Origin of the sequence: Parasphingomonas caseinilytica, from assembly GCF_036663755.1 — a bacterium.
Taxonomy (GTDB): domain Bacteria; phylum Pseudomonadota; class Alphaproteobacteria; order Sphingomonadales; family Sphingomonadaceae; genus Sphingomonas.
Genome location: NZ_JAXOJL010000001.1, coordinates 1,193,755 through 1,251,147, shown reverse-complemented (window position 1 = coordinate 1,251,147; position 57,393 = coordinate 1,193,755). Strand labels below are relative to the sequence as shown.

Sequence of the window (57,393 nt, the reverse complement as noted above, 5' to 3'; positions counted from 1 at the left end):
GGTTGCCCGGTTCGAGGTGCATCTCGATCCGCGTCGCATGGCCCGCGACCGCTTCGTCCATCGCATTGTCGAGCACTTCGGCGGCAAGGTGGTGGAGCGCGCGCTCGTCGGTGCCGCCGATATACATGCCTGGCCGGCGGCGGACGGGCTCCAGCCCCTCCAGCACTTCGATCGAGGATGCGTCGTAATCGGTGGTGGCATTGGTCTTGGAAGCGAACAGGTCATCGGCCATGCCCCAGCTATAGGGGCGTGAGGGGGCGGGTGCCAAGCGGTCGGACGACGATCGTTACGGGTCGGTGTGACGATTATGACACATGACATGGAAATGTCGGAACCGATGCGGCTTTATGGCGTGAGCATCGTTCCTGCTGCTGCAACGCACCATTTGGAGTAACACGATGCGCAGCCAATTTTTCCTTTCCCTCGCCGCCGGCACCGCCGCGCTCACCATGGCCGCCCCGGCCTTCGCCCAGGATGCCGCGCCGGAGCGCGCTCCGTTCGACGGCCTCTATATCGGCGGCTCGGTGGGCTACGACGCCCAGGCGAGCGACCAGCGCACGGTGCTGTTCGATCGCAACCTCGACGGCACGTACGGTGAGACCGTGACGACCGCGACCGGTGCCAACGCTTTCTCGCCCGGCTTCTGCAACAGCGCGGCCACGTCGACCGCGCCGGTCGCCTGCCGCAACGACAAGGACAACATCTCCTGGACCGCGCGCGTCGGTTTCGACAAGCAGTACGGCAACATCGTTGTCGGTGCCGTCGGCGAAGGTGGCAAGACCTATATCAGCGATGCTCAGAGCGCCTTCAGCACCACGCCGGCCTTCTACACCTTCACGCGCAAGGTCGATTATCTGGCCAGCGTGCGCCTGCGCGCCGGTTATGCCGCGAACAACACGTTGTTCTACGCAACCGGTGGCGGCCTCTATGCCAATCTGAAGCATGCGTTCGGCACGTCGAACACCGCGAACACCTTCACGGCACGTGGCAAGGACGATGCCTGGGGTTACGCCGTCGGCGGCGGTATCGAGCAGAAGCTCGGTCGCAACTTCTCGATCGGCCTCGAATATCTGTTCAATCAGGTCAAGGACGACAAGTACGTCGTGCGCGTGACGCAGGGCAGCGCTCCGGCGACCAACCCGTTCGTGCTGGCACCGAACACGTCCGGCACCGACATCAAGCGCGGTGACCCGAACTTCCGCTGGAACAGCGTGCGCGCCGTGGCGTCGTTCCGCTTTTAAGAGATGTGCGAAATGTCCCGGTCCTGATGGATCGGGGCATTTTCAGGTCGGGAGTTTGCAGCCCGACCGGCGCGGCCCCGGGATCCATGGCTCGGACAGCAATCTAGTCACCCGGACGACCCACGCTGCCATGCATAAGAAAATCCCCGCCGTGGCAGATGCCGCGGCGGGGTTTTCATTTTACCGGTTCCGTGTCCCGCTCAGCGAACGCGAGCACCACCGAAGGGCAGCGGCGGCGGCGGGCGGCGATCGCGGCGCGGCAGCTGCGCCTGATAGGCGTGGCCGCAATGCGCGACGCAATACGGGAAGCCCGGATTCACCTTGTCGCCGCAGAAGTGAAAGTCCGGCTCGCCCGGGTGACCGAGCGGCCATTTGCAGACCTTGTCGTTCAGATCGAGCAGGCTCGTCTTGTTGGCCATCTCCGCCGACGGTTTGGCGGGGACGAGGCGACGCGGCGGGGCTGGCGTGATCGGGGCCTGCTGTTCGCCGGGTGCCTGACGCAGGAAGCCGCCGGGGCCGACCGAGCGCATGATCGGCGGGGGTGGCGCGGCGGGCGCGGCGACGACGGCCGGTGCCTCGTCGATCTCGTCCTCATCCTCGTCGTCGATTTCCGGTTCCGGCGCGGGCACAGGCGCGGCGACGCGCTCGACCGGCTTGGGCGCGGGCGCGGCCTTCGGCGCAGGCGGGGCCTTGGCCTCGACCGGCGCGGCGGGAGCTGCGGCCGCCACGGGCTTTTCGGCCTTGGGCGCGGCGGGTTCGTTCGGCTTCACCGGCGACGGGCGCGATTGCAGGCCCAGGCGATGCGCCTTGCCGATTACGGCGTTACGGCTGACGCCGCCCAGTTCCTCGGCGATCTGGCTGGCGGTGCTGCCGCCCTCCCACATCTTGCGCAGCGTATCGATACGCTCGTCGGTCCAGCTCATTCTCTCGTCCTCGATTAGCCAAGCCGGGTTGCGGGCAGCCCGCCCACGCTTTAGCGCGTGAGCTATGAGCCAGCCCCCTACCGGTCAAATACCTTCGGCAGTGATGAACGCCCCCGGCGTGCCAGTGATTCGGAACGTCAATTGGGGCGGTCTTCGAACGCTCTATATCAAGGAGGTGCGGCGTTTCTTCAAGGTCCACCTGCAAACGGTGTGGGCGCCCGCGATCACGACATTGCTGTTCCTGATCGTTTTCAGCATCGCGACCGGCGCGAAACTGCCGGTTCATATCGGCGGCGTGGAGATTCCGTTCGCCGAATTCATCGCGCCGGGCCTGATCATTTCGCAAGGCATGATGGGGCCGGCCTTCGCCAATGCCAGCTTCTCGCTGATGGTCGGCAAGATCCAGGGCACGATCGTCGATTATCTGCAACCGCCGCTATCGACGATGGAATTGCTCACCGCGCTGCTGGGCGGGGCGATGACGCGTGCGTTCATCGTCGGCTTCGTCGTGTGGGCGGCGATGATGCTCTACGGCGTGCACCTGATCCCGGTGCATTTCTGGGCGGTCCTGTGGTTCGGGTTCCTCGGCACGATGTTCCTCGCCTTGCTCGGCGTGATCACGTCGATCTGGGCGGACAAGTTCGATCATGCCGCCGCGGTCACTAATTTCGTAGTCACGCCGCTCGGCCTGCTGTCGGGCACCTTCTATTCGGTCGACAAGCTCGCGCCCGGCTTCCGCGCGTTCAGCCATGCCAACCCGTTTTTCTATATCATTTCGGGCTTCCGTTACGGTTTCCTTGGTGTCGCCGATTCGCCGATCTGGATCGGCAGCCTGTTGATCTTCGCAATCGACGCGGTGCTGGCGATCGGCTGCTACGCGCTGCTGCGCTCGGGCTGGAAGATCAAGAACTGAGGCGGCGCAGCGCGGTGTTGCGCTGACGCCACCTCCCTCCTAAAAAGCAGGCCGGGCGACCGAATGGGTCGCCCTTTTGCTTTTTGGGAGACCCACCGTGCCGATCACCCCCCTGATGCCCGTGTACCCGCGTTGCGGCGTGCGCCCGGTGCGAGGCGAGGGGGTGTATCTGTTCGGCGAGCAGGGCGAAAAGTATCTCGATTTCGCCAGCGGCATCGCGGTGAACGCGCTCGGCCATGGCCACCCCAAGCTGGTCGAGGCGATCGCCAAGCAGGCCGCGACCCTGATGCACGTGTCGAACCTGTACGGCTCGCCGCAGGGCGAGAAATTCGCGCAGCGGCTCGTCGACAACAGCTTCGCCGATACGGTGTTCTTCACCAATTCGGGCGCGGAGGCGGTGGAATGCGCGATCAAGACCGCGCGGCGCTATCATTTCGCCAACGGCAATCCGCAGCGGCACACGCTGATCACCTTCAACAACGCGTTCCACGGCCGCACGATCGGCACGATCAGCGCGACCAACCAGCCGAAGATGCGGGACGGGTTCGAGCCGCTATTGTCCGGTTTCAAATACGCGCCGTTCAACGATCTCGCCGCTGCGCTTGCTTTGGTCGATGAAGGCACCGCCGGCTTCCTGGTCGAGACGATCCAGGGCGAGGGCGGCGTGACCGCCGGCACGGACGAGTTCATCCAGGGCCTGCGCAAGGCGTGCGACGAACACGGCCTGCTGCTGATCCTGGACGAGGTGCAATGCGGATACGGCCGCACCGGCAAGATGTGGGCCTACGAACATGCCGGCATCACGCCGGACATCATGTCGGTCGCCAAGGGCATCGGCGGCGGCTTCCCGCTGGGTGCGTGCCTCGCCACGGAAGAAGCGGCCAAGGGCATGGTGATCGGCACGCATGGCTCCACCTACGGCGGCAACCCGCTGGCGATGGCGGCGGGCGAGGCGGTGCTCGACGTGATCCTGGAAGACGGCTTCCTCGACCGCGTCGCGACGATGGGCGAACGGCTGCGCTCGGCGCTCGAACAGATGATGCCGAACCATGATGGCGTGTTCGACAGCGTGCGCGGACGCGGGCTGATGACCGGCATCAAGCTGAAGGATGCGGCGGTCGCACGGGATTTCGTGGCGCATGCGCGCGACCATCACGGGTTGCTGACGGTCGCGGCGGGCGAGAACGTCGTGCGCGTGCTGCCACCTTTGGTGATCGAGGAAGACCACATCGCCGAGTTCGTCGAGAAACTGAGCGAGGCGGCGCGGACGTACGAGCCGGCTTAGGTGGAATGACTATCAACCGTTCGTGCTGAGTAGGGGCTGAGTAGCCGAAGGCGTAGCGAAGACCCGTATCGAAGCATGGTTCGTGCCCCGAACCTGTCCTTCGATACGCGCCTTCGACAAGCTCAGTCGCTACTCAGGACGAACGGTGTGAAATAAGGGCGACGCGATGACCTACCGCCACTTCCTCGATCTCTCCGACGCCGGGGGCGACGGCATCGCCGCGATGATCGCCGATGCGCTCGACCGCAAGGCGCTGCGCAAGGGCTGGCCCAAGGGCAAGGCCGATACCGATGCGCCGCTCGCCGGCCATGTCCTCGGCATGGTGTTCGAGAAGAATTCCACCCGCACCCGCGTGTCCTACGACATGGCGATGCGCCAGCTTGGCGGCTCCTCGATCGTGCTCGACGCAGGCACCACGCAGCTCGGGCGTGGCGAGACGATCGCGGATACCGCGCGCGTTCTGTCGGGCTATTGCGACGCGATTATGATCCGCACCGACGATCACGCGAAGATCGTCGAGATGGCCGATTATGCCAGCGTCCCCGTGATCAACGGCCTGACCGACGCATCGCACCCCAGCCAGATCGTCGCTGATCTGCTGACGATCATCGAAAGCGGCAAGGCGCTGCCCGGCCTGAAAGTGGCGTGGCTGGGCGACGGCAACAACGTGCTCGCCTCGATTATGGAAGCCGGCGGGCTGATGCAGTTCGACGTGGTCGCGGCGTGCCCACAGGGGTTCATGCCGACCGACGCGGACGTGGCGCGCGGGCAGGGCCGGGCGAGCGTCGTCGGCACGGCGCGGGAGGCGATCGAGGGTGCGGACGTCGTCGTCACCGACACCTGGATTTCGATGGGCCAGGCGCATGCCGAGACCAAGCTGGCCGCGATGTGGCCCTATCAGGTCAACGATGTCCTGATGGCCGGGGCGAAGCCGGACGCCAAGTTCCTCCACTGCCTGCCCGCGCACCGCGGCGAGGAGGTGACCGACGCGGTGATCGATGGACCGCAATCCTTGATCTGGCAGGAAGCGGAGAACCGGTTGCACGCGCAGAAATCGATCCTGCGCTGGTGCTTCGGGCAGATCGGTTGATCGGGGGAACGACTCTCCCTATTTTCGTCATGTCAGCGTAGGGGCACCCCACAAAGTAATACTTTGTGGGGAACCGGAAGGCTGGCATCTCTCTCCACCCTGCGCACCCGTGCGGCTTGAGATCCCAGCCTTCGCTGGGATGACGGAATTTTGATGGACGAACCAAAACTCAACGATACCGACCGCGCGCTCGGCTTCACCATTCCCACCCGCCACGCGCGGGGGCGGGTGGTGCGTCTCGGGCCGACGCTCGACATCATTCTTGCCGCGCATGCTTATCCCCCGCCGATCGAGGCGTTGTTGGCGGAGGCGCTGACGCTTGCCGCGTTGATCGGATCGACGCTGAAGGATGCGGGCGGCCAGTTGACGCTGCAGGCGCAGACCGATGGCGGCATCGTCAAATTGCTGGTGTGCGATTACAAGGGCGGCGAACTGCGCGGCTATGTGCAGTTCGATGCCGATCGGCTGGCGGCCGGGCCGGAGGATCCCAGCCTGTTCGCTCTGTTCGGCACCGGCTATCTCGCGATCACGTTCGATCAGGCGGCGACGCGCGAGCGCTATCAGGGCATCGTGCCGCTCGACGGCGATACGCTGGCCGATGCGGCGCAGAGCTATTTCATGCAGTCGGAACAGATCCCGACGCTGATCAAGCTCGGTATCCGCCGTCAGCCGGATGGCCGCCACGTCGCCGGTGGCCTGTTCCTCCAGCATCTGCCGGAGGGAGAGGACGGGCGCGAACGCCTGCATGTTCGGCTCGATCATCCCGAGTGGGAGCATGTCGCGATCCTCGGCGGCACGATGGGCGCGGACGAACTGGCCGATCCGGCGCTGCCGCTGGAAACGCTCGTCTGGCGCCTGTTCAACGAGGAGGACGAGGTGCGCCTGTTGTCTGACGTGCCGATGTCCCGCGGCTGCCGCTGTTCGCCAGACTATATCGCGCAGGTGCTCGGCCAGTTCCCGCCCGAGGAACAGCGCGAGATGGCCGACGAGAACGGCATGATCGTGGTCGATTGCCAGTTCTGCGCGAGCAAGTTCCCAGTCCCGATCGCGGACGTCGTTTCGTAACCGTTATTGTCAGCCGGGCCCCGGCTCCCCAAATGATGGGTGAAAGTCGGGGCGGGCAGAATGCGGGTACGGACGATAGTGTTGGGGTTGGGCTTCGCGCTGGCGGCGGCGGCGCCCGCGCAGGGGCCGTCGCTGGCCGCGCTGAACGCGATCCAGCCGGGCCGGTGGCAGTTGCGCGACGTGGATAGCGGCGAGAAGCTGTCGCTGTGCGTGCCCGATCCGCGCGCGCTGATCCAGTTGCGGCATCCCGGCGCGCAATGCTCGCGCTTCGTGGTGGAGGATCTGCCGCATTCGGTGACGGTGCATTATACCTGCCCCAGCGCCGGCCATGGCCGTACGGTCATCTCGGTGGAAAGCGCACGGCTGATCGAACTGCGCACGCAGGGCATTGCCGATGGTGCGCCATTCGACGTGAATTACGAAGGCCGTCGCGCCGGATCGTGCCACTGAGCCCTTCCGTTAACGCCTTGTTTATGCGCGCCGATGTAGAAAGATCAGGTGCCGTCATGGGCATGGAATTCTCCCTGAATTCGGCTTGGACAAGCCAATCCCTGGGTCGCCTTACGGGCGGCCCGTTTTTTTTGGTGGGCGCCGTCTGCGGTTCGACGGGGTTGCGAAGCGCGCGGCATCGGCCTAGCGCGCGTCACATCATGACATCTCCAGCACCCTTTGCGGTCGTCCTCGTGTCGGGCGGCCTGGATTCGATGGTTTCCGCCGCGCGCGCCAAGGAGGACGGGTTCCGCCTGCTCGCGCTGTCGATCGATTATAACCAGCGCCATCAGGTCGAACTCGCCGCCGCGCGCCGCATCTCGGTGATGCTGGGGGCGGAGCGGCACATCGTCCTGCCGCTCGACCTGTCGGCGTTCGGCGGATCCGCTCTGACAGCGGATATCGATGTGCCCAAGGACGGGGTCGGGCCGGGAATTCCGGTGACGTACGTGCCGGCGCGCAACACGATCTTCCTCAGCCTCGCGCTGGGCTGGGCCGAGGCGATGGGCGCGCGCGACCTGTATATCGGCGTGAACGCGCTGGATTATTCCGGCTATCCCGATTGTCGCCCCGAATTCATCGCCGAGTTCGAGAAGCTGGCGGAGGTGGCGACCAAGGCCGGCGTCGAAGGCCAGCCGTTCAAGATTCACGCGCCGTTGCAGGATATGACCAAGGCCGAAATCGTGCGCGAAGCGGCTCGGCTCGGGCTGGACGCCGGGATCAGTTGGTCGTGCTACGATCCGGCACCGGGATCCCTGCATTGCGGCAAGTGCGACAGTTGCCGGTTGCGCGCCAAGGGTTTCGAGGATTCCGGCCTACCCGATCCCACGCGCTACGCTGCGGTCTAGGATGAGCTACGCGGTCAAGGAAATGTTCCTCACGCTGCAGGGCGAGGGGGTTCATGCCGGCCGCCGCGCGGTGTTCGTGCGGTTTGCCGGCTGCAATCTGTGGTCGGGCCGCGAGCAGGACCGGGCGAGCGCGGTATGCCGGTTCTGCGACACCGATTTCGTCGGCACCGATGGGCTGGGCGGCGGCAAGTTCGCCGATGCCGCTGCGCTGGCCGATGCGGCGGCGGGTTTTTGGGGCGCGGGCGTGTGGAACCGCTTCGTCGTGCTGACCGGCGGCGAACCGATGCTACAGGTGGACGACGCCATCATCGACGCGCTGCATGCGCGGGGTTTCGAGATCGCGATCGAAAGCAACGGCACGCTGCCGGTCCATCCCGGGATCGACTGGGTGTGCATCAGCCCCAAAGCGGGCAGCGTGGTGGTGCAGCGTTCCGGTGACGAATTGAAGCTCGTCTGGCCGCAGCCGGGCAGCGACGTTGCGGCGATGGAGGATTGGGACTTCACCCATTTCCTGCTCCAGCCGATGGACGATCCGCAGGCGGCGGCCAATCATGCGGCGGCGATCGATCTGGTGATGCAACGCCCGAAATGGCGGCTGACGATCCAGACGCACAAATTGCTCGGCTTGCGATAACTTCGCGGGATGGATTAGCGTACGTAGCTGGCCCCGTTCACATCGATCACACCGCCGGTCATCGAGGGCGGTGCCTCCAGCGCAAGGAACTTCGCCGCAGCCGCGACCTCTTCCGGCTGCGCGACGCGGCCCAACGGGATGTCGGCGAGCAATTTGTCGCCGCCGCGGCTTTCGAGATAATCCTCCGCCATGCCGGTCATCGTGAAGCCGGGGCAGATCGCGAAGGCCAGGATGCCCTGCGCTGCATAGCCGCGCGCGATGCTCTTGGTCATCGCGACCATCCCGGCCTTTGAGGCGGCGTAATGCCAGTGCGCGGGGGAATCGCCGCGATAGGCGGCGCGGCTGGCGATGTTGACGATGCGGCCACCGTCGCTGCGTGTCTGGAAATGCGCGACTGCAAGGCGGCAGAGTTCGGCGCTGGCGGTGAGGTTGATGCGCATCGTGCGCTCCCAATCCGCGACCCATTCGTCATGCGGGCGATCGACCGGGTTCGCCTCGAATACGCCGGCATTGTTGATCAGCACGTCGATCCGGCCACCCAGCCGGTCGAGCGCGGCGCCCCACAGGGCCTGGGGGGCGGCCGGATCGGAGAAATCGGCGGGGATGCCGCTGGTCGTGCCATGGCCGACCAGAGTGACGTTGGGCAGATCGAGCGCCCTGGCGATCGCCGCGCCGATGCCGCGGCTGCTGCCCGTGAGGAGGATGTTGGTCATCGGCTTGTGTCTAGGCGTAGCACGAGAAGCGTTCAACAGATCGTCGCCCCGGCGCAGGCCGGGGCCGCAGTGTTTCAAGCGATCGGCTTGCCAGTTACGCAGCGGCCCCGGCCTGCGCCGGGGCGACGGGATCTACGCCGCCGCGCTCTCCGAGAAGCTGTCCGCCGCCCCCTTCAACGAACCGAGCCGATCGTTGACCTCGGCGAAGTCGCGTTCGAGCGTGTCGATCTCGCTCGCCACGGTTTCGGTATCTTCGCGGATCGCGGCGATGGTGTTGGCCATCGAATCCGCCGCCAGCGCGGTTTCGTCGACCGCGGCGGTAATCGCGGTAACAGTCTGCGCCTGGGCCTCCATCGCGGCGCGGATGCGATCGGCGGAAATCTGGACGTCCGCCACCGTCGCCTTGATGCTGGCGTTGGTTTCGACCGCGGACTGGGTGGCGGACTGGATCGCGGCGATCTTGCCGGCAATGTCGTCGGTGGCGCGCGCGGTCTGGTTGGCGAGGCTCTTCACCTCCTGCGCGACCACCGCGAAGCCACGTCCGGCGTCGCCTGCGCGGGCGGCCTCGATCGTGGCGTTGAGCGCGAGCAGATTGGTCTGTCCGGCAATGTCGCGGATCAGGCCGAGGATGGATTCGATCGATTTGGCGTGATCGCTCAGGGCTTCGGACATACCGACCGCCACGCCGGCCTGGCTGGAGGCGCGATCGGCGATCTCGCGTGCGGCGTCGACTTCGCTTCGGGCATCGTCGATCGCGCGGATCAGCCCGGCCGAGGTCTGTGCCGCCTCGCGCATCGCGACGGCCGATTGTTCCGCAGCGGAGGCGACGTCCGAGGTCTTGCCGAGCATGCCGCGCGTCGCGGCGGATGTGTCGCGCGCGCGCGTCCGGATGTCGGTGCCGAGCGCGGCGGTGCCCTCGATCGATTGCGCGATATTTTCGCTGAAGCGGGCCGAGCGTTCGCGGCGTTCCTCGCGCGTGCGGGCCGCGTCGCATTGACCGAGATGCGTCGTCATCGCATCGGCCTCGACCAGCGCGAGGCGCTGGATCACGTCGGCAAGCCGGCGGAAACGTGCGCTGTCATCACCCAATTTCTCGGCGATGATCTGCAGCGTCTGGCTGTGCGCGAAGCTGAGCGAAGACAGCAGAGCGGGCAGCGGCACGCCGTTCTGATAGGATTCGCTGGCATGGCCGAACGCCATCATCATCCACGCATCGGAAAACGGATCGGCATATTTGGCATGGGTGTAGCGCGCACTTTTGGCGATGCGCTTGTTGAGGCGCGCCTCGTCGAAAAAGGGGCGCAGATGCTGGGTCGTGGGCAGATCGATGTAATAATTCCAGAAGGCGGCGGAAATCCGCGCTTCCGATCCGGCGATCAACGCGGAAATCTCCGCGCTGCCCGGGCGGATGCACTGATCCCAGTCGTAATCGGCGACGCGCTGCGCCGCCGATCGGGCAGTGCCGATCCACCCGGTGAGATTGGTCGCTTGTGGTTCGCGCGCCATATTTGGCTATCCTCTCCTGTGATGCCGCGTCCGTCCTTTTGCAGGACGGTTATGCGGCAACCTTGGTGACGAATTCGCCGGCGCTGTTCTTCAGCGTGCCGAGCCGGCCTTCGAGCGAATCGAACCCCTGACCGACGAGATCGATTTCGGAGGCGACGCTTTCGGTGTCCTCCCGGATCGCGGCGATCGTGTTGGACATCGAATCGGCCGCCAGCGCGGTCTCGTCGACCGCGGCGGTGATCGCGGTGACCGTCTGCGCCTGGGCTTCCATCGCGAAGCGGATGCGGTTGGCGCTTTCCTGGACCTCGGCGACGGTCGATTTGATGCTGGCGTTGGTCTCGACCGTGGAGCGCGTGGCGGACTGGATCGCGGCGATCTTGGCGGCGATGTCGTCGGTGGCGCGCGCGGTCTGGTTGGCGAGCGACTTCACCTCCTGCGCGACGACCGCGAAACCGCGACCGGCATCCCCGGCACGCGCCGCTTCGATCGTTGCGTTCAGGGCGAGGAGGTTGGTCTGTCCGGCGATATCGCGGATCAGCCCGAGGATCGATTCGATCGACTTGGCATGATCCGACAAGGCTTCGGACATGCCGACCGCGACGCCGGCCTGGGTCGAGGCGCGGGTGGCGATCTCGCGTGCGGCTTCGACTTCGGTGCGGGCATCCTCGATCGCGCGGATCAGGCCGGCGGCGGTGTGCGCCGCCTCACGCATCGCGACTGCGGATTGTTCGGCGGCGGCGGCGACTTCGGACGTCTTGCCGAGCATGCCGCGCGCGGAACTGGACGTGCGCATCGATTGGCCGCGCAGCACGGCGCTTTCCTCTGTGGCATCCTCGACCATGCGGGCGATGCCGTCGCGGAAATCGCCGGCGAGCGCATCGCGTTCCAGCCTTGCGGTATAATGGCTGAAGGCATTGTAGATCTCGACCGTGATCTCACCTTCCAGCGCGGAGAGGCGCATCAGCGTATCGACCATGGTGGGCAGATGCGGATCGTCGAATTTGCAGCGCTTGAGCAGGATGTCGAGCGCGGCGCGATCGCTGGCGCAGGTCATCGAGAGCAACGCCATGGTCGAGACTTCGGCCTGATAGCCCGAGGCGACCGATCGCTCCATCGATTCGACCCAGGCCACGCCGGTGACGTCGCAGAAGCGATTGCGCAGATAGACGACGCCGAGTTCCAGCATCTTGGTTTCTTCATGCGGCTGCCAATCGCGCGCGCCGGGGCTGGCGCGACGCCACTGGTCCCAGAAGGCGCGGGCCACGTCGGTCGCATCGGGTTCGATGATCTTCCACACGTTGCGTGCGGCCTCGGCCAGCGAATTGTCGAAATCGAAGGCGCGCAGCCGCGCCTTGATGTCGATGGTGGCCGCGATCGATCCGGGAACGGGCATAGCGGTGATGGCCAAGAGGATACTCCATGTCGAACGCAACCATGCCGTCCACGCGGGCCGGCTTGCCATATGGCTAGGCCGATTTGGTTAAAGGGCGGTTAGGGGAGAAAAATTCGGCGGGCGTCTCGTGCGCCGCAACCCTTGCATCACGCGGTGTGCCGACTAATACGGCGCGATTGCCCGCATGAGGACTTGCCCCTTGGCCACCAAAGCACCCAGCCGCCCGATCTCACCGCATCTGATGCATGTGAAATGGCCGATCAACATGGTCGTATCGATCGTCCACCGCGCCACCGGCAGCGGCATGGCGACGGTCGGCGCTGGTCTGCTTGTGTGGTGGCTGGCGGCGCTGGCGGCGGGGAAGGAGGCGTATGCGACCTTCATCGACGTATTCACCTATTCGGCCGGCGGCCTGAACGCGATCGGATACCTGTTCGGCATCGGGCTCACCTGGTCGCTGTTCCAGCATATGGCGACGGGCATCCGCCACTTCTTCCTCGATGCCGGCGCGAATTACGATTTGAAGAATAACCGCCTGGGGGCATGGGTGACGGTGTCGGCCTCGGCGACCGTGACGATCCTGTTCTGGGCATATCTGATGATGGGGAAGCACTGATGGGCGCCGGCACTCGACTCGGCCGCGTTCGCGGCCTCGGCAGCGCCAATGAAGGCGCGCATCATTGGTGGCACCAGCGCCTGACGGCGGGGGCGAACCTGTTCCTGATGCTGTGGTTCATGATCGCGGTGGCGCGGCTGAACTCGTATGATTTCGAAACTGTGCGGTTGTGGCTTTCGTCGGCCTGGGTCGCGGTGCCGCTGATCCTGCTGGTTGCATCCATCTGCTATCATTTCCGCCTCGGGCTGCAGGTGGTAATCGAGGATTACCAGCATGGCGCGGATCGCGTGATCGCGATGATCCTGCTCAACTTCTTCACCGCCGGCGTCGCCGCCGTCGCGATCTTCTCGATCCTCAGGGTCGCCTTCACCGGGATGCCGAAGTAATGGCCGAAGCTTACAAGATCATCGATCATGTCTATGATGCCGTGGTCGTCGGTGCCGGCGGTTCGGGCCTGCGCGCCACGATGGGCATTGCCGAGGCCGGCCTGAAGACCGCCTGCATCACCAAGGTGTTCCCGACGCGCAGCCATACGGTCGCGGCACAGGGCGGCATCGCGGCGAGCCTGGGCAACAATTCGCCCGATCACTGGACGTGGCACATGTTCGATACCGTCAAGGGATCGGACTGGCTGGGCGACCAGGACGCGATCGAATATATGGTGCGCGAGGCCCCGGCCGCCGTGTACGAACTCGAACATGCCGGCGTGCCGTTCAGCCGCAACGAGAATGGCACGATCTATCAGCGCCCGTTCGGCGGCCACATGCAGAATATGGGCGAAGGGCCTCCTGTTCAAAGAACGGCAGCCGCCGCCGACCGTACCGGCCACGCGATGCTCCATGCGCTGTATCAACAGAGCCTGAAGTACGACGCCGATTTCTACGTCGAATATTTCGCGCTCGATCTCATCATGGAGAACGGCAAGTGCCGGGGCGTGATCGCGCTCTGCATGGAAGACGGTTCGATCCACCGCTTCCGCAGCCATGCGGTCGTGCTTGCGACCGGTGGCGGCGGACGCGTCTATCAGTCCGCGACCTCGGCCCACACCTGCACCGGTGATGGCAACGGCATGGTGCTCCGCGCGGGCCTGCCATTGCAGGACATGGAGTTCGTGCAGTTCCACCCGACCGGCATCTACGGTGCCGGCGTGTTGATCACCGAAGGCGCACGCGGCGAGGGCGGCTACCTGACCAATTCCGAAGGCGAGCGTTTCATGGAACGCTATGCGCCGTCAGCCAAGGATCTGGCGTCGCGCGACGTCGTCGCCCGCTCGATGGCGGCGGAAATGCGCGAAGGCCGCGGCGTGGGCAAGGATGGCGATTACATCTATCTGCACCTCGACCATATCGACCCGAAGGTGCTGCACGAGCGCCTGCCGGGCATCACCGAAACCGGCAAGATCTTCGCCGGCGTCGATCTGACGCGCCAGCCGCTGCCGGTCACGCCGACGGTGCATTATAACATGGGCGGCATCCCGACCAACTTCCACGGCGAGGTCGTCCATCTGAAAGACGGCGATCCCGATAACGTGGTGCCCGGTCTGTTCGCGGTGGGCGAAGCGGCCTGCGTCTCGGTTCACGGCGCAAACCGTCTGGGCTCGAATTCGCTGATCGATCTCGTGGTCTTCGGCCGCGCCACCGGCCTGCGTCTCAAGGATACGTTGAAGCCGAACACGCCGCATAATCCGCTGCCCAAGGATTCGGCCGATCTGGCGCTCGAACGTCTCGATCACTTCCGCAACGCCAAGGGTGCCACCTCGACCGCGAAGATCCGCGCGGAGATGCAAAAGACGATGCAGAAGCATTGCGCCGTGTTCCGCGACACCGCACTGCTCGCCGAGGGCGTCACCAAGATGGACTCGATCTACAAGAGCATGGAGGATGTCGGGATCCAGGATCGCTCGCTGATCTGGAACACCGATCTGGTCGAGACGATGGAACTCGACAATCTGATCGGCCAGGGCGTCGTGACGATCAAGGGTGCCGCCAACCGCAAGGAATCGCGCGGCGCACACATGCATGAGGATTTCCCGGAGCGCGACGACAAGAACTGGATGAAGCACACCACCGCGACGTTCGAGGGCTGGGGCGGCAAGGGCGGCGTCACGACGCTCGATTTCCGCCCGGTCCACGAATATACGCTCACCGACGAGGTGGACTATATCAAGCCGAAGAAGCGGGTGTATTGAGCGCTGCGCAAGGTCGGCGTGACGATGACCAACTGGTTTTACCCTTGCCCGATCTGGCAAGGGGCGATGATCTGAGGTAAGATCGGTTCATGGCTCTCTGGACTCTCCACGCCGCCTATGATCCCGAGGCGCAGATTTGGTACACGCTGGATTGCGACGTGCCCGGCCTTGTGACGGAAGGCGATACGCTGGAGCGTTTGCGTGAGCGCGCTGCCGCCGTGCTGCCCGAATTGATCGTCGATAACGCCGCGCACATCGCCGAGGATCGTCGCGAAGGTCCGCATTCGCTCCGGCTGGTCGCGTTCCACGAAAGCACCGTTCCGGTCGCGGCCTGATGGTCAATTCCTATGGCCGTGATCTCAAGCGCATCTTGCGCGAACACGATTGCCGTTTCGTCCGCAACGGCAAGGGCGATCACGAAATCTGGTACAGTCCGATCACCGACCTTCACTTTACGGTCGATGCGACGACGAAGAAGCGCTTCACCGCCAACGCCATTTTGAAGCAGGCCGGGATCAAGGCAAAATTCTGATGTTTAAGGGCGCTGCGAAATTCGTCCTGGGTATTGTCTGCGCGATGGCTGGCCCGTCAGGCGTAGCCGCCGCAGGTGATCCCCCGTCGGTCATCACCACACCCCCGCCAGCACTCCACCTAGACCCGTTCTACACCCGCTATCTCGACGCCGCGGGCATCCCGGTCGTGTCCTCCGCCAAGGTGCCCGACGAAGCGCTCGTCAAGGCGCGGGACATCGTCGTTGCGATGCTCTCCTACCGCCCAGATCTCGCCCGCACGCTGGTCGCACGCGGTCAGCGCGTCGCGGTGATGGCGGCGGAGGAGGGGACGGTGGATATCCCCGAGCAGCGCGACTGGAAGAAGCCGGCAAAGGACGACCCGCGGCTCACCTTCTGTGAATCGAAACATTATGACGAGCGGATCGGGCGGCTGACCGACGCCGCGTACTGGAACGCGCGGGCGCGGGGCATGTCCGGCCTGCTCACCACCGGCACTGCCGAGAACCTGCTCGGCTGGCAAAGTTCGCGTTATTATGGCGAGAACATCTTCGTCCACGAGTTCGGTCACAATGTGCTGAACGCGATTCAGATCGCGGATCCGAAACTCTATGCCCAGGTCGGCAAGGCCTATGCCCATGCGCTGCGCAAAGGGCTGTGGAAGGGCGAATATACCGCCACCACGATCGACGAATATTGGGCTGAGGGCACGCAATTCTGGTTCGATACGAACAAGGTGGCGACGTTCGACGGCCGCGTCGTCCTGTCGCACGACGATCTGAAGGGCTATGATCCGGCGCTCTATGCGGTGCTCGCGGCGGCCTATGGCGACAACCATCATCTCGGTGCCGACGTCTTCTATCTCTCCGCCGCGCGCGTGCCGCCGGGGCCATTGCCGAAATTCACCGCCGAAGTGTGCTGAGCGGAGATTGACACGCTGGCGCGCGCGGTGACACTTCGCTCAAATCGGGGGTGAATATGGGTCGTGTTGCCGGTGTCCTGAAATGGCTGACGACCTTGGGTGCGGCACTCGCGGCGGGCGCGGGGGCGCAGCAATATCAGCCGGCGCAGCATACCCAGGGGCCACCCTTCTACGGCAATATCACGCCCGAGCAGGGGGCGTTACTCGCAGATATGGGCCTGTCGTCGGAACGCGACCGGACGGCGCAATGGACGCTCGCCGAACATCGCCGGCTCGATCGCGCGCTGGCCGCGGTTCAGCCGCAGCGCAAGGGCGTGGTCGACGCCTATGTCGTCGCCGTCGCGCTGGACAGCGATCCGGTGTTCGGGCGCGAGGCGCGCGAGGCGGGCAAGGTGCTGTCGCGGCGTTACGATGCCGCCGGCCGCACGATCGTGCTGGCGGGCACCGACGGCAGCGGAGACAGCAATCTGCCACGCGGATCGCCCGACAATATCGCCATGGCGCTGGCCCGCGTGGCCGAGGTGATGGACCCCAAGGAGGACGTGCTGATCCTCTACACCACCAGCCACGGCGCGCCGATGGGCATCGTCTATAATGATGGCGATCAGGGGTACGGCATGATCTCGCCGCAGCGGCTGTGGACGATGCTCGGCGCGCTCGGGATCGAACGGCGCATGGTGCTGGTCAGCGCGTGCTTCTCCGGCGTGTTCGTGCCGTTATTGTCGAACGTCGACAGCGTGGTGATCACCGCATCGTCGGACGATCGCACGTCATTCGGCTGCCAGGCGGACAGCGACTGGACGTTCTTCGGCGATGCGTTGATCAATCATGCGCTCCGTAAACCACAGGATATCGCGGCGGCGGGTGCGGAGGCGGTTCGGCTTATCGGCGAGTGGGAGACGCGGGGGCAATTGAAGCCGTCACAGCCGCAGGTCTCGATCGGGGCGAATGCCGGCGTGTGGCTTGCGGCGCTGGACCGGCGGCGGCCGAAGGAGGTGACGGTGCCGGTGGGCAGGCCGGCGGTGTCGTTGCTCGACGCGAAGTAGCGCGCCCACCCCCGATACGCTTCCCCGGCGAGGCCGGGGCCCAGCCGGGAAGGTCGATGTAACTACGCGCCGCGCGCGCCAAATAGCGTTGCGCGACTGGGCCCCGGCCGTCGCCGGGGAAGCGTAGAAAGGAGATAATCGGCGCACCCACGGAACCTCACCCCCGCGCGTCTGTTCCCACGCGCATGCTCCAAGCCACCAAATACCCGCTTCTCGCCAAGCCGAACATCCGCCTGTCCGGCCCGGTCGATCAGTTCATGTACCAGAGCTTCCGCCAGCAGCTCGACGCTTGCCCGGAAAGCGGCACGCTGGTCATCGCGCTCACCACCCTAGGTGGCGATCCCGAGGTCGCGCGCACGATGGCCGACGATATCCGCCTGCTGGAGGATCATGACGATCGCGAGATCCTGTTCCTCGGCAAGGTTGCGGTCTATTCCGCCGGCGCGACGTTCATGGCCGCGTTTCCGGTCGATCGCCGTTTCCTGACGCGGCACACGCGGCTGATGATCCACGAACGCACGATCCAGAAGACGATCAACCTCAACGGGCCGCTGCGTATGGTCGTCGCCTCGATCAGGGCGGCGCTGCACGAGGTCGAGCATTCGATACTGATCGAGGAAGAGGGCTTCCGCGATATCGTGAAGGACAGCCGCGTCCAGTTCGAGGATCTGCGCGAACGTGCGCCCTCCAATTGGTATATCGAGGCCGAAGAGGCCCGCGATCTAGGGTTGGTGCTCGACGTGATTTGAAAATCGGGGCGGGCGCATGTCGCCCGCCCCGAAGCCCCGTCAGAGCGAAAAGCCGCCGTCGATGTCGATCGCCGCGCCGGTGATGAACGACGCGTCGTCGCTCGCCAGGAACGCCGCCAGCGCAGCCACTTCATCGGCACGGCCATAGCGGCCGAGCGCGATCCCCGGCGTCAGTATCTTGGCGAAATCGCCGTCGGCCGGGTTCAGGTCGGTATCGATCGGCCCCGGCTGGATCACGTTGACCAGAATGCCGCGCTGTCCCAGATCGCGCGCCCAGCCGCGCACCAGCCCGGCCACCGCCGCCTTGGTCGCGCCGTAGATCGCGCCGCCGGCGATCGGCATCGTATGGGCGTTGATGCTGCCGATCACGATGATCCGCCCGCCATCCGTCATCAGCGGCACCGCCGCCGCCGTGCCGGCAAACACGCCGTCCACGTTGACGCCGAACTGCTTGCGATAAGCGTCCGCCGGATCGCTTTCGATCGAGGCGAAATCGGCGACGCCGGCATTGTGGACGAGGATGTCGAGTCCACCGAGCGCCTCGACCGCTTCGGCAATCGCCGCGCGTTGTGCCTGCGCATCGCCGCTATCGGCCTGGATCGCATGACCGGTGCGGCCCGCCGCGCTGATTGCCGCCACCGTCTGCTGCGCGGCGTCCTTGTTGCCGGCATAGGTGATCACGACGTCCGCGCCCTCCGCTGCCAGCCGCTTGGCGATCGCCGCGCCGATACCGCGCGATCCGCCGGTGACGATCGCCTTCTTGCCTTCGAGTCTGTTGCTCATGGTCGCATATCCTTGTCGCGCGGCCCGCAATGGCGGGTCTTCGGCGCTGTGCCGGGCAGATTGGGGGCAGGGTCGCGGCTTTCAATCGCTGGTCCACGCCGGGGCGCCTGAGTTTCCTGCAAAGCCGTGGCCTTCCAATGCTTTGCGTAGGGGCATAGTTCTGGTTTGCCGGCCGCAAGCTTTACGGCGGGCGAGAGGGTTGTCCTCTGCTGCACTGCGCAAACGGGGTTGCACGGCGGCCCTGAAAGGCATAGCCGGATTTCATCCCACGCCGCCGCCATGAAGGATCAACGGGCAATGGCCGAATTCTCCCTGCCGAAGAACAGCAAAGTCAAAAAGAACGGCAAGGTCCACAAGGCACCTGCGGGTTCGGCGGCGATCAGGAATTTCAAGGTCTATCGCTACGATCCCGATAGCGGCGAGAACCCGCGCTACGACACGTTCGAGATCGATACCGAAAATTGCGGCCCGATGGTGCTCGATGCGCTGATCAAGATGAAGTCCGAGCAGGACAGTTCGCTGACCTTCCGCCGCTCCTGCCGCGAGGGGATTTGCGGATCGTGTTCGATGAACATCGACGGCAAGAACGGTCTCGCCTGCACCACGGCGATCGAGGATGTGAAGGGCGACGTGACGATCACGCCGCTGCCGCACATGGAAGTGATCAAGGATCTCGTCCCCGATTTCACGCATTTCTACGCGCAGTACAGCTCGATCAAGCCGTGGCTGCAAACCGTCACCCCGCCGCCCTCGGGCAAGGAGCGCCTGCAATCGCCGGCCGACCGCGAGAAGCTGGACGGGCTGTACGAGTGCATCCTGTGCGCCTGCTGCTCCACCTCGTGCCCGAGCTATTGGTGGAACAGCGACAAGTTCCTGGGCCCTGCAATCCTGTTGCAGGCCTATCGCTGGCTGGCCGACAGCCGCGACGAGATGACCGGCGAGCGGCTCGACGAGCTGGAGGATCCGTTCCGCCTCTATCGCTGCCACACGATCATGAACTGCGCCAACGTGTGCCCCAAGGGCCTGAACCCGGCCAAGGCGATTGCCGAGATCAAGAAGATGGAAGTCGAGCGGGTCGTCTGATCGGATTGGAACTCACCGCACGTCGCTTCACAGACCTCCGTCATCCTGAACTTGTTTCAGGATCCATTTCGCCTCTCGGGCAATCGCCGATGTGGCGCGATGGATGCTGAAACAAGTTCAGGATGACGGCAGGATGTGGCGTTATCTGCCGCCAGGAACGGAATGACGTGACCGAACCCGCCTCGCCCCTTTTCTCCTTCGACGACGATCCCGACCTGCCCGGCTGGAAGCGCTGGCAGTTCCGCGATCCCACGCGGTACAATGCCTTTATCGAACCATTGCAGGTCCGCATCGACGGCGTTCTGGCACGGGTGCGGATGGTGCCGCGGCGCGAGCATTCGAACATGCGCGATGCCGTGCATGGCGGCGCGCTGCTCGGGTTCATGGATGTCGCCTTGTTCGCCGCCGCCCGCGCGTTCGGGGTGCTCTCGGCGGGCGGCGCGGTGACGCTCGATCTGTCGGCGCAGTTCATCGGTGCGGGCACGATCGGCGAGCCGCTGGAGGCGCATCTCGAGATGTTGCGCGAGACCAAGCGCATGATCTTCCTGCGCGGGCTGATCGTGCAGGAAGGCTTGCCGACGATCGCGAGTTTTACCGGGACGTTGCGGAAGGTGGCACCGGTGGGTGGGACGGCGTGATAATCCACCTTTCTTGCTCCCCTCCCTGGAAGGGAGGGGCTGGGGGTGGGTCGCTCTCTAGGGAGTGCCGTCCCATCCCCATGCCTACCCACCCCCAACCCCTCCCTTCCAGGGAGGGGAGAAGTGAGCGTTGCGTCATTACGTCTGATATCCAAGGTGCCGGGCATGACTAAAGTCCTCGCCGCCTACACCGCGCTCGTCGCATCGGGCGAATTGCGCGCCGATCCCGAACAGGCCGCCGCCGCCGCTCGGCTGGACGCGCTGGCCGCCGAACTCGAAGCCACCCCGAAGCGCGGCAGCACCTTGTGGAAGGTGCTGGGCAAGAAGCCCGAGGCACCGCGCGGCGTGTATATGTGGGGCGGGGTGGGGCGCGGCAAATCGATGCTGATGGACCTGTTCTTCGGCTGCCTGAACATCACGCGCAAACGTCGCGTCCATTTCGGCGAATTCATGCTCGAAGTGCACCAGCGTATCGCCGCCGAGCGCGCGAAGGAGCTGGGCGATCCGATCCCGCCGGTCGCCGTCGCGCTGGCCGAGGAAGCGCGGTTGCTCGCATTCGACGAGATGATGGTGACCAACAGCCCGGATGCGATGATCCTGTCGCGGCTGTTCACCGAACTCATGACGCGCGGCGTGACGGTGGTGACGACGTCGAACCGTGCGCCGGCCGATCTCTACAAGAACGGCCTGAACCGCGAGCATTTTCTGCCGTTCATCGCGCTGCTCGAACAAAAGCTCGATGTGCTGACGCTGAACGGCCCGGTCGATTACCGCCGCGATCGGCTCGGCAACCAGCCGACCTGGCTGGTGCCCAATGGGCCGGAGGCGACGCGGCAATTGTCCGACGCATTCTTCCGCTTGACCGACTTTCCGGTCGAGGATCGCGCGCATGTGCCAAGCGAGGAGATCGTCGTGCAGGGCCGCACGCTGCACGTGCCCAAAAGCATCAAGGGCGTCGCGGTGTTCAGCTTCAAGCGGTTGTGCGAGGCCAATCGGGGTACGGCGGATTACCTCGCCATCGCGCGGCGTTTCCACACCGTGATCCTGGTCGGCATTCCCAAACTCGGACCGGAGAACCGCAACGAGGCGGCGCGCTTCATCTCGCTGATCGATGCGCTGTACGAACACAAGGTCAAGCTGCTCGCCGCTGCGGACGCCGAACCAGACCAGCTTTACGAGAAAGGCGACGGCCGCTTCGAATTCGATCGCACCGTCAGTCGCTTGGAAGAGATGCGGTCGGAGGAATATCTGTCGGCCGGCCATGGCTCTAATGCAATTGCGAACTAGTTGCAATAACGCGAGGTGACCACGCCCTTTTAGCGGTTGCCCCCAACCCGAAACGGGCCTAATGGGCGGCAACTTTGGTAACTTCGAAAAAAGGACGAGGGATGGCCCGCAAGAAGATCGCGCTGATCGGCGCCGGTAATATCGGCGGGACGCTCGCGCATCTCGCGGCCCTCAAGAACCTCGGCGATGTCGTGCTGTTCGACGTCGTTGAAGGCGTGCCGCAGGGCAAGGCGCTCGATCTCAGTCAGTGCGGCCCGGTCGAAGGCTTCTCGGGCAAGATCACCGGCACCAACGATTATGCCGATATCGCCGGCGCCGACGTGATCATCGTCACCGCAGGCGTGGCGCGCAAGCCCGGCATGAGCCGCGACGATCTGCTCGGCATCAACCTTAAGGTGATGAAGGCGGTCGGCGAAGGCATCGCCGCTAATGCGCCCGACGCGTTCGTCATCTGCATCACCAACCCGCTCGACGCGATGGTCTGGGCGCTTCGTGAATTCTCGGGGCTGCCGCATCGCAAGGTCGTCGGCATGGCCGGCGTGCTCGATTCGGCGCGCTTCAGCCACTTCCTCGCCGAAGAGTTCGACGTGTCGGTCAAGGACGTCACCAGCTTCGTGCTCGGCGGGCACGGCGACACGATGGTGCCGGTCATCTCCTATTCGACTGTCTCGGGCATCCCGATCCCTGACCTCATCAAGATGGGCCGCTCGACGCAGGAAAAGATCGACGCGATCGTGGCCCGCACCCGTTCGGGTGGCGGCGAGATCGTCGCGTTGCTCAAGACCGGCTCGGCTTATTATGCGCCCGCGACCAGCGGCATCGCGATGGCGGAGGCCTATCTCTACGACCAGAAGCGCGTGCTGCCGGCGGCGGCGCACCTGACCGGCCAGTACGGCATCGACAATTTGTATGTCGGCGTGCCGGTGGTGATCGGCGCGGGCGGCGTCGAGCAGATCGTGGAAATCGCGCTGGACGAGGAAGCCAAGGGCAACCTCACCGTCTCGGTCGACGCGGTCAAGGAATTGCTGGTCGCGTGCAAGGCGATCGACGGTTCGCTGAACTGATCCGCGTGCTGCCGATTGCCTTTCTCATCGCGCTGGCACAGCCGGTGGTGATCTCGGCGCAGGATGCGTCGACGGCATCGACGGCATTCGTCGGTGAAATGCTGCGCATCTGCGTCGATACGAAAAACGATCCGGCAGCAATCCGGGCGCTGGCGACGTCCGGAAATTGGACGTTGATCGATCCGGCGACGGTGCCTGCCAAAAACCGTGTCGTCGTTCGCGGCAAGAAAAAAGGCGAGGATCGAGTCTATCAACGTAGCGCCGCTTGGCGTTACGAACGCGATGGCCTGCCTATGGTCGTTGCGATCTTCGATATTCCCGATCTGGTGCCGCGCTTGGGGCGCCAGTGCGAAGTTATGGCGTGGGACTTGGACTCGGCGCAGGTCGATGCGGCGATCCGCGCCGACGCGCGCATGTCGGACGATTCGATACAGGGCTTTCCAATGAAGGCCTACCGGGCGGCGGCGCTCAATCTTTCCATTGATTATATCGCGGGCGATATCGGATCGAAGGTGCTTCACGCCTTCACGGTACGCTGAACTAGGACAGGGCAGTCAACGCATGAGCATCCTCGTCGACAAGAACACCAAGGTCATCACCCAAGGGATGACCGGCAAGACCGGCAGCTTCCATACCGAGGCGGCGCTGGCATATGGCACGCAGATGGTCGGCGGCGTGACGCCGGGCAAGGGCGGGACGACGCATATCGGCCTGCCGAACTTCAACACCGTCGCCGAGGCGGTGCACGCCACCGGCGCGACCGCAAGCGTGATCTACGTGCCGCCCCCCTTCGCGGCGGATTCGATCCTCGAGGCGATCGACGCCGAAGTGCCGCTGATCGTGTGCATCACCGAAGGTGTGCCGGTGCTCGACATGGTCAAGGTGAAGCGCGCGCTCAGCGGGTCCAAGTCGCGTCTGATCGGGCCGAACTGCCCCGGCGTGCTGACCCCGAACCAGTGCAAGATCGGCATCATGCCGGGCAGCATTTTCAAAGAAGGCTCGGTCGGCGTCGTCTCGCGCTCCGGCACGCTGACCTATGAGGCGGTGTTCCAGACGTCGAACGCCGGCCTCGGCCAGACGACGGCGGTCGGCATTGGCGGCGATCCGGTCAACGGCACGAACTTCATCGACGTGCTGGAACTGTTCCTCGCCGACGAGGCGACCAAGTCGATCATCATGATCGGCGAGATCGGCGGCGATGCCGAGGAGCAGGCGGCGCAGTTCCTGATCGACGAGGCCAAGCGTGGCCGCAAGAAGCCGATGGCCGGCTTCATCGCCGGCCGCACGGCCCCTCCGGGTCGTCGCATGGGCCATGCCGGCGCGATCGTGTCGGGCGGCAAGGGCGATGCGGAAAGCAAGATCGCGGCGATGGAAGCGGCGGGCATCAAGGTGTCGGCCAGCCCGTCCGAATTGGGCACCACGTTGCTCGCGGTACTGAACGGTTAACCATTTCCCGCCTATGCGCGGGACCAAGAGCATCTTCTGACCTCCCCAGGGATGCGCCGAGGAACAGCCAATGGGCTATGAAGGCCAGGATTTCGCAGATATCGCCGGGGGTGTTTCCCCGGCGTTCATCGAGACGTTGTACGCGCGGTTCAAGGAATCGCCCGACAGCGTCGAGCCGGCCTGGCGGTCGTGGTTCGAGGGTCTCGAAGGCTCCGCTCAAGGGCCGAGCTGGGAGCAGGCGAGCTGGCCGCTGACCAGCACCGACGACCTGACATCGGCGCTCGATCCGACTCAGATGGAGCCGGCGCCGAAGCCCGCAAAGGGCGGTGCCAAGCCTGTCGCGGCCGCTACGCCGGCCCCGTCGCAGGACGCGATCGTCAAGGCGGCGGCGGATTCGATCCGCGCCATGCTGCTGATCCGCACGTACCGCGTACGCGGGCATCTCGCCGCCAATCTCGATCCGCTCGGCCTCAACGCGACGCGCGACTTGCCGGCCGATCTGCGCACAGAATATCACGGCTTTTCCGAAGCGGATATCGATCGCCCGGTCTATCTCGGCGGCACGATGGGCCTGCAATGGACCACGGTGCGCGAACTGGTCGATACGTTGCGCGCCAATTATTGCGGCAATGTCGGCCTGGAATACATGCACATCGCCGATGTCGAGGAGCGCGTGTTCCTTCAGCAGCGGATGGAGGGCAAGGACAAGGCGATCGAGTTCTCCGATCCCGGCAAGAAGGCGATCCTCAACAAAGTGATCGAAGCCGAGCAGTGGGAACGCTTCTGCGGCAAGAAGTTCGTCGGCACGAAGCGCTTCGGCCTCGACGGCGGCGAGAGCATGATTCCGGCGCTGGAAAGCGTGATCAAATATGGCGGCCAATTGGGCGTCAACGAGATCGTGTTCGGGATGGCGCATCGCGGCCGCCTGAACGTGCTGACCAACGTGATGGCCAAGCCGTACCGGATCATCTTCCACGAATTCGGCGGTGGGTCCGATAATCCCGACGATGTGGCCGGTTCGGGCGACGTGAAGTATCACCTTGGCACCAGCACCGATCGCGAGTTCGACGGCATCAGCGTGCATATGTCGCTGGTCGCCAACCCCTCGCATCTCGAAGCAGAAGATCCGGTCGTCCTCGGCAAGGTCCGCGCGATCCAGAAGATCGCGGGCGATCTGAGCGAGCACAAGGCGTCTTTGCCGGTGCTGATCCACGGCGATGCGGCGTTCGCGGGGCAGGGGATCGTGTGGGAATGCCTCGGCTTTTCCGGCATCCGCGGCTACAATACCGGTGGCTGCCTGCATTTCGTCATCAACAACCAGATCGGCTTCACCACCAGCCCGCAATTCGCGCGCAGCTCGCCCTATCCGAGCGACGTGGCGAAGGGCGTGCAGGCCCCGATCTTCCACGTCAACGGCGACGATCCCGAGGCCGTGACCTTCGCGTGCAAGATGGCGATCGAATATCGCCAGACCTTCCATCGCGACGTCGTGATCGACATGTGGTGCTATCGCCGCAACGGCCATAACGAGGGCGACGAGCCGAGCTTCACGCAGCCTTTGATGTACGATCGCATCCGGTCGCACCCGCCGGTCAGCGAAGTGTATGCGGCCAAGCTGATCGAGCAGAAGGTGATCGATCGCGCCTGGATCGACGGCAATATCAAGCAATTCATTACTCTGCTAGAAGGCGAGTTCGAGGCTGGCGCTTCGTACAAGCCGAACAAGGCGGACTGGTTCGCCGGGCGCTGGTCCGGACTGCACGCCCCGGCCGATGCCGAGAGCGCGCGGCGAAATCTGGAAACGGGCATCGAACAGAAACTGTTCGACTCGCTAGGCCGTACGCTAACCACGGTGCCCGCCGACCTGATCGTCCACAAGACGCTCAACCGAGTTCTGGATGCCAAGCGCGAGATGTTCAAATCCGGCGCGAATTTCGATTGGGCGACCGGCGAGGCCTTGGCCTTCGGGTCGTTGCTGTCGGAAGGCTATGGCGTGCGCCTGTCCGGTCAGGATTCGGGCCGCGGCACGTTCAGTCAGCGTCATGCGGTGTGGGTCGATCAGACCGACGAGCATAAATACGTGCCGCTCTGGACGGTCGAGCATGGCAGCTTCGAGGTTCTGGACAGCCCATTGAGCGAATATGGCGTGCTCGGGTTCGAATACGGCTATGCGCTCGCCGATCCCAAGACTCTGGTGCTGTGGGAGGCGCAGTTCGGCGATTTCATGAACGGTGCGCAGATCATGATCGATCAGTTCATCGCGTCGGGCGAAGCCAAGTGGTTGCGCGCCAACGGCCTCGTGATGCTGCTGCCGCACGGGTATGAAGGGCAGGGGCCGGAGCATTCGTCCGCCCGCCCCGAACGCTTCCTGCAATTGTGCGCGCAGGACAATATGCAGGTCGCGAACTGCACCACGCCGGCCAATTATTTCCACCTGCTGCGCCGCCAGATGCATCGCAGCTTCCGCAAGCCCCTGATCGTATTCACGCCCAAATCGCTGCTGCGTCACAAGCTGGCGGTATCGAAGGCGTCGGACTTCCTCGGCGATAGTCACTTCCGCCGCATCCTCAGCGATCCTTCGGCCCCGGCCGATGCGGAGGTGAAGCGCCTCGTATTGTGCACCGGCAAGGTCGCCTACGATCTGATGGAAGCACGCGATGCGGCCGGCGACACCGGCACCGCGATCGTCCGGCTCGAACAGCTCTATCCCTTCCCGGGCGAACCTCTGGTCGCGCGGCTCAAGCGGATGGCGAATGTCGAGGAGGTCGTCTGGGCGCAGGAAGAACCACGCAATAACGGCGCCTGGACGTTCGTCGAACCTTTCATCGAAGATTGCCTGGTCGAGGCAGGCTGCAAGGCGCAGCGTCCGCGCTATGCCGGTCGTGCGGCATCGGCGTCTCCGGCGACGGGCCTGATGAAGCGTCACCAGCTCGAACAGGCGGCGCTGATCGCGGATGCGCTCGGCCACAATGTGCGCGAGGAATTCCGCCGCACGAAGAAGAATTAAGCTGTTCCCCGGCGAAGGCCGGGGCCCAGTTGCGAAGGTAGATGTAATGTATCGCAACGCTCGAACAATCGACGCTGCGTAACTGTGCCCCGGCTTTCGCCGGGGAACGAGAAGGCGGAAAAAAGCAGATGGCAACCGAAGTAACAGTCCCCGTCCTGGGCGAATCGATCACCGAGGCGACGCTCGGCGAATGGCTCAAGCAGCCCGGCGACAAGGTCGCGGTGGATGAGCCGATTGCGAGCCTCGAGACCGACAAGGTCTCCGTCGAAGTGCCGTCGCCCGTCGCCGGCGTGATGGGCGCGCATGCCGTGCAGGTCGGCGATACGGTGCTGGTCGGCGCGATGATCGCGACTATCGATGCCGGGGACGGTTCGCCAGCCGTCGCCGCGGCGCCGCAGCCCGCGGTGACGGAATCGCCCAAGCCGGCCGAACCCGCTCCTGCCGCGACGGCTGGTCAGCAGGCGCCCGCCGCTCCGTTTGCCTCCGATGACGGCCCCGCCGCGCTCAGCCCCTCGGTACGCCGCGCCGTGCTGGAATTCGGTGTCGATCCGGCGACCGTCAGGGGCACGGGCAAGGATGGTCGCATCACCAAGGAAGACGTGACCGCCGCCGCCTCGGCCAAGCCTGCCGCTGCCCCGACCGCTTCGGCCGAGCCGGCGGTTGCGCCGTCCGTCGCCGCCGCTTCGGGTCGCAAGGAAGAGCGCGTGCGCATGACGCGCCTGCGCCAGACGATCGCCAAGCGCCTGAAGGAAGCGCAGAACACCGCCGCGATGCTGACGACGTTCAACGACGTCGACATGACCGCGGTGATCGAGGCGCGCGCCAAGTACAAGGATCTGTTCGAGAAGAAGCACGGTGTGCGGCTCGGCTTCATGGGCTTCTTCGCCAAGGCCGCTTGCATGGCGTTGAAGGATATCCCGAGCGTCAACGCCTCGATCGAGGGCGACGAGATCGTCTATCACGATTACGCCGACATCTCGGTCGCCGTGTCCGGTGCGGGCGGGCTGGTCGTGCCGGTGATCCGCGATGCCGACCAGATGTCGGTCGCGCAGATCGAACGCACGATCGGTGATTTCGGCAAGCGCGCCAAGGACGGCACGCTGAAGATGGACGAGATGAAGGGCGGCACCTTCACGATCTCCAACGGCGGCGTGTTCGGTTCGCTGATGTCGACGCCGATCATCAACCCGCCGCAGAGTGCCGTACTCGGACTGCACCGCATTGAGGACCGCGCGGTGGTGGTGGACGGCCAGATCGTGATCCGTCCGATGATGTACCTCGCGCTCAGTTACGATCACCGCCTGATCGACGGTCGCGAGGCCGTGACGTTCCTGGTCGCACTGAAGAATGCGATCGAGGATCCGACGCGGATTTTGATCGACCTTTAAACAACCAATCTTGTGCTCCTGCGAACGCAGGAGCCCAGGATCGCAAGCGCTACATTGCTTGGCTCTGGATTCCTGAGTTCGCAGGAAAACCAAACGGGAGATGACCTACGAAAGCAGGCTGCGTCTACCTCATGGCAAGCAAGCGCAACGGCACGTTGTATCTCGGCGTGACAAGCGATCTGCCCGGACGCGCCTACCAACATCGCAATCTGCTGGTCGAAGGCTTTTCTAAGGAACACGGCTGCACGCTACTTGTATGGTATGCCGCCTATGACGATTTGCAGGAGGCGCGATACCGCGAACTGCAAATGAAGAAATGGAAGCGGGCCTGGAAGATCGATCTGATCGAGCAGGATAATCCGCGTTGGAAGGATTTGTACGAGACGTTGTTCTGAGGCGTGCAGTTTTCCTGCGAATGCAGGAAGCCAAAGCCACAAGCGATGTCTTCGGTTACCCTGGGCTCCTGCGTTCGCAGGAGTACGATGGAGTTGAAGATGGCTGAATACGACTATGACGTTCTGGTGATCGGCTCCGGCCCCGGCGGTTACGTCGCCGCCATCCGCGCCGCGCAGCTCGGCCTGCGCACGGCGTGCGTCGAGAGCCGCGAAACGCTGGGCGGGACGTGCCTCAACGTCGGCTGCATTCCCTCCAAGGCGATGCTGCACGCGTCCGAACTGTTCGATCATGCCGCCAACGGCACGATGGCCAAGCTCGGCATCAAGGTGACGCCGGAACTCGATCTGCCCACGATGCATGGCCAGCGCCTCGACGCGGTCAAGCAACTGACCGGCGGCATCGCGTTCCTGTTCAAGAAGAACAAGGTCGAGTGGATCAAGGGCCGCGGCGCGTTCGTCGATGCGCACACGGTTCAGGTGGGTGACAAGACGGTCACCGCAAAGGACATCGTCATCGCCACCGGATCGTCGGTCACCCCGCTGCCCGGCGTCGAGATCGACCAGAAGATCGTGGTGGATTCGACCGGCGCGCTGGAACTGGACAAGGTGCCCGGCCACATGGTCGTCATCGGCGGCGGCGTGATTGGCCTCGAACTTGGCAGCGTATGGCGCCGCCTGGGTGCGAAGGTGACGTGCGTCGAATTCCTCGACCAGATCCTGCCCGGCTTCGATGGCGAGATCCGCAAGGAATCGAACAAGATCTTCAAGAAGCAGGGGATCGAGTTCAAGCTGTCGACCAAGGTGACCGGCGTGGCCGTGAACGGCGAGAAGGCGACCTTGACGCTGGAACCCGCCGCCGGTGGCGAGGCGACCACGCTCGAAGCGGACGTCGTTCTGGTCTCGATCGGCCGTCGCCCCAACACTGATGGTCTTGCGCTCGAGAAGGCCGGGCTCGCCACCAACCAGCGCGGGCAGATCGAGATCGATCACGAATTCCGCACTTCGGTCGACGGCGTGTGGGCGATCGGCGACGTCGTTCCCGGCCCGATGCTGGCGCACAAGGCCGAGGATGAGGGCATCGCGGTGGCCGAAAACATCGCCGGCCTGACCGGCATCGTGAACCACGATATCATCCCGAGCGTCGTCTATACCTGGCCCGAAATCGCCGGTGTCGGCCTTACCGAGGAAGCGGCCAAGGAAAAGGGCGAGGTGAAGGTCGGCAAGTTCCCGATGGCCGGCAACAGCCGCGCCAAGACCAATCACGAGCCGGACGGCTTCGTGAAGGTCATCTCGGATGCCAAGACCGACCGGGTACTCGGCGCATGGATCATCGCCGTGCCCGCCGGCACGATGATCGCGCAGGTCGCCCAAGCCATGGAGTTCGGTGCGACGAGCGAGGACATCGCCTATACCTGTCACGCGCATCCGACGCACAGCGAGGCGATCAAGGAAGCTGCGATGGCGGTGCGGGGCAAGGCCATACATATCTGATCGCGCCGAGCTTTAGCTAAGCTAAAGCGCGGCTTTATGCGATCAGATCGGCCGGCGGCGCTTCAGCGCCGACCGACGGCGCGGGCTTTGCCCGCGGCGCTGCCACGAGTGTTGACCTTCCGGGGTGCCATCACCCTCCGTTTATGTTGAGCCTGTCGAAGCACATGCTCAAACGCACCCCCGCACGGTCTCAAGGCAAAGGGGGCAGGGGGCTGCTCTCGCCAACCTCGCGTGCCAGCGCCCCCAATCGCGCCGCCAGGAAATCCAGCACCACGCGCACGCGCGGCGTGTGCCGCAGCCGTTCGTGCGTGAGCAGCCACAGCCCGCGCTCCTCGCCACGCATCGGTCGCAGACAGCGCAGCAGATCGGGATCGTTGTCCGCCGCGATGCACGGCAGCACCGCCAGCCCGAACCCGGAGCGCACCGCCGCCAGCAGGCCGGTCGCCGAACTGTTGTGCATCGCCACGCCGCCCTCCAGCCCGTTCGCCACCAGCCAAGCGCGGTACAGCTCCCACAGATGCCCTTCGCCGCCGCCGATCAGCGGATGTCCGGCCAGTTCGCTGCGTCGCGTCGGGTGGCCGTGTTCGGCGGCATAGGCGCGGCTGCAATAGAGCGTCCACGAATCGTCGGCGATGCGCCGCCCGACCAACCCGCCGCCGGCCGGCCGCACTGCGTTTCGGAGCGCGATATCCGCCGCGCCGCTCGCCAGATCGCGGATCGTTTCGCTGGTATCCAGATCGATCCGGATCGCCGGATAGGCGGCGTGCAGATCGCGCAGGATCGGCGTCAGGATCGTTACCGCATGGATTTCCTGACACGTCACGCGCACCGTGCCGCTCACCTCGCGCCCCTGCGCGGCGGCGGCATCGGTCAGCGCGTGTACGGATCGCTCCACTGCTTGCGCTTGCGGCAACAGATCGGCCCCGGCTTCCGTCAGTCGATATCCCGCCGGGCTGCGCTCGAATAGGGTCAGCCCCAGCGCTTCCTCCAGCGCCGCCACCCGCCGTGCCGTCGTCGTCTGGCTGACACGCAACATGCGGCCGGCGGCGAGTGTGCTGCCGCTTTCCGCCACGGCCAGGAAATGGCGCAGGTCGTTCCAGTCGATCATCCGTGCATTCTGCACTTTTGCATAACGGCAGCGCAACATCGTTGTTCGTCAAACCGGCTGAGCGGCCCTATCTGAACATCACGCACCGGTGCCGAATCTCACCCATTCGGAGATATGACATGAAGATCGCTTTCACGCTGGCGGCTCTGGCTGCCGCAACCCTCGTCACGCCCGCTTTCGGCCAGGAAATCGCGCCGGCAACGCGGAGCCAGATCGTCCACCATGCCGATCTCGATCTGCGCCGTGCGGCCGATATCCGCCGGCTCGATCGCCGCATCGGCATCGCGGTGCGCGCCGCGTGTGGTACGGCATCCGATCTCGATCTGGCGGGCCAGAATGAAGTGACGCGCTGCCGAAAGGACACGGACGCAATGCTTTCCGCCCGGCGCGCACAGGCGATCGCTGCGGTGAAAGGCAATGCGAGCGTAGCGCTGGCGGAGGTTCAGGCCCGGCCATGAGGGCGTCGCGGGAGGAAAAGTATTGCTGCTACATTTCGCGACATTAAATCCCTTGAACCGCGAAAACCGCTCTCCTATATCGGTCTCACAAGGCTCGTGTCCCCCCCTTTCGCGGGCCTTGCGGTACGCTTTCAGCGTACCTCCTCCCTGAACCTTGGCCACCTCGTGCTTCATGCGCGAGGTGGTTTTTTTTGGTCATTCCGCCGCCAGGGTCGCGGGCAGCGCGAGCGCCTCGTCGGCCAGTGCATCGATCATGCGGCGCAGCAACTTCGCCATCGCTTCCAGCCCCGGCCCGGGCACATCGCGTGCCTCGTCCAGATACAGTGCGCGGTCGAATTCTAGTTGCACCGCATGCACCCCCTTGCCCGGCGCGCCATGCCGATCGAGGATATGGCCGCCGGCATAGGGCGTGTTCATTGCGCAGGTCAGCCCGGCTCCGCGCGCCTCGCCTTCTAGCCGATGGACGAACCGCCCGCCGGCCGATTGTCCGAACCGGTCCCCCAATACGATCTGCGCGCCGCTCGCCAGCGACGGCATCGAATGCACGTCGAGCAACACCGCCACGCCGAATCGGGCTCGTGCCGCCGACAGCGCGGCACCCAGCGCGGCATGATAGGGGCGATGATCCCCGGCGATGCGCGCCATAACCTCCTCGCCATCCAGCTTGCGCCGCCAGATCTCGCCCGCGCTGGCGATGCGCCTCGGGATCAGCCCCAGTCCGCCGCGCACCTTGGTCGATTGCAGGCCCAGCGCGCGCCGGTCCGCGCCGCCGTCGATATGCGGATCGCGCTCGTTCTCGGCGCGGTTGAGATCGATCCAGGCGCGCGCGCGGCATTGCACCAGCATCGTCTCGCTGCCGATGGCCGCCAGCGCCAGCGTATCGATATGCCGGTCCTCCAGCGGGCGCAGCGCCTCCACCGGCACGCGTAGCGCCGCGCGCAACGCCAGCGGATAGTCCCGCCCGCCATGCGGCACGGACAGGATCACCGGGCTGGCCGGTTCGGTCGCGCCGTAAAGGTCGAAAGAGGCGGGGGGATGCATGTGCATTCAGCCTATGCCCACGGCGGTCCGGCTGCAAATCCTTACGTTGCGGCTGGAATTTCTTAAGGGCTTTGCGCATAAGACAGGCACACGAAAAACCGGGTGTCGCATTACATGATCAGGATCCTGCTGGCCGAAGATGACCGCGTGATGCGCGAATATCTGACGCGTGCGCTCGAACGCTCCGGCTATGCGGTGAGCGCGGTGGATCGCGGCACGGCGGCGATTCCTCTGCTCGAGACCGAGCATTTCGATCTGCTGCTCACCGATATCGTCATGCCCGAGATGGACGGCATCGAACTGGCGCAGAAGGCCGGTGAGATGGTGCCCGATTTGCGCGTGATGTTCATCACCGGATTCGCCGCCGTGACGCTGAAGGCCGGCAAGCAGATGCCGCAGGCACGCGTGCTCTCCAAGCCGTTCCACCTGCGCGATCTGGTGCTGGAGGTGGACCGCATGTTCGAAACGGAGAGCGCAACCGGCGGGCTTTAGGAGGGGTTGACGATAAATGCGCAGGGAGGCGAGTAACCGCCTTGCGTCCCCGCCAAACCCCGGCTAGAGGCACCCTCCTCGTGGGCGTGTAGCTCAGTGGTAGAGCACTGTGTTGACATCGCAGGGGTCGCAAGTTCAATCCTTGCCACGCCCACCATAAAAACCCCGCAATCTGAAAAGGTTGCGGGGTTTTTTAATGCCCACCGTCCGTCACTTCGCCGAAGTGCTCCGGTGTCGCTCCGGTGAACCCGTGAAACGTAGGGGGAACGAAGCGTGTCCAGGGCTGAGGCCGGGAGAGCTGGTGCACCAGCGGTTAGGCCACAGGAGAACGGCAACCACGGCCGCTCCCACTCAGCGATCCTGCTGTTTGTCCGCTCGAAGGTGCATTCTGCCTTGACGTTGCTGATCTCGGCGGGAGGTTCATTGTTATCGTTGAGCGTGGTAGCCGCCCGGCGTTTCGCTCGAGCAGGCCGGTCGCGGGTATCACCTAATGGGGGGATGCATCTGCACGGCTTCGCATGCAAGACACGGTCGCGACCCAAGCGCAGGATGGAAAGCCCTGCGTGAACTAAGCACCCGGCCGCTGGTCTGAAGGCCGGGTGTTTCTTTTCGGCGTCCCGGCCCAGCTTGTCGCTCCTATTCGGGGTCATGTGCTGGGCCGCAGCGGCGGCCTTGATCATCACGGGCGGTTTCTTCCGTGCGGTGGCAGCAATCGGTGCATGTGATCAGTGGTTCGCTAACAAGCCGTTGTCCGGCGGTTTCCGGTATATGCAGACATGTCTCAGTTTAGCCGTTCCAGCGGCACTGCGAGCCGACTACGCGATGTTGAAAGAATGTCTGAAGGCGCGAAGGGGAGAAGGCGCTGGTGATGGCGGCTAGTGGGTTGGATTGGTCTTCCATACCCCGACCGGAACCCGGCGCTTGATTTGCGCTCGCCTCGTTCAGGTTGAAACGCAGTCCATTGTTCAAGAGACGGAGTGATCATGTTGCAGTTCGCCCTGATCGTTGCGTTGGTGGCGCCAGTTTCGACGCATGAGGAGTAGGCCGAACCTAGCCGTCGTGCCAAATTGACCGCCGTTGACCATGGTCTGCACGACCGACGGTTTTGATCTTGCGACTAGAATTGTTTTGTCGATGGGCGCTTCTCGCGCCGGGGACGGCCATCTAGAATCGCATGCGGAAATGAGAACCAGCAGGGCTAAGGTCGGCGCGCTACGACGATTTACATGCGTAAAGGACACCACGGGGTTCTCCGAAACTTGAATTGATCAACGACGCAGCGATCCCTCGCCGTGGTCTGCAGTCCGCCCCAGAAATCAGTGCATCGCCAAGATCGCATCACCGGCTACTAGAACACACATTTCATAAGACCGGCCAGTCGGTATCTTAGCTTTTAGGGTTGGTCAATGACTCTCATGTGGATGAGATAATTGACCACTAGCCGCCTAAAAGATACCTACGAGCCGGTTCGATCACCGTTCTACGCGGAGTGCCGAACCACATTGGCGGCCTGCAGACTTGGTAGCCCAACAGTTGGGATCGAAAATGAGCACACCGAGCGCTTACGAGCGGAAGAAGGAACCGGAGAAGGTACGCCGGGCCTTGCTGGATGCGGCAGGAGAACTGGTCTCCGAAAATGGGCTCGCGAATGTCACTTTAGACGCCGTGGCCAAGGAGGCAGGAGTGACGAAGGGCGGCCTTTTTCACCACTTCGCGTCAAAGCAGTTGCTCTTTCACGGCATGTTCGCAGACATCATCGACTATTTCGATGCCCTGATCGAGGGCCATATGGCACGTGATCCGATCGAACATGGCCGCTTCACCCGTGCCTACATCGAAGGGGTCTTTGTCGATCATCGATTAGGCGGGGAGGCGCCTTCCGCCCGGTTGTGCATATCCATGCTAGCTGATCCGGAACTCCAGCAGATGTGGAGTTCGTGGCTCGCTGCGCGGATCGAGCGCCACTTCGCGACCGACGGTGATGAATTTTGTGAGATGGCACGTTTGGCGGCCGATGGCGTGTGGCTGGCCGTGATCGCTCCGCCGGCCAAGTCACCGGTGGACTTTGAGAGGGCACGAAAGTCAATGCTCCGGCTTACCATTGAAGGCGCCCGGGTATAAGAGTGGACGTCCGGTTGTGGTGGGGAGCCGCCTGTCCGCTTTGGACTGTCAACTGCGGTAAACGGACCTTGGTTCATATGAAGGGGAGCGGGATTTGCCCACCGACGCGCTGTCTCGTATATTTCCTCTCCATCGCTACAGGTGCACAATGGTTTGTGATCGCCGCTGAGACTTGGCCTTGCTATTAGATAATTTTGGCTTTCTGACCAAAACGAGGTTGTCTTGAGCGGATTCGATACTCTTGAAGCGCGTCTGCGCCCCAACCGCCGTGGCGCGCTCAGGAAGATCAGCGAGCGGATCGCCGCGGTTGAGCGATTGCGTCCGTGGCTTGTCGTAACAGGTGTACTAGGGGCATTTGTTGCTGCTTTTGCCAAGGTCTTCACCGGCACAACGGGGATTGTGCTGGCCATCGCCGGGGCGGCAATTGCAGCCTTTGGCGGCGGTTTTGTAGCGTTGCTTGACTATCGCAAACTTGAACTCGGCACATACCTGATTGAGGCTGAGGCGATTGCGGAGGACGCCATCTCGCAGGGACGGGCGCTGGAGGCTGAACGCGATGCTACCCGTACCGAAGGCGAAACGCTAGACCGGCGCCGTATCGCGTACAGGCAAGCCAGCAACTTGATGCGAGAAGCGGCTGAACAATCAATGCTCGCTGACGTTGCGACGCTGACCAGTGCAGCTGATTTTATGCTGAAAAGCGCCGTGGTGCCGATCGGCGCTGCAATTGGCTTTGAGATGGAAGAACGCTGGGCGATTTCGATCTTTCAGGTTCAGGGTGAGGGAGAGGCCTCGGTTTTGCGTCGCGTTGCCGGCCTAAGGGCAGATCGGCTTGCCGAGCAGGCACAGGCCCGTGAGTGGCGTCTCAACGAAGGTCTGGTTGGTGTGGCATGGCATACCGGCCGTGATGGCATCATCGAAGATTATCGCGATCCGCAAGTGGCTATCGATTATCCGGTCCCGGACGAGCAGCGTCGAGGATATGATCCGGACCGCTACCGTTCGATGGCGGCCATCCCTATCCGGGTTGGACCCGAGCAAGCAATTTGGGGCGTTATAGCGGCGTCAAGCGACCGCACCGGCCGTTTCCGTCGCGACCCGGGGAACGACAAGGTTCAGGCAGTCGATACGGTGCGTATAATCGGACGAAGTACGGCGCTCTTGGCAGCTGCTTTCCGGCTTCGTGACAGGCTGTAGGCTTTACCGAATTATGTTTATATGAGAACCATGCCTGACAAGGAGCCAGCGATGAAGATTGGAATGGAGCCCGATCCCGTGGAGGATCTGGAGCGTGAGCTGGAACGCGCCGTTGCTACGGCGGCAAAGGTCCAGTTTGGTGGCCAAGGTGATATCGGCGAGGCAATGGCGAAGGTGCATCAGCTTTCACGCCGTCGCCTTGAATGGACCGTACAGGATGTCCTTCTACGAGCATAATTGACCCACAGCTGGGGCTCGGGTGGAGAACGGACCGGCCGCTTTGGAGGGAAGCACGAGTTAGCCGACACTCGTTGTCGAGCGTCTGGGATTAAAGCTACGCGCCCTAATGCTGGGGATGAGCGTGCCGTTGACCGCAGTTCCCTTTTGAGACTTGGATGGGCTTGGTGACTGGAATGCTGGGTCACCTGTTTGTGGCACCGGTGCGCGTCTCCAAATCTATTTCGCACTGTTTTAGTAAGGTCTTATTATGCCGCTGGCTTCGGTCTAAGATGTGCCTATGGTTGGACCTTGGCGATATCAGTTATTGGGCAGGATGGTTGATCGAATCTGGGGTGGGCACGTGACGGGTGACGATATCGGAACGTTTTACGCCCCGCGGCGGCAATGACGACTTCCCGCACGACCTTCCAGACCAGGGCTCGCACGATCGACCACCTGGGGCGTGGACAGATCGCCGACTGTCCGACGGCCGTTAGCGAACTCTGGAAAAACGCCTACGACGCGTACGCCGATGCAGTATCGCTCCATGTCTATGACGGTCCGCCCGCCATCGGAGCGATCTTCGACGACGGCGTAGGCATGTCCCGTGAGGACTTTCTCGAACGGTGGCTTGTTGTCGGGACCGACTCAAAGATCAGGGACCGCGATGATCGGGACGACGTCCCACGGGGGAAGGCGCCACGTCCTAGGCAAGGCGAAAAGGGCATCGGCCGGCTTTCGGCTGCGTTCCTCGCTCCCGTGACCTTGATCCTCTCAAAGCGGACCGGCAGCGACTTTGCGGCGGTAATGGTCGATTGGCGCCTATTCGAAAACCCTTACCTCGCACTCGATGACATCGCGGTTGCGGTGGAGTCTTTTCCTTCCAAGGGGGCGATCCTCGACGCATTGCCGGCGATGCGCGAGACGCTGACGTCGAACGTCAGTCCGGCGCAAGACGATCCGCGACGGGATCGCTTGATTGCGGCCTGGTCGCGCTTCGATGAATACGAGCGCACCGCGGGGCTGTCTGAAACTACGTCCGAGCGGATACGTTCGTCCGCGAACGCTCTTCCCACGGAGCGTCATCTTCAGGACTGGCAAGTCTTCGTAGGAACGCGGGAGAGTGGAACCGCGATCCTGCTGCTGGACGTGCACCGCGAACTTGCGGTGCAGGTCGAAACTTCGGCCGCGGACGACGACCCGGAGGTCGAAGCGGTCCGGCTCGATCTCGTCAAGACGCTCACGGGCTTCACCGATCCCTACGCCGAGATCAGAGAGCCATTCGATTACGACGTCATCGTTCATCAGGGCGGGCGACGCAAATCCATCGTCCGCGCGGCGGATGTCTTCGGGCTGGAGGAGTTCCGGTCGCTAGAGCACTCCATCGAGGGGGGCTTCGACGAGCTTGGAGTGTTTCGCGGCAAGTTGCGGGTGTTCGGCAAGGACCGCGGCGAGATCACGCACGTGCCGCGTCGCCCGCCGCCGCGAGCGGGCCGCGAACGGTTGGGGCCGTTCCTATTCTGCATCGGAACGTTCGAGCAGGATGCGGATGCCACCACGCAGGGCAAGGCCGTGCACGCGACGTTGCTGTCAAAAGCCGAAGACTATGGCGGGGTCTACGTCTACCGCGACAACCTGCGCATCATGCCGTACGGAAATCCGGAAGCGGATCTTTACGGCATTGAGGAACGTCGTTCCCGGCATGCGGGGCGCTATTTCTGGGCGCATCGGCGGAGCTTTGGTCGCACCGCCTTCACTCGCGGCGAAAATCCAAACTTGCGGGATAAGGCGGGGCGGGAAGGCCTCGTCGACAATCGGGCATTCCGCGAACTCAGGATCCTGGTCGAGGATCTGCTTGTAACGGTGGGTAAGCGCTACTTCGGATCGGACTCCAATCTTCGGCTGGGAGAGCTGCCGGAGATCAAGGAGCGCAACAGGTCGGCGATGGATGCTGCCAAGAAGGCATCGCGCGTCCGGTCTTCGACCTTCAGGACCTTCCTACGTGAGAATACCGAACCGGTCCGGACGGCGGTGGTCAGAACCGCCGAACTGCGCCAACGTCTGATGGCTGCGGTGAGCGAGGAGGATGCTGGGGAGGTCGCCCTCGTGTCGGAAGCGCTCGATGCGATCCGTGAAGACAGCGATAGACTCAGGATCCCTCAGGTCCCAGCGAAGCTCGGGGACCAGGAGGCCGCTTATCGTCGGTACCGGGACGATTATCGCGCGCTGCGGGCGGCGATCGATTCAGTCGGTGGCGATCTGTCGACGGCGATCGAGACGATGAGAGTGGAGGCCCCGGAGGAGGTCGCCAATCGCAGATTGCAGAGCAACCAGTCGCGCCTAAGCGCGAGGGTCGATAGGTTCCGCAAGACGATCGACAGCCAGATCTCGGACTTGCGGGAGAAGTGGCGGTCGCAGGCTGAGGCGGACTTCAAGCAATACTATCTCCGGGCTAGCCCGCTGCTCCAGGATCTTGATCGTGGGGTCCGGTTGGCTTCCGTCCTCAACGGGCTCGATGCTGTCTCCGCGCAGCTCGAGGAGGACTTCACGGCGCGGTATGAGCCTTTCCTCAGAGCGCTCGAGCAGCTCCGCGACGACATCGATCTGGAAGGCGCACTGGCGGTCACCGAAAACGAACGGACGCAGCTCGACCGGCGCGTCAATGATTTCAACGTGCTCGCCCAGATGGGGATCGCGATCGAGATCATCGGACACGAGTTGGACACGATGGATGCCGAGGTTCGCCGGAACCTGAACCGTATGCCCGAGGATGTGCGCAAGAGCGATGCATTCCGGTTGTCCCAAGCCACACCATTCCGCGGCGCTACAGGTTGGTCGGGGCCGATGAATGAATGTCGGAAGTTGGGAAGGCAAAAAGGCGCGGAGAATGGCGACTTCTGGGTCGTTCCGGATATGGCGGATTTAACACGAGGGATTGCGGCTCGGCCAGATCGCTTTGACTAGGCCGTATGGCGAGACCGCAAATAAAGTCGTCCTGAAGCAACTAGTAAGCCGCGCAAGATCGTATGTTGATGACCGGATGCTTCAGGAAGTGCCCAAATCCTCAGGTGGTGGGCCAGTGAAACGAGTCGATTGCGCGGTAGCAAACCTAAGGGTAGTTTCGAAAGCGGGTCGCCCAAGAATCGAGTCTTCAATTCGTTTATGGGGGATTATAATGAATCGCTTCAACGTCGCTTTAAGCTGCTTGACACTCGTTGCCTCCGTGCCGGCGCATGCTGCCGGCCAGATCGATGGGACGTGGAAGGCTGATACTGCAACCGCCAAACTATCGACAAAACCTGACATTTTCGTCGTCAAGGACGGCGTTTACGACTGCACCTCGTGCACACCACCGTACAAGATTGTTGCCGATGGTCAGCCTAACCCTGTGGCTGGTCGCGACTATTGGGACGCAGCCGCTGTTACCATTTTGGATGCAAGCACGTTGGAGTGGAAGCGTTATCGTAAGGGCGTGCTAGTCGGCACCACGAAGGTTACGGCGTCAAGTGACGGACGCATGCTAACCTATACGTCGGTCTCGGCAGACAACGCATCAGGCAAAGCAACGACCAGCATCAGTATGTCCAAGCGTGTCGGGGCGGCACCAGTTGGCGGGCATGCCGCCAGCGGATCTTGGGTAGCTATCAATGATGGCGCTCAGATCGCAGAAGAGAACCTAACTGCAACAATCACCACGTCGGGCAAAGCCGTCACGCTGACGCTCGGTACGGGCGAGCACTACACCGCCGAATTAGGCGGACCGAAGGTGGCTTTCGTTGGGGACAAGGCAAATGCGATGGTCGCTTTGACCAAGGCTGGCGGGGGCTTTGTCGAGACCGATTATATCGGTGGCAAAGCTGTTGGAACCTATACTTATATGCCGTTGAATGCCACGACCATGATATTGAAGGCTGTAAACTTGAAGGCTGGGACCACCGACGAGTTTACGCTTAGGAAGCAATAGCTACTTGCGGGAGAAGCGCGAGAAACCAAGTGCTGCGCCGCGGGTTCAGACTGGTCGAAAGGGCGGTGGCTCGCCGCCGACCCAACATTATCTCACGGGCCGGCGCCTCAAGCGTCGGCCCAATCCCCGGCCTCCCGAATTGTCGCGACATCGGCGATCAACCAATCTCATCAGAAATTTCGACAACGCCGGCTCCCGATCCCGCATTGTTCCACCGTCGGCGGGCAACTCACCGTTCGCGTCTCGATCTGCGCGCTCTCCGGGACAAGCCGGGCTCGATCAGCGATTGCTCATCACGTTGTACCGCCGGAGTCAATCAATGGGCCTGAAACGGCGCTTTCCTCTTCTACTCCCCTAATGAATGAGCGTCCGGTTCGCGGGACGAGCCAAAGTGTCGTGAACGTCGGCTTTTGGGTCCTTGCGGTCGGAAACCGTCGGGCGGCTTGCGACCCAAAGGCGGTCGTAGCCGAGGCACGTTGCCTATGTCGGGAGCGGACATTTTGAAACGGGGTTCTGACACACGCAAACCCTTGGACGTCAGTTGTAGGTTTGGCAGTGTCATAACCGACCGGTTGTGACACCGGTCCTACGGTTTTCGTACTAGGCAGTCCCGATATATCCTCTATGCTGGATATATGGAAAACGAATCTGCTATCGCGGCGCTGGGAGCACTTGCGCAGGGTACGCGCCTCGACGTGTTCCGGCTGCTGGTACGACACGAACCGGACGGCTTGGCTGCCGGCGAGATCGCCCGCCAGCTCGACGTGCCGCAAAACACCATGTCCGCACACCTCGGCATTCTCGCGCGCGCCGGCATCGTGCGCTCGGAACGGCATAGCCGGTCTATCATCTACCGAGCCGATCTGGACGGGCTGCGCGCGCTGACGCTGTTCCTCGTCAAGGATTGCTGCGCCGGCTCGCCTGAACTGTGCGCGCCGCTCCTGGCCGAACTCACCCCCTGCTGCTGAAAGGACGCCCCGTGGCCGTCGATATCGTGATCTATCACAACCCCGAGTGCGGCACGTCGCGCAACACGCTGGCGATGATCCGCAATGCCGGCATCGAGCCGCAAGTCATCGAATATCTGAAGACGCCGCCCTCGCGCGCGCTGCTGGTCGAGCTGATCGATCGCGCCGGGATCACACCCCGCGATCTGCTGCGTGAGAAGGGCACGCCTTATGCGGAGCTGGGCCTGAGCGTCACGTCGCTGTCCGACGACGCGCTGGTGGATGCGATGGTGGCGCATCCGGTCCTCATCAACCGACCGCTGGTCGTCTCGCCGCTCGGCGTGAAGCTGTGCCGACCTTCCGAAGCGGTCCTCGATCTGCTGCCCGAGCCGCAACAGGGCGCGTTTGCCAAGGAAGACGGCGAAAAGGTCGTGGATGCCTCGGGTCAGCGCATCGCCTGATGCTGCTCGCGCTCGCTATCTTCGTCGCCACGATCGCGCTCGTCGTCTGGCAACCCAAAGGGTTGGGCATTGGTTGGAGCGCACTGGGGGGAGCGGTGATCGCCCTGCTCGTCGGGGTCGTCTCGCTCTCCGACGTGCCGGTAGTGTGGGGTATCATCTGGAACGCGACCGCGACGTTCGTCGCGATCATCATCGTCAGCCTGTTGCTTGATGAAGCCGGGTTCTTCGAATGGGCGGCGCTCCATGTCGCGCGCTGGGGCCGGGGGCATGGTCGCCGGCTGTTCGTGCTGATCGTGATGCTCGGCGCGGCTGTGTCGGCGCTGTTCGCCAATGATGGCGCAGCGCTGATCCTGACGCCGATCGTAATCGCGATGCTGCGCGCGCTGGGATACAAGGACAAGGCGACGCTGGCGTTCGTCATGGCTGCCGGATTCATTGCCGATACCGCCAGTCTGCCGCTGATCGTCTCCAACCTCGTCAACATCGTGTCGGCCGACTTCTTCCGGATCGGCTTTGCCGATTATGCCTCGGTGATGGTGCCGGTCGATCTGGCGTCGATCGCCGCGACGCTGATCGCGCTGCTACTGTTCTTCCGCCGTGACATACCGGCGAATTACGATGTGGCGCAGCTCCGCACGCCCAGTGATGCGATCCGCGACCATGCCACGTTCAAGGCAGGCTGGGTCGTTCTTGCCCTGCTGCTCGCCGGCTTCTTTCTGCTCGAACCCCTCGGCGTGCCGGTCAGCGCCGTGGCCGCTACCGGCGCGGTCCTCCTGCTCATCATCGCCGCGCGCGGACACGTTATCCAGACCCGCAAGGTGCTGGCCGGCGCACCGTGGCAGGTCGTGATCTTCTCGCTCGGCATGTACCTGGTCGTCTACGGCCTGCGGAATGCTGGCCTGACCGACCACCTAGCCGGCCTGCTCGATCGTACCGCGCAAGGCGGTGTGTGGGGTGCAGCGTTCGGGACCGGGATTATCGCCGCGCTGCTGTCGTCGGTGATGAACAACATGCCGACCGTCCTGGTGGGGGCGCTGTCGATCGACGCGACCCACGCCACGGGCGCGATCAAGGAAGCGATGATCTACGCCAACGTGATCGGTTGCGACCTCGGGCCGAAGATCACGCCGATCGGCTCGCTCGCGACGCTGCTCTGGCTGCACGTCCTCGGGCAAAAGGGCATCCGGATCGGCTGGGGCTATTACTTCAAGGTCGGCGCAACGCTGACGATTCCGGTGCTGTTGGTAACACTCGCCGCGCTCGCCATAAGGCTCAGTCTGTAATGCCGCTCCGCACGCTCTCCGATCCTGACCATCTGCCCGCGCTCGATCGCCGCTATGCGCTCGACCGTCCCGCCTTCGGGTTGGGGGCCGGTGATCCTCCCCCGCGCATCCTGCTGCTCTACGGATCGCTGCGCGAGCGATCCTTTTCGCGCCTGTGCGTCGAGGAAGCGGCCCGCCTGCTGCAATTCTTCGGCTGCGAGACGCGCATTTTTGACCCCGCCACGCTGCCGCTGCCCGATCAGGTAACGGGGGACGATCACCCCGCCGTCCACGAGCTGCGCGAACTATCGATATGGTCGGAGGGGCATGTATGGTGCAGCCCTGAGCGGCACGGCCAGATTACCGGCATCATGAAGTTGCAAGTCGATCATCTGCCCCTGTCGATGGGCGGAATGCGACCGACGCAGGGGCGAACGCTCGCCGTCATGCAGGTGTCGGCCGGATCGCAGTCGTTCAACAGCGTCAACACGCTGCGCGTGCTGGGCCGTTGGATGCGGATGGTCACGATCCCGAACCAGTCGTCGGTCGCCAAGGCGTTCAACGAGTTCGACGATGCCGGCCGGATGAAACCGTCCAGCTACTACGACCGGATCATCGATGTAATGGAAGAACTGGTGCGCTTCACGATCCTGCTGCGACCGCACACCGCGCAGCTTGTTGATCGCTACTCCGAACGAAAGGAAGCCGGAGTGCCGATCGACCCCACAACCGATCTGTCGAGCATCGCAATGGATCGGGTATAGTGTCACAATCGAACGATTGTGACACCTTTATAGGTCGGGGCGGAATGTCCAAGTGACACCGCCGACCTGTACGGGTAGTCGGCTTCCGTGCAAACCATCCGGCATCTTCTGGCGCAACGCCATCTTGCCGTATTGATCTGCGCGGCGACATTGCTGCTGAAGCTGCTGGTGCCGACTGGCTATATGATCGACAACGATCACGGACGGATCGCCATCACCATCTGCTCGGGCACTACGCCGGCGACGATGATGATGGGGATGCCGGGAATGCACGGCGACTTGGCCGATCACGGCAAATCAAAGGATCACGGCAAGGCAGAGATGCCCTGCGCCTTTTCCGGCCTGTCAGCCGCCATGACCGGTGCCATCGATCCGATCCAGCTCGCTGCGTTGATCGCGTTTGTCCTTGCGGTCGGGCTGTCGCCGATCGTCCTGCCTACACCGGCACGACGGACCTATCTGCGCCCGCCGCTGCGGGGACCGCCCGCCTTCCTCTGACCGATCGCCGCCGCCCCAAGCGGGCGGCCCACGCATCTTAAGGTCCGGCACCGGCGCGTGCCGTGCCGGTCGAAGGCATATCCATGATCCGATCTTACCTGCTTGCGGGGGTGTGCTTGTCATGCCTCCCGCTGGCTTCACTCGCATCCGCCCAGGAAGCGTCACCCGACCGAACCCCCACAACGGCTGTCTCCCAGCCTCAGGACGCCGCAAGCGGTCAAGGCGGCGACATCATCGTCACCGCGCTCAAACGCTCGCAGGCGCTTCAGGACGTCCTGGCAAGCGTCACCACCTTGTCCGCCGACCTGCTCCGCCATCTCAATGCACAGGACTTCGCGCGCGTTGCGGACTCGGTGCCGGGCGTCGCCTTTGCGACCACCGGTCCCGGAAACTCGCAATACATCATCCGCGGGATCGGCGGGGTGGGCTTCGTCCAGTCGCCGACGACAGGCGTCTATCTCGACGAAACACCCCTCCAGACGCGGGCGCTACGCGGCTTCTCGCAGCCCGACCCCCAGCTCTTCGACGTTGCGCGCGTCGAGGTACTGCGCGGACCGCAGGGCGTGCTGTTCGGATCGTCGAACATGGGCGGCCTGGTCCGTATCATCACCAACCAGCCCGACGCATCCAAGGTCGCTGCGCTGGGGCAGGCGAGCGTCGCGAGTGTGACCGATGGCGGGACAAGCTGGAACGCGAAGGCCATGCTCAACCTGCCGATCGTTGCCGATACGCTGGCGTTGCGCGTCTCCGGTGGTATCGACCGCCAAGGCGGTTGGATCGACGATCTACGGCCGACCACGGAAAACCTCACCGAGAACGCCGGAACGTCGGCGGTGCGCAAGGACGTCAACTGGACGCGCACCAGTACGGTCCGGGGCGCGCTCCGCTGGAACGCCACGCCGACGCTTACGATCACGCCGTCCCTCGTCTGGCAGGACAGCTACAGCAACGCCGACCGGCCCCATAGCGACGTGACATTCGGAAAGCGGGCGCGGCTGAAGGCGCGCTATGCGGACACGTTCGCGAAAGACGAGTTCGTCATCGGCTCGCTGCTGATCGAGAACAAGTTCGACATGCTGGGCGGTTTCACCCTGTCGTCCAACTCTTCCTACCTTGATCGACGCAATCGGCTGTCATTCGACGTCACCGCGTTCGACTCCCCGATCATCGAGGACATCGTCGGCCCCGGGCCAGGGGGCAAGCTCTTCCCGACCCCCCTAGTGGACTTCGGGCGCACGAAGCAATTCACGCAAGAGATCCGGGCGGTGTCGGACGGCTCCGGTCGCCTGCAATATGTCGTCGGCGCCTACTACCGCGACCTGCATCAGGATTCCGGCCGGACCATCACTGTCGCCGACCTGTTCGGCGTCACGGCACCGCTGCCGCTCGGCGCTAGCAATCCGCCCGTCATCCAGGACACTACGGTGCGCTTCCACGAGAGCGAGATCGCGGCATTCGGCGAGCTGACCTATGCCGTCCTGCCGAAGGTGAAGGTGGCGGCCGGCGCTCGCGTCTTCTCCTACCGTCAGCGCGAAGCGAGCCGGCGTTACGGTATCGGCGGTGTCGCGGGCGGCGATCTCGCCTACGACTATGACGAGCGCAACCGCGAGCACGGCGTTACACCACGCTTTACGTTGAGTTACGAACCGAGCCGCGCCGCGACCCTCTATGCCAGCTACTCGCAGGGCTTCCGCACCGGCGGCGTCAACGCACCGATCACCGACGATATCTGCTCGGCTGCCGAACGCCGTACTGCCGGCATTCCCGATGTGCCGCCCCCTTATGATAGCGATCGAACCGACAACTACGAGGTGGGTGCGAAGACCAGCCTATGGGGCGGGCGGCTGCGGATCAACGCCGCGGCCTATGCGATCGAATGGAAGGATTATCAGCAGGCGTTCCAGACCGCGTGCGGGATCAACAACGCAACGACCATCTCGTTCACGGTCAATGCCGGCCGGGTCCGCAGTCGGGGCGGCGAGCTAGAAGTTTCCCTCTCGCCTGTTCATGGGCTCGATCTGTCCGCAGGCGGGGCGTTCATCGATGCGACCTACCGCAACGCCGTCCCCAACCTCTTGCTGCCGGCTGGGTCGCGCGTGCTCGACGTGCCGCGCTGGACGTGGAACGCGCGGGGCAATTACGACGTCACGCTCGGACGGGGGCTGACGGGCAATCTGTTCGCCGCGGCGCGCCATGTCGGCGCAACCAACAGCGGCTTCGGCGAAGGCGAGGTATTGCCGCGTCCGGCCTACACGCTGGTGGATGCGACCGCCGGCATCAGGCGTGGCGGCATCGCGATCGACCTGTTCGTCACCAATCTGTTCGACGTCGTGCCGGTCTATGGCCAGGAGTTCACGACCTCGCCGGGCAACACGACCGCGACCAGCTACTTCTCCTACCTCGTCGGCCCGCCACGAACCGTTGGCATTCGCGTGAGTAAGGCATTGTGATGAGCAAGACTTCAGCATTCGTCCGCCGGTCGGGCCGGACTCTCGTGCTCGCCGCTTTGGTGCCAATGGCTGGGATAGCGCACGCACAGCAGCACTCCTTGCCTGCTGAGGCAGGAGACGAGACAGCGCCGAGCTGGACAGGTGGCGATATCGTCGTCACGGGCCAACGGGATACCTACACTGCGCCGGATACCAACGCGGCTACCCGTACCGACACGCCTCTGGTTCAGGTGCCTCAATCGGTCCAGGTGCTGACACGCACGCTGATCCAAGAACAGGACCGCCGCACGCTGGGCGACGCGCTAGTCAACGTCTCGGGCGTGACCCCAACGCGATCGGACGAGGTGCTTTTCATCCCCCCGATCGTGCGCGGTTTCCCTGCCGAGGTGTACCTTGATGGCTTGTCGGTGTTCGCCGGCAACCAGCAGGCTTACGATCCCAACAGTCTGGTCGGGATCGAGCGGATCGACGTCCTCAAGGGTCCGACCGCGACACTGTACGGCGGGGGCATCGGGACACCGCTCGGCGGGGTCATCAACCTCGAAACCGCACGGCCGAACGACAAGGCGGGCGGCTACCTGGCGATGCGCGCCGGCAGCTTCTCGACCTGGAACCCCTATGGCGACATCAACGTGCCGCTGGCTGACGGAATCGCCGCCCGGATCGCTGGCGAGTACCAGAGCAACGATAGCTGGATCGACAAAGTGCACGGGCGGCGCTGGTCGATCCAGCCCAGCGTCTCGTTCCGGATCGATCCCGCGACAGACTTGCTGCTCCAAGGGCAGTTCAGCCGTCGCAGCAATCTCGAATATTCCGGCCTTCCCGCCGATGCGGCGCTGGCCGGCACGATCGATCGCAACGCCTTTCCAGGCTCGCCGATCGATCAACCGCTGACGACCAACGACATCCGCATGGGGCAGGGGACGCTGCGCCACGCCTTCTCCGACCGCCTGAAACTGACAGTCAGCGGGCGCTATTATTCGAGCAAAATCGATGAACAGGGCAGCTTCGTCTATCCCGGCCTCTTCCCAACCGGGACGACCGCACCGCTGTACGACGTCTTTCCGATCACGATGCGCAATCGCACGAAAGAGGCGACCGTCGATGCCAATCTGGCCGGCGACGTCGATCTGCTCGGCGGGACGCACAAGCTCCTTATCGGCGTCAATTACGACTGGACCAGCTTCTACAGTGCGATGGGCCTGTTCGTCAGCGACTCCCCCTCGGGCACGATCGATCTGTCGAATCCCAGCTACGATCTGCGCTACACGCCCCAGCTACCGGTCAATTCCTACACCGACGACCGCTTCACGACGTTCGCCGGCTATATCCAGGATCAGGCGACCTACGGCAGCCTGCATCTGACCGGCGGGCTGCGTGTAACCTCGCTCAAGTTTGTCGAAAACAGCAATATCGGCGTCGCTAACGACAAGGCCTACACGCACGTATCGCCCCGGGTCGGCGCGACCTTCGACGTGGCAAAGGGTGTCGCGTTGTTTGCAGGGTATGCGACCGCGTTCCGCGCGCCCTTCGGCTTCATCGGAACGCAGACGCCGGTGCCGGAGACCTCCAGCAACATCGAAGGCGGCGTAAAGCTCGCGCTCGCCGGCACCGGCCTTTCCGGCACGATCGCCGTATTCCGGCAGACACACGACAATGTCGTCACCGCCGATCCGGCCAACATCGGTTTCTATGTCCAGAGCGGTCGGCAACGCGCGCGCGGTGTCGAGGTCGATATGGTATGGGAGCCGACGCCGGCCTTCTCGCTCCTTGCCAATTACGCCTATACCGACACCCGCGACGACGGCGTAGCACCCGGCGACAGGCTCATCCGCGTGCCCAAAAGCAGCGGACGTGTGGCGGCCCGCTATCGAGTGCTGCATGGACCCGCAAAGGGTCTGTCGTTCGGGGCCGGCGTCAGCGCCTTCACCGCGCGCGAGCTGACACTGCCGAACACGATCGCGGTGCCCGGCTATGCCGCGATCGACGCGCAGGCATCCTATGACATCGGCAGGTTCACCCTCGGCGCGTCCGTGGTCAACCTTGGTGGGCGGCGAGCCTTCGATCCTTATTCCTACCTCGGCTATCCGGTTGTCGCGCCCAACCAGCCCCGATCGGCCTATGTCACGCTGAAGGTGCGGATATGAGCTTGGCGCGCCTCGTATGGCGCTCGATCGCCCTCGCAAGCATGACTGTAGCGGCTGTGCCTTCGGCAACGATCGCCAGCGCACAGACGCTGGCGGCCCGCGGGACGGTCATCCCGCTGTACCCGAAAGGCAGCGTGCCCTCGCTCGGCGTGCCCGAAAAGCGGGATCGGCTGCCGAACGGCGAAACGATGATCTACGACGTCAGCGAGCCTATGCTGGAGCTGTATCGTCCAGCGCCCGGTCATGCGAACGGCACCGCCGTGATCGTAGCGCCGGGAGGCGGATTCGTAGCGCTGGGCTACACCTTTGGCGGCACCGACGTCGCGCGAGCGCTGGCAGCACGCGGCATTACCGCCTTCGTACTGAAATACCGCACGATCCGGAGCGGCGACGGGCCGATGCGAATGCCCGACGTCCATATGAAGGAGATGGGCGTCGTCATGTCGCGGGCGAAGACCGGCGAACCGGTCGAAATGCCGCGCTTTGCCGGCGAGCCGCACGCGGTCGAGGATGGCGCGCGGGCTATGGCGATCGTCCGGCAGCGGGCGTCCGAATGGAGCATCGATCCGCGACGTGTTGGGGTCATCGGCTTCTCGGCCGGGGCATACCTCGCGGCGGATCTCGCGATCGGCGATGTAGCGTCGCGCCCGGATTTCGTCGGCCTGATCTATGGTGGCCTGCGCACGCCGGTGCCTACCGGCGCTCCGCCGGCATTCATCGCGGGAGCGGCCGACGACGAGTATCAGCCGAACGATCCCGCGCTGCTCTACACCGCATGGCGGAAGGCGGGTGCAGCGGCTGAACTGCACCTGTATGAGCGCGGCGGGCATGGGTTCGACCTGCACCGCCAAGGCACCACAAGCGACCACTGGTTCGACCAGCTCCTCTCGTGGATGCAGTCTCGCCGGCTTGCGTCACCACCGGCCCAACAAGCCGAATAGGTCTACCGTTTCATTACAACGGACTGCTTCGTGTCACAACCGAACGGTTGTGACACCGGGAAACGGCGGCTTACGACCGTTCCGATCTTGGAAGCTGCTTGGCGGTAAGTCCCCAATGTCAGCCGTTCTGAGGTGCTGGTAAAGCTCGCCTAAGCGGGCAGTTCGCTCACATGAACGGGCGGCAGGTTTACGGCAGCGAGACGGAGCGCGTGAATGACCGCAACTGGGTCAAAGCATAACGTCTTCTCCGGGCCATAGCCGAGCGAGCGGAGGCTCTTCAGCCGAACGATGTCTCTTTACGCGGCCCACCGTCTGTCTGACACCGCTGTCGAAGATAAAAGTACCTTTCAAAATGCAGGCAGGACCGCGCCCTTGTAACGCGTCTCGATAAAAGCGCGCGTCGCTGTACTGCGCAGCGCCGCGATCAGCTTGACGACGCGCGGATCCATGTCCCCGCCGGCGCGACCGACCACGAAATTGACATAGGGTGATCTGGCATCCTCGATCACCAACGCGTCGCGCACCGGGTTCAGCTTGGCGTCCAGCGCGTAATTGGTGTTGATCAACGCCAGATCGACCTGATCCAGCACGCGCGGCAGCGTGGCCGCTTCGAGTTCCCTGAATTGCAGGTTTTTGGGATTGCCGACGATATCGCGGAGCGTCGCCAGCGGATCGGCGGGGTTCTTCAACCGGATCAGCCCGGCCTTCTGCAACAGCAACAGCGCGCGGCCGCCATTGCTCGGCTCGTTCGGGATGGCGACGCTGGCACCCTGCGGAAGATCGGAGATCGACGTCCATTTGCGCGAATAGGCCCCGAGCGGTTCGACATGCACGCCGGCATAGGCGACGAGATGCGTGCCGCGCGCGGCGTTGAATTCGTCGAGATACGGCTTGGTCTGGAAGTAGTTCACGTCGATCTGTTTCTGGTCGACCTGAAGGTTGGGCTGCACGTAATCGTTGAACACGCGGATCTGCAGATCGACACCCTCCTTCGCCAGCAACGGCTTTACCGATTCGAGGATCTCGGCATGCGGCACGGCGGTCGCGGCGACGGTCAGCGTCTTGCCCGCATCGCCCGCGCCACCGCGCGAACAGGCGGCGATGGCGAGAAGCGGCAGGGCGGCGAGAAGCAGACGGCGGTTCATGGGAATCCTATCAACTAGCGGCGAGTATAATGGCGGGTCAGGCGATCGCCCGCGAACTGGATCGCCTGGACGAGCAGAACGAGCAACGTGACGGTGACGATCATCACGTCGGTCTGGAAACGTTGATAGCCGAAGCGGATCGCGAGATCGCCCAGGCCCCCGGCCCCGACCACGCCGGCCATCGCGGTGAACGACACGAGCGCGACGGCGGTGACGGTCGCGCCCGAGATCAGCCCCGGCAGCGCCTCCGGGATGAGCGCGCCGGTGACGATCTGGCGCGTCGTGGCCCCCATCGCCTGTGTTGCCTCGATCGTCGTGCGATCGACCTCACGCAGCGCGGTTTCCACCAGCCGCGCGTAGAACGGTGCCGCGCCGACGACCAGCGGCGGGATCGCGCCCGCCACGCCCAGCGACGTGCCGATCAGCGCGACGGTCAGCGGGATCATCACGATCAGCAGGATGATGAACGGCACCGAGCGCAGGATGTTGACGATCAGGCCGAGCACCGCGTTGACGATCCGGTTCTCGGAAATCTGCCGTTCGGCGGTGAGATACAGCAGGATGCCGAGCGGGAGGCCGAGCAAGATCGTCAGCGCCAGCGATCCGCCGAGCATCGCCAGCGTATCGAGGCATGCGCGGCCGATATCGGGCCAGTCGACGTTTGCGAACCACCCACTCATGCTTGGCCGCTCATGCTTCGAGCGCCGCGAGCATGGCCTGCGTGGCAGGATGCCGCGCATCGGCGAACAGGCCGGCGACGGTGCCTGTTTCGACAACCTGCCCGCGATCCAGGACCGCGACCCGATCGCAGACGGCGCGGACGACCGCCATTTCGTGCGTGATCAACACGATGGTGAGTCCCAATTCCGTGTTCAGTTCGCGCAGCAGGGTCAGCACGCTACGCGTCGTTTCGGGATCGAGCGCGCTGGTCGCCTCGTCGCACAACAGGATGTCCGGATCGGTCGCCAGTGCCCGGGCTATGCCGACGCGCTGCTTCTGCCCGCCGGAGATATGCGACGGATATTTGTCGGCATGGTCCGTCAGGCCCACGCGCGCCAGCAGCGCGGCGACCTTCGCATCGCGATCGGCGGCAGGCAGGCCGGCCAGCTTCAGCGGGAAGGCGACATTTGCCGCCACCGTCCGCGAAGACAACAGACCGAAATTCTGGAAGATCATGCCGATCCGTCGCCGGAGCGCACGCAATCCGGCCGGATCGAGCGTGCCGAGATCCACGCCCTCTACGGTGATCCGCCCGGCGCTCGGTAACTCCAGCGCGTTGATCAACCGGAGCAAGGTGGATTTGCCGGCACCCGACGCGCCGATGACCCCGAACACCTCGCCGCGGGCGATCGACAGCGACACGCCGTCGAGCGCCGCTCCCGCCGCACCGGCGAAGGTCTTCGAGACGTCGTTCAACTCGATCACGCCGCGCCGATCACTTGCTCGGCGAAGCGCTCCATCTCCTCGGCCTGCGGACTCATCTGCAACAGCAGCAGGTCCAGCCCGGCGCCTTCGTAATCGGCGATGCGCTGCCTGATCTGTTCCGGTGTGCCGACCAGATTGGGGCGCAGGCCGCGATTGGAGACCGAATATTCCTGAATCTTGAAGTCGCGTTCAAGCTGCGTGCCCGACAGCCACTGGTCGAAATTGGCATAGCCGGCCGGCAAATCGGTAACATTGGTGATCCGGTCGAGTTCGCGCTTCGCCTCCGCCTCGCTGTCGCGCACGATGGCATAGGCGGCCATGCCGTACTGCATCGGCGCACCCCCGGTTGCCGCGCGCCGCGCCGCCATGTCGGCGATCTTGGGCGCGATCGCCGATACCGGATCGCCGTGCATGACATAGGCATCGCATTGCGCCGCGATCATCGCCTTGGCCTTCTCGCTTTCGCCGCCGGCGTAGACGATGGGGCGCTTGACCGGCTTGGGCGCGCAGATCGCATCCTGCGTACGATAGAATTGACCTTCGAAGCTGAACCGATCCTCGGTCCACAGGCCATCCACCACCTTCAGCCATTCCTCGGTGCGGGCATAGCGATCGTCATGCTCGTCGAATTGCAGGCCGTATTGCTTCGCCTCGTCCGCCCACCACGACGACACCACGTTGAGCGCGAGCCGACCGCCAGCGATGCGATCGATATTGGCGGCGGCCTTGGCGAACAATGCCGGATGGTGGAAGTTCGGCCGCACCGCGACCATCAGTTCGATCGTCTCCGTCACCGCCGCCAGCGCCGCGGCGGTCGACCACGCGTCGAGTGCGGGCTGTTCAATCCCCTTGATGTCGTTGAGGTTCAGTTCGGCGATCAGCGTGAGATCGTAGCCCAACTGCTCGGCGCGCTGCGTCAAACGCCTGGTGTAATCCCAGCTCGCGTCCATGCCCTCGTTGGCCACGTTGCGCAGCCATCCGCCGAATACCGGCGTCCAATAGCCATAACGCATCAGCGTGCCTCCTCGATGATCGCGGCGAGATAGTCGACCAGCCGATCGTGCGGATCCCATCCCAGGACGTCCAGCGGCTTCGCCACGAAATTCGAAAGCGCGTTGATGTCGTAGAAACGGGGAACACCGTCGCGATCGTCGATCATCACCTCGATCCCGCCGACATCCAGACCGGCCGCGCGCGCGATCGCCTCGGCGGCGGCGCGCAGTTCCGGCCCCGGATCGGTCGCCACCATCGGGATCGGCGCGCCGGGCACTTGGCAGACATCCGCCGGGCACAGGTCGAACGTGCCGCCGCCGGCGATGTCGAGTGCGTAGAGATAGGCACGATCCAGCGTCTCGATCCGCGTGACCGTGCCGTTGCGGGCCGGCACGTAATCCTGCACGAGCAGGACGCCGTCGACGCTGGTCGGCAGGGCCCGGTCGGCGATCGCAGCACGCAACTCGTCGATCGAATCGTAGCGGACGATGCCCGCGCCCGATCCGCCGATATTGGCCTTCACCACCAGCGGCAACGACAAGGTCGCCGCCGCGTCCTCGACATCGACGGCCCGGTGCACGACCCGGGTCGCCGGAATGGCGAGGCCCAGACCGGCGATCAGCGACAATTGCCGCGCCTTGGAGGAATCGATCGCCAGCACCTCCGGCCCGTTGATCACCCGCGCACCGGCGCGACGCCAGTGATCGAGGAGGGCGATGGCGTGGAAGATCGGATGTTCGTCACTTCGCAGGAAGCTCGACATCGCGATCCGGTTGAACACGATCCGGGCCGGAGGCGTGCGATCGGCCGGATCGAAATACCCGTCGGGCCGGAGCGCGGTATAATCGATCCCGCGCCGGTCCAGCGCCGCGAACAACGGCGTGAACCAGGCGGGGTGTTCGTAGAGCAGGGCCAGATCGGTCACGATATCTCGACTTTCGGAAAATCCGCGCCTGCCACGGAATCGGTTGCGCGCACTATGCCGTTAACGCTTGGAGCGGGCCAAGAATTGGTTTTCTCGCACCATTTCAAGCGCGTCCGACCGCAGAAGCAAATCTTCATCGCGTCAAAGCCACACGCATTTGAATATCCCATCGGATCGGTAGAGATTTAGCTCGGATGCCGATTACGAGGATCGACCACCGCATGGCAAGACTACGACGACCGCATCGCCAATGACGAAGCGCGCGGCCGTGTTCCCTGCGGCGATCCCGGACGTCGCTGAAAGGACATGACAATGCGTCACGCGTTTCTTCTGCTGGGTACCCTGCTCGCCACCACGCCGCTGGCCGCGCAGACAATTGTGTTCGACCCTCACCTTGATCTGCCCAAAACGGCCAGCGATGCGGGGTGGACCGGCCTGTCCGATCCGACATCGCAATTCGATCTGGAAAAGGCGCGCAGAGGCGGGCTGACCGTCGCCTCAATCGCTGCCTTCGTGCCGCAGGGAACGCGCGATGCCGTGTCGCTGGCGGCGGCACAGGCGACGCTGCTCCGGCGTGACGCGGCGATCCATGCGATCGCAGAACGCAATCCCGGTCTGGCAGCCCGCGCATTGTCGCCTGGCGATGTCCGCAAGATCGTCGCGAGCGGAAAATTCGCGGTGGTAGAAAGCCTGCTCAACGCCTGGCCGCTCGGCGACGATCTGAATGCGATCGATCGGTGGTACGGGCGTGGCGTACGCATCTTCGGCTTCGTCCACGCCGGGCACAATCAGTTCGCGGATTCCTCGCGGCCGGCCCTGCAACTTGGCGATGCCCGCGCGGAACATCACGGGCTGTCGCCGCTCGGCAAGGCAGCGGTAAAGAGACTGAACGATCTGGGCGTGCTGATTGATGTTTCGCAACTGTCTGACACGGCGTTCGATCAGGTGCTGGCGCTCAGCCGCGCGCCGGTGATCGCCAGCCATTCCGACGTGCGTGCGCTGGTCGATAACGGACGCAACCTCGGCGGTGCGCAGCTCGACGAGCTCAAGGCCAGGAACGGCGTGATCGCAATCAACGCGTTCAGCGCCTATCTGCGGGCGCGCAGCCCGGAGACTCTGGCGGCGGTGGCTGCGCTGCAGCGCGAGTTCGGTATATCGCCGGGCGGGCCGCCGATATCGCCCGAGCGTCAGGTGGATTATGATCACCGGTATCACGACATCGTCGGGCGCGAACCGAAGGCGAATCTCAAGGATCTGATCGATGCGGTGGATTATACCGTAAAACGGATTGGCATCGACCATGTCGCCTTGTCGTCCGATTTCAACCATGGCGGCGGCGTGAATGGGTGGTCGAACGTCGGGGAGACGGGCAATGTCACCGCCGAACTGAAGGGGCGGGGCTACACGCCAGACCAGATTGCGAAGCTGTGGGGCGGTAATGTGTTGCGCGTCTGGCAGGCGGCGATCGATGCGCATGATCGGAGTTACCGGCCGGCGAAATGACCGGCCGCCGTTGGATGATCAACACATCCTCGGCGCTGGCGTGTTCTTCCGGTCCGTAATCGCTATCGATCGGTTGCCCGTCCCGGCCCTCACGTCGTTTACGATCGGGCGCGCTTGCGGCATCTTGCGCTGCAAGCGTCCAGAAAAGCGAGCACCGACGAGCGTGACATTGACAGATGTGATAAGTAGCCGGGCGGCGTTGCCGATCAAACCGGACGGGCATGTCGTGATCGTCGGCGGCGGATTCAGCGGAGCGTTGCTCGCCGCCAATATCGTGCGCTTCGGCGGGCCGCGGATCACGCTGATCGAACGCGCGCGGGAGCGACTGGGGCGCGGGGTCGCCTATAGCGCGACGCATCCCAGCCAGCTGTTCAACGTGCGCGCCGCCGGGATGAGCGCGTTCGCCGACGATCCGGCCCATTTCGTGCGCTGGCTCGATATGCACGATGCCGCCGGGCAGCAGTTCGTTGCGCGGGCGACCTATGGCCGCTATCTCGCCGATACGCTGGCGACGGCACAGGCCGAAGCGGGCGACCGGCTGGCGATCGTCCACTGTGCCGCCACCGCGTTGCAGGCCGGCCCGCGGATCGTGTTGGAGGACGGCCGGACGATCCCCGCCG

At 64.0% G+C, this 57,393-nt stretch carries 55 protein-coding genes, 1 tRNA gene and 1 pseudogene (2 of these 57 cut by a window edge); 44 read left to right on the top strand and 13 right to left on the bottom strand.

From position 1 onward, the window contains the following. On the bottom strand, positions 1–232 hold the 5' portion of the coding sequence (gene parE, locus U1738_RS05975) for a DNA topoisomerase IV subunit B (RefSeq protein ID WP_332788089.1). 1,751 nt of this gene lie to the left of the window's left edge; 232 of the gene's 1,983 nt are visible here — the first part of the coding sequence; the start codon lies at positions 230–232; its stop codon lies beyond the left edge, outside the window. A gap of 166 nt (positions 233–398) precedes the next feature. Between parE and U1738_RS05970 the strand changes: the two genes are divergently transcribed. Next, positions 399–1,241 (top strand): outer membrane protein, encoded by an 843-nt coding sequence (locus U1738_RS05970; protein WP_332788088.1) that lies wholly within the window; start codon positions 399–401, stop codon positions 1,239–1,241. Between the two features lie 200 nt (positions 1,242–1,441). Here U1738_RS05970 and U1738_RS05965 read toward each other — a convergent pair whose 3' ends face one another. Beyond that, positions 1,442–2,164 carry a GcrA family cell cycle regulator gene (locus U1738_RS05965; protein ID WP_332788087.1) on the bottom strand — a complete coding sequence of 241 codons (723 nt, stop codon included), beginning with the start codon at positions 2,162–2,164 and terminating at the stop codon, positions 1,442–1,444. 103 nt (positions 2,165–2,267) lie between these two features. Between U1738_RS05965 and U1738_RS05960 the strand changes: the two genes are divergently transcribed. From U1738_RS05960 to queE, 7 genes are all read left to right on the top strand, one after another. Then, the gene (locus U1738_RS05960; RefSeq protein ID WP_332788230.1) at positions 2,268–3,077 is read left to right on the top strand and encodes an ABC transporter permease; all 810 of its coding nucleotides are present in this window, start codon (positions 2,268–2,270) and stop codon (positions 3,075–3,077) included. A 97-nt stretch (positions 3,078–3,174) separates the two neighbouring features. Beyond that, positions 3,175–4,362 carry an aspartate aminotransferase family protein gene (locus U1738_RS05955; RefSeq protein ID WP_332788086.1) on the top strand — a complete coding sequence of 396 codons (1,188 nt, stop codon included), beginning with the start codon at positions 3,175–3,177 and terminating at the stop codon, positions 4,360–4,362. A gap of 166 nt (positions 4,363–4,528) precedes the next feature. Continuing rightward, positions 4,529–5,452 carry an ornithine carbamoyltransferase gene (gene argF / locus U1738_RS05950; protein ID WP_332788085.1) on the top strand — a complete coding sequence of 308 codons (924 nt, stop codon included), beginning with the start codon at positions 4,529–4,531 and terminating at the stop codon, positions 5,450–5,452. A gap of 153 nt (positions 5,453–5,605) precedes the next feature. Beyond that, on the top strand, positions 5,606–6,517 hold the full coding sequence (gene hslO, locus U1738_RS05945) for an Hsp33 family molecular chaperone HslO (RefSeq protein ID WP_332788084.1): 912 nt from the start codon (positions 5,606–5,608) through the stop codon (positions 6,515–6,517). Positions 6,518–6,577: 60 nt separating this feature from the next. Further along, positions 6,578–6,967, top strand: coding sequence for a DUF3617 domain-containing protein (locus tag U1738_RS05940; RefSeq protein ID WP_332788083.1), 390 nt, complete (start codon positions 6,578–6,580; stop codon positions 6,965–6,967). Positions 6,968–7,167: 200 nt separating this feature from the next. Further along, positions 7,168–7,854: a 7-cyano-7-deazaguanine synthase QueC gene (gene queC / locus U1738_RS05935; protein ID WP_332788082.1), complete on the top strand. Its 687-nt coding sequence runs from the start codon at positions 7,168–7,170 to the stop codon at positions 7,852–7,854. Between the two features lies 1 nt (position 7,855). Then, on the top strand, positions 7,856–8,488 hold the full coding sequence (queE, locus tag U1738_RS05930) for a 7-carboxy-7-deazaguanine synthase (protein WP_332788081.1): 633 nt from the start codon (positions 7,856–7,858) through the stop codon (positions 8,486–8,488). A gap of 14 nt (positions 8,489–8,502) precedes the next feature. Here the strand turns inward: queE and U1738_RS05925 are convergent, their stop codons facing one another. From U1738_RS05925 to U1738_RS05915, 3 genes are all read right to left on the bottom strand, one after another. After that, on the bottom strand, positions 8,503–9,201 hold the full coding sequence (locus U1738_RS05925) for an SDR family NAD(P)-dependent oxidoreductase (protein WP_332788080.1): 699 nt from the start codon (positions 9,199–9,201) through the stop codon (positions 8,503–8,505). A 132-nt stretch (positions 9,202–9,333) separates the two neighbouring features. Next, positions 9,334–10,707: a methyl-accepting chemotaxis protein gene (locus U1738_RS05920; protein WP_332788079.1), complete on the bottom strand. Its 1,374-nt coding sequence runs from the start codon at positions 10,705–10,707 to the stop codon at positions 9,334–9,336. A 49-nt stretch (positions 10,708–10,756) separates the two neighbouring features. After that, positions 10,757–12,100, bottom strand: a complete 1,344-nt coding sequence (locus U1738_RS05915; protein ID WP_332788229.1) for a methyl-accepting chemotaxis protein — start codon at positions 12,098–12,100, stop codon at positions 10,757–10,759. 199 nt (positions 12,101–12,299) lie between these two features. Between U1738_RS05915 and sdhC the strand changes: the two genes are divergently transcribed. The 8 genes from sdhC to U1738_RS05875 all read left to right on the top strand — a co-directional run bounded on the left by sdhC (position 12,300) and on the right by U1738_RS05875 (position 18,130). Then, positions 12,300–12,716, top strand: a complete 417-nt coding sequence (gene sdhC / locus U1738_RS05910) for a succinate dehydrogenase, cytochrome b556 subunit (protein ID WP_332788078.1) — start codon at positions 12,300–12,302, stop codon at positions 12,714–12,716. Further along, complete coding sequence (gene sdhD / locus U1738_RS05905; RefSeq protein WP_332788077.1) at positions 12,716–13,102, top strand: succinate dehydrogenase, hydrophobic membrane anchor protein; 387 nt, start codon at positions 12,716–12,718, stop codon at positions 13,100–13,102. Before sdhC ends, sdhD begins: the two co-directional genes overlap by 1 nt. Next, positions 13,102–14,904 (top strand): succinate dehydrogenase flavoprotein subunit, encoded by a 1,803-nt coding sequence (gene sdhA / locus U1738_RS05900; protein ID WP_332788076.1) that lies wholly within the window; start codon positions 13,102–13,104, stop codon positions 14,902–14,904. Before sdhD ends, sdhA begins: the two co-directional genes overlap by 1 nt. 89 nt (positions 14,905–14,993) lie before the next feature. Further along, on the top strand, positions 14,994–15,239 hold the full coding sequence (locus tag U1738_RS05895) for a DUF1902 domain-containing protein (protein ID WP_332788075.1): 246 nt from the start codon (positions 14,994–14,996) through the stop codon (positions 15,237–15,239). Continuing rightward, a complete protein-coding gene (locus U1738_RS05890) occupies positions 15,239–15,436 on the top strand; it encodes a type II toxin-antitoxin system HicA family toxin (RefSeq protein ID WP_332788074.1) in 198 nt (65 codons plus the stop codon). The genes U1738_RS05895 and U1738_RS05890 overlap by 1 nt, the downstream gene beginning before the upstream one ends. Positions 15,437–15,480: 44 nt before the next feature. Then, positions 15,481–16,335 (top strand): glycoside hydrolase, encoded by an 855-nt coding sequence (locus U1738_RS05885; RefSeq protein WP_332788073.1) that lies wholly within the window; start codon positions 15,481–15,483, stop codon positions 16,333–16,335. Between the two features lie 56 nt (positions 16,336–16,391). Continuing rightward, complete coding sequence (locus U1738_RS05880; RefSeq protein WP_332788072.1) at positions 16,392–17,381, top strand: C13 family peptidase; 990 nt, start codon at positions 16,392–16,394, stop codon at positions 17,379–17,381. 185 nt (positions 17,382–17,566) lie between these two features. Beyond that, on the top strand, positions 17,567–18,130 hold the full coding sequence (locus tag U1738_RS05875; protein ID WP_332788071.1) for an ATP-dependent Clp protease proteolytic subunit: 564 nt from the start codon (positions 17,567–17,569) through the stop codon (positions 18,128–18,130). A 39-nt stretch (positions 18,131–18,169) separates the two neighbouring features. On the opposite strand, the gene U1738_RS05870 is transcribed toward U1738_RS05875, so the two are convergent. Then, entirely contained in the window at positions 18,170–18,913 is a 744-nt protein-coding gene (locus U1738_RS05870) for an SDR family NAD(P)-dependent oxidoreductase (protein WP_332788070.1), read from the bottom strand. Between the two features lie 297 nt (positions 18,914–19,210). On the opposite strand from U1738_RS05870, the gene U1738_RS05865 reads away from it, so the two are divergent. The 10 genes and pseudogenes from U1738_RS05865 (at position 19,211) to lpdA (ending at position 30,712) form a co-directional block, all read left to right on the top strand. After that, positions 19,211–19,996 (top strand): succinate dehydrogenase iron-sulfur subunit, encoded by a 786-nt coding sequence (locus tag U1738_RS05865; RefSeq protein ID WP_332788069.1) that lies wholly within the window; start codon positions 19,211–19,213, stop codon positions 19,994–19,996. 167 nt (positions 19,997–20,163) lie between these two features. Next, a complete protein-coding gene (locus U1738_RS05860) occupies positions 20,164–20,634 on the top strand; it encodes a PaaI family thioesterase (protein WP_332788068.1) in 471 nt (156 codons plus the stop codon). 165 nt (positions 20,635–20,799) lie between these two features. Further along, a complete protein-coding gene (zapE, locus tag U1738_RS05855; protein ID WP_332788067.1) occupies positions 20,800–21,921 on the top strand; it encodes a cell division protein ZapE in 1,122 nt (373 codons plus the stop codon). Between the two features lie 101 nt (positions 21,922–22,022). Next, on the top strand, positions 22,023–22,985 hold the full coding sequence (gene mdh, locus U1738_RS05850) for a malate dehydrogenase (protein ID WP_332788066.1): 963 nt from the start codon (positions 22,023–22,025) through the stop codon (positions 22,983–22,985). After that, the gene (locus tag U1738_RS05845; protein ID WP_332788065.1) at positions 22,955–23,524 is read left to right on the top strand and encodes a hypothetical protein; all 570 of its coding nucleotides are present in this window, start codon (positions 22,955–22,957) and stop codon (positions 23,522–23,524) included. Before mdh ends, U1738_RS05845 begins: the two co-directional genes overlap by 31 nt. A 22-nt stretch (positions 23,525–23,546) precedes the next feature. Next, the gene (sucD, locus tag U1738_RS05840; RefSeq protein ID WP_332788064.1) at positions 23,547–24,431 is read left to right on the top strand and encodes a succinate--CoA ligase subunit alpha; all 885 of its coding nucleotides are present in this window, start codon (positions 23,547–23,549) and stop codon (positions 24,429–24,431) included. Positions 24,432–24,501: 70 nt separating this feature from the next. After that, complete coding sequence (locus U1738_RS05835) at positions 24,502–27,438, top strand: 2-oxoglutarate dehydrogenase E1 component (RefSeq protein ID WP_332788063.1); 2,937 nt, start codon at positions 24,502–24,504, stop codon at positions 27,436–27,438. Positions 27,439–27,566: 128 nt separating this feature from the next. Continuing rightward, a complete protein-coding gene (odhB, locus tag U1738_RS05830; protein ID WP_332788062.1) occupies positions 27,567–28,826 on the top strand; it encodes a 2-oxoglutarate dehydrogenase complex dihydrolipoyllysine-residue succinyltransferase in 1,260 nt (419 codons plus the stop codon). Positions 28,827–28,948: 122 nt separating this feature from the next. Beyond that, positions 28,949–29,221: pseudogene (locus tag U1738_RS05825) on the top strand (GIY-YIG nuclease family protein); the annotation flags it as partial. 99 nt (positions 29,222–29,320) lie between these two features. Beyond that, positions 29,321–30,712, top strand: a complete 1,392-nt coding sequence (gene lpdA / locus U1738_RS05820; RefSeq protein WP_332788061.1) for a dihydrolipoyl dehydrogenase — start codon at positions 29,321–29,323, stop codon at positions 30,710–30,712. 190 nt (positions 30,713–30,902) lie between these two features. Here the strand turns inward: lpdA and U1738_RS05815 are convergent, their stop codons facing one another. Beyond that, positions 30,903–31,820, bottom strand: a complete 918-nt coding sequence (locus U1738_RS05815) for a LysR family transcriptional regulator (protein ID WP_332788060.1) — start codon at positions 31,818–31,820, stop codon at positions 30,903–30,905. Between the two features lie 119 nt (positions 31,821–31,939). On the opposite strand from U1738_RS05815, the gene U1738_RS05810 reads away from it, so the two are divergent. Next, positions 31,940–32,278, top strand: coding sequence for a UrcA family protein (locus U1738_RS05810; protein WP_332788059.1), 339 nt, complete (start codon positions 31,940–31,942; stop codon positions 32,276–32,278). 195 nt (positions 32,279–32,473) lie between these two features. On the opposite strand, the gene U1738_RS05805 is transcribed toward U1738_RS05810, so the two are convergent. Next, a complete protein-coding gene (locus tag U1738_RS05805) occupies positions 32,474–33,319 on the bottom strand; it encodes an N-formylglutamate amidohydrolase (RefSeq protein WP_332788058.1) in 846 nt (281 codons plus the stop codon). A 114-nt stretch (positions 33,320–33,433) separates the two neighbouring features. On the opposite strand from U1738_RS05805, the gene cpdR reads away from it, so the two are divergent. The 15 genes from cpdR to U1738_RS05730 all read left to right on the top strand — a co-directional run bounded on the left by cpdR (position 33,434) and on the right by U1738_RS05730 (position 50,782). After that, positions 33,434–33,811, top strand: coding sequence for a cell cycle two-component system response regulator CpdR (gene cpdR, locus U1738_RS05800; protein ID WP_055780516.1), 378 nt, complete (start codon positions 33,434–33,436; stop codon positions 33,809–33,811). 82 nt (positions 33,812–33,893) lie between these two features. Continuing rightward, positions 33,894–33,968 (top strand) — tRNA-Val (locus tag U1738_RS05795). A gap of 1,388 nt (positions 33,969–35,356) precedes the next feature. Beyond that, a complete protein-coding gene (locus tag U1738_RS05790; RefSeq protein WP_332788057.1) occupies positions 35,357–35,932 on the top strand; it encodes a TetR/AcrR family transcriptional regulator in 576 nt (191 codons plus the stop codon). A 222-nt stretch (positions 35,933–36,154) separates the two neighbouring features. Further along, positions 36,155–37,129 carry a GAF domain-containing protein gene (locus tag U1738_RS05785; RefSeq protein ID WP_332788056.1) on the top strand — a complete coding sequence of 325 codons (975 nt, stop codon included), beginning with the start codon at positions 36,155–36,157 and terminating at the stop codon, positions 37,127–37,129. Positions 37,130–37,180: 51 nt separating this feature from the next. Continuing rightward, positions 37,181–37,366, top strand: a complete 186-nt coding sequence (locus U1738_RS05780; RefSeq protein WP_332788055.1) for a hypothetical protein — start codon at positions 37,181–37,183, stop codon at positions 37,364–37,366. 387 nt (positions 37,367–37,753) lie between these two features. After that, the gene (locus U1738_RS05775; protein WP_332788054.1) at positions 37,754–40,312 is read left to right on the top strand and encodes an ATP-binding protein; all 2,559 of its coding nucleotides are present in this window, start codon (positions 37,754–37,756) and stop codon (positions 40,310–40,312) included. 211 nt (positions 40,313–40,523) lie between these two features. Beyond that, positions 40,524–41,312, top strand: coding sequence for a hypothetical protein (locus tag U1738_RS05770; protein WP_332788053.1), 789 nt, complete (start codon positions 40,524–40,526; stop codon positions 41,310–41,312). Positions 41,313–41,947: 635 nt separating this feature from the next. Continuing rightward, positions 41,948–42,280 carry an ArsR/SmtB family transcription factor gene (locus tag U1738_RS05765; protein ID WP_271206625.1) on the top strand — a complete coding sequence of 111 codons (333 nt, stop codon included), beginning with the start codon at positions 41,948–41,950 and terminating at the stop codon, positions 42,278–42,280. Between the two features lie 11 nt (positions 42,281–42,291). Continuing rightward, positions 42,292–42,720: an arsenate reductase (glutaredoxin) gene (arsC, locus tag U1738_RS05760; protein ID WP_332788052.1), complete on the top strand. Its 429-nt coding sequence runs from the start codon at positions 42,292–42,294 to the stop codon at positions 42,718–42,720. Then, complete coding sequence (locus tag U1738_RS05755; RefSeq protein ID WP_332788051.1) at positions 42,720–44,003, top strand: arsenic transporter; 1,284 nt, start codon at positions 42,720–42,722, stop codon at positions 44,001–44,003. The genes arsC and U1738_RS05755 overlap by 1 nt, the downstream gene beginning before the upstream one ends. Beyond that, positions 44,003–44,746 carry an arsenical resistance protein ArsH gene (gene arsH / locus U1738_RS05750; protein ID WP_332788050.1) on the top strand — a complete coding sequence of 248 codons (744 nt, stop codon included), beginning with the start codon at positions 44,003–44,005 and terminating at the stop codon, positions 44,744–44,746. Before U1738_RS05755 ends, arsH begins: the two co-directional genes overlap by 1 nt. An 87-nt stretch (positions 44,747–44,833) precedes the next feature. Next, positions 44,834–45,244, top strand: coding sequence for a DUF2946 family protein (locus U1738_RS05745; RefSeq protein WP_332788049.1), 411 nt, complete (start codon positions 44,834–44,836; stop codon positions 45,242–45,244). 83 nt (positions 45,245–45,327) lie between these two features. Continuing rightward, entirely contained in the window at positions 45,328–47,694 is a 2,367-nt protein-coding gene (locus tag U1738_RS05740; RefSeq protein ID WP_332788048.1) for a TonB-dependent receptor, read from the top strand. Further along, positions 47,694–49,841, top strand: a complete 2,148-nt coding sequence (locus tag U1738_RS05735) for a TonB-dependent siderophore receptor (RefSeq protein WP_332788047.1) — start codon at positions 47,694–47,696, stop codon at positions 49,839–49,841. The genes U1738_RS05740 and U1738_RS05735 overlap by 1 nt, the downstream gene beginning before the upstream one ends. A 41-nt stretch (positions 49,842–49,882) precedes the next feature. Continuing rightward, complete coding sequence (locus U1738_RS05730; RefSeq protein ID WP_332788046.1) at positions 49,883–50,782, top strand: alpha/beta hydrolase; 900 nt, start codon at positions 49,883–49,885, stop codon at positions 50,780–50,782. Positions 50,783–51,129: 347 nt separating this feature from the next. Here the strand turns inward: U1738_RS05730 and U1738_RS05725 are convergent, their stop codons facing one another. The 5 genes from U1738_RS05725 to U1738_RS05705 are packed head-to-tail and all read right to left on the bottom strand — an operon-like array spanning position 51,130 to position 55,270. Beyond that, positions 51,130–51,927, bottom strand: a complete 798-nt coding sequence (locus U1738_RS05725) for a MetQ/NlpA family ABC transporter substrate-binding protein (RefSeq protein ID WP_332788045.1) — start codon at positions 51,925–51,927, stop codon at positions 51,130–51,132. Between the two features lie 14 nt (positions 51,928–51,941). Beyond that, entirely contained in the window at positions 51,942–52,607 is a 666-nt protein-coding gene (locus U1738_RS05720) for a methionine ABC transporter permease (RefSeq protein WP_332788044.1), read from the bottom strand. A 10-nt stretch (positions 52,608–52,617) separates the two neighbouring features. Further along, positions 52,618–53,352 carry a methionine ABC transporter ATP-binding protein gene (locus tag U1738_RS05715; RefSeq protein ID WP_332788043.1) on the bottom strand — a complete coding sequence of 245 codons (735 nt, stop codon included), beginning with the start codon at positions 53,350–53,352 and terminating at the stop codon, positions 52,618–52,620. Continuing rightward, entirely contained in the window at positions 53,349–54,365 is a 1,017-nt protein-coding gene (locus tag U1738_RS05710; protein WP_332788042.1) for an LLM class flavin-dependent oxidoreductase, read from the bottom strand. Before U1738_RS05710 ends, U1738_RS05715 begins: the two co-directional genes overlap by 4 nt. Continuing rightward, positions 54,365–55,270: an ATP-grasp domain-containing protein gene (locus tag U1738_RS05705; protein WP_332788041.1), complete on the bottom strand. Its 906-nt coding sequence runs from the start codon at positions 55,268–55,270 to the stop codon at positions 54,365–54,367. The genes U1738_RS05710 and U1738_RS05705 overlap by 1 nt, the downstream gene beginning before the upstream one ends. A gap of 306 nt (positions 55,271–55,576) precedes the next feature. On the opposite strand from U1738_RS05705, the gene U1738_RS05700 reads away from it, so the two are divergent. Together U1738_RS05700 and U1738_RS05695 are read left to right on the top strand one after the other, a co-directional pair. Further along, on the top strand, positions 55,577–56,773 hold the full coding sequence (locus U1738_RS05700; protein ID WP_332788040.1) for a dipeptidase: 1,197 nt from the start codon (positions 55,577–55,579) through the stop codon (positions 56,771–56,773). A gap of 199 nt (positions 56,774–56,972) precedes the next feature. After that, positions 56,973–57,393: the 5' portion of an FAD/NAD(P)-binding protein gene (locus U1738_RS05695; RefSeq protein ID WP_332788039.1), read on the top strand. The gene runs 626 nt beyond the window's last position; the window shows 421 of its 1,047 coding nt (coding positions 1–421); its start codon is at positions 56,973–56,975; its stop codon lies off the right edge, out of view.

Bases quoted from the DNA above. Each gene is read 5' to 3' on its own strand.
- U1738_RS05970 (WP_332788088.1), top strand. From the start codon at position 399: ATGCGCAGCCAATTTTTCCTTTCCCTCGCCGCCGGCACCGCCGCGCTC.
- U1738_RS05965 (WP_332788087.1), bottom strand. From the start codon at position 2,164: ATGAGCTGGACCGACGAGCGTATCGATACGCTGCGCAAGATGTGGGAG.
- U1738_RS05960 (WP_332788230.1), top strand. From the start codon at position 2,268: ATGAACGCCCCCGGCGTGCCAGTGATTCGGAACGTCAATTGGGGCGGT.
- argF (WP_332788085.1), top strand. From the start codon at position 4,529: ATGACCTACCGCCACTTCCTCGATCTCTCCGACGCCGGGGGCGACGGC.
- hslO (WP_332788084.1), top strand. From the start codon at position 5,606: ATGGACGAACCAAAACTCAACGATACCGACCGCGCGCTCGGCTTCACC.
- U1738_RS05940 (WP_332788083.1), top strand. From the start codon at position 6,578: ATGCGGGTACGGACGATAGTGTTGGGGTTGGGCTTCGCGCTGGCGGCG.
- queC (WP_332788082.1), top strand. From the start codon at position 7,168: ATGACATCTCCAGCACCCTTTGCGGTCGTCCTCGTGTCGGGCGGCCTG.
- queE (WP_332788081.1), top strand. From the start codon at position 7,856: ATGAGCTACGCGGTCAAGGAAATGTTCCTCACGCTGCAGGGCGAGGGG.
- U1738_RS05925 (WP_332788080.1), bottom strand. From the start codon at position 9,201: ATGACCAACATCCTCCTCACGGGCAGCAGCCGCGGCATCGGCGCGGCG.
- U1738_RS05920 (WP_332788079.1), bottom strand. From the start codon at position 10,707: ATGGCGCGCGAACCACAAGCGACCAATCTCACCGGGTGGATCGGCACT.
- U1738_RS05915 (WP_332788229.1), bottom strand. From the start codon at position 12,100: ATGCCCGTTCCCGGATCGATCGCGGCCACCATCGACATCAAGGCGCGG.
- sdhD (WP_332788077.1), top strand. From the start codon at position 12,716: ATGGGCGCCGGCACTCGACTCGGCCGCGTTCGCGGCCTCGGCAGCGCC.
- sdhA (WP_332788076.1), top strand. From the start codon at position 13,102: ATGGCCGAAGCTTACAAGATCATCGATCATGTCTATGATGCCGTGGTC.
- U1738_RS05895 (WP_332788075.1), top strand. From the start codon at position 14,994: ATGGCTCTCTGGACTCTCCACGCCGCCTATGATCCCGAGGCGCAGATT.
- U1738_RS05890 (WP_332788074.1), top strand. From the start codon at position 15,239: ATGGTCAATTCCTATGGCCGTGATCTCAAGCGCATCTTGCGCGAACAC.
- U1738_RS05885 (WP_332788073.1), top strand. From the start codon at position 15,481: ATGGCTGGCCCGTCAGGCGTAGCCGCCGCAGGTGATCCCCCGTCGGTC.
- U1738_RS05880 (WP_332788072.1), top strand. From the start codon at position 16,392: ATGGGTCGTGTTGCCGGTGTCCTGAAATGGCTGACGACCTTGGGTGCG.
- U1738_RS05875 (WP_332788071.1), top strand. From the start codon at position 17,567: ATGCTCCAAGCCACCAAATACCCGCTTCTCGCCAAGCCGAACATCCGC.
- U1738_RS05870 (WP_332788070.1), bottom strand. From the start codon at position 18,913: ATGAGCAACAGACTCGAAGGCAAGAAGGCGATCGTCACCGGCGGATCG.
- U1738_RS05865 (WP_332788069.1), top strand. From the start codon at position 19,211: ATGGCCGAATTCTCCCTGCCGAAGAACAGCAAAGTCAAAAAGAACGGC.
- zapE (WP_332788067.1), top strand. From the start codon at position 20,800: ATGACTAAAGTCCTCGCCGCCTACACCGCGCTCGTCGCATCGGGCGAA.
- mdh (WP_332788066.1), top strand. From the start codon at position 22,023: ATGGCCCGCAAGAAGATCGCGCTGATCGGCGCCGGTAATATCGGCGGG.
- sucD (WP_332788064.1), top strand. From the start codon at position 23,547: ATGAGCATCCTCGTCGACAAGAACACCAAGGTCATCACCCAAGGGATG.
- U1738_RS05835 (WP_332788063.1), top strand. From the start codon at position 24,502: ATGGGCTATGAAGGCCAGGATTTCGCAGATATCGCCGGGGGTGTTTCC.
- odhB (WP_332788062.1), top strand. From the start codon at position 27,567: ATGGCAACCGAAGTAACAGTCCCCGTCCTGGGCGAATCGATCACCGAG.
- lpdA (WP_332788061.1), top strand. From the start codon at position 29,321: ATGGCTGAATACGACTATGACGTTCTGGTGATCGGCTCCGGCCCCGGC.
- U1738_RS05815 (WP_332788060.1), bottom strand. From the start codon at position 31,820: ATGATCGACTGGAACGACCTGCGCCATTTCCTGGCCGTGGCGGAAAGC.
- U1738_RS05810 (WP_332788059.1), top strand. From the start codon at position 31,940: ATGAAGATCGCTTTCACGCTGGCGGCTCTGGCTGCCGCAACCCTCGTC.
- U1738_RS05805 (WP_332788058.1), bottom strand. From the start codon at position 33,319: ATGCATCCCCCCGCCTCTTTCGACCTTTACGGCGCGACCGAACCGGCC.
- cpdR (WP_055780516.1), top strand. From the start codon at position 33,434: ATGATCAGGATCCTGCTGGCCGAAGATGACCGCGTGATGCGCGAATAT.
- U1738_RS05790 (WP_332788057.1), top strand. From the start codon at position 35,357: ATGAGCACACCGAGCGCTTACGAGCGGAAGAAGGAACCGGAGAAGGTA.
- U1738_RS05780 (WP_332788055.1), top strand. From the start codon at position 37,181: ATGAAGATTGGAATGGAGCCCGATCCCGTGGAGGATCTGGAGCGTGAG.
- U1738_RS05775 (WP_332788054.1), top strand. From the start codon at position 37,754: ATGACGACTTCCCGCACGACCTTCCAGACCAGGGCTCGCACGATCGAC.
- U1738_RS05770 (WP_332788053.1), top strand. From the start codon at position 40,524: ATGAATCGCTTCAACGTCGCTTTAAGCTGCTTGACACTCGTTGCCTCC.
- U1738_RS05765 (WP_271206625.1), top strand. From the start codon at position 41,948: ATGGAAAACGAATCTGCTATCGCGGCGCTGGGAGCACTTGCGCAGGGT.
- U1738_RS05755 (WP_332788051.1), top strand. From the start codon at position 42,720: ATGCTGCTCGCGCTCGCTATCTTCGTCGCCACGATCGCGCTCGTCGTC.
- arsH (WP_332788050.1), top strand. From the start codon at position 44,003: ATGCCGCTCCGCACGCTCTCCGATCCTGACCATCTGCCCGCGCTCGAT.
- U1738_RS05740 (WP_332788048.1), top strand. From the start codon at position 45,328: ATGATCCGATCTTACCTGCTTGCGGGGGTGTGCTTGTCATGCCTCCCG.
- U1738_RS05735 (WP_332788047.1), top strand. From the start codon at position 47,694: ATGAGCAAGACTTCAGCATTCGTCCGCCGGTCGGGCCGGACTCTCGTG.
- U1738_RS05730 (WP_332788046.1), top strand. From the start codon at position 49,883: ATGACTGTAGCGGCTGTGCCTTCGGCAACGATCGCCAGCGCACAGACG.
- U1738_RS05725 (WP_332788045.1), bottom strand. From the start codon at position 51,927: ATGAACCGCCGTCTGCTTCTCGCCGCCCTGCCGCTTCTCGCCATCGCC.
- U1738_RS05720 (WP_332788044.1), bottom strand. From the start codon at position 52,607: ATGAGTGGGTGGTTCGCAAACGTCGACTGGCCCGATATCGGCCGCGCA.
- U1738_RS05710 (WP_332788042.1), bottom strand. From the start codon at position 54,365: ATGCGTTATGGCTATTGGACGCCGGTATTCGGCGGATGGCTGCGCAAC.
- U1738_RS05700 (WP_332788040.1), top strand. From the start codon at position 55,577: ATGACAATGCGTCACGCGTTTCTTCTGCTGGGTACCCTGCTCGCCACC.